Source organism: Streptococcus sp. 9.1(2021) (assembly GCF_030466425.1).
Taxonomy (GTDB): Bacteria; Bacillota; Bacilli; order Lactobacillales; family Streptococcaceae; genus Streptococcus; species Streptococcus wuxiensis.
In genome coordinates, this window is record NZ_JAGQFU010000004.1 from 1 (window position 1) to 57,671 (window position 57,671).

General features: G+C 40.5%; 45 protein-coding genes, 2 tRNA genes, 1 pseudogene and 1 riboswitch (1 of these 49 running past the window's edge). Of the genes and pseudogenes, 45 read left to right on the forward strand and 3 right to left on the reverse strand.

Going from position 1 to position 57,671, the window contains the following annotated elements; all coding sequences use genetic code 11:
- The first annotated feature begins 49 nt into the window (after positions 1 to 49).
- The 20 genes from KBU52_RS08480 to KBU52_RS08575 all read left to right on the forward strand — a co-directional run bounded on the left by KBU52_RS08480 (position 50) and on the right by KBU52_RS08575 (position 16,560).
- Positions 50 to 123, forward strand: a tRNA-Arg gene (locus KBU52_RS08480).
- A gap of 14 nt (positions 124 to 137) precedes the next feature.
- Positions 138 to 211: transfer RNA gene (locus KBU52_RS08485), tRNA-Pro, on the forward strand.
- A gap of 189 nt (positions 212 to 400) precedes the next feature.
- Positions 401 to 1,675 carry a glycosyltransferase gene (locus tag KBU52_RS08490; RefSeq protein WP_254724878.1) on the forward strand — a complete coding sequence of 425 codons (1,275 nt, stop codon included), beginning with the start codon at positions 401 to 403 and terminating at the stop codon, positions 1,673 to 1,675.
- Positions 1,672 to 2,652 (forward strand): NAD(P)-dependent oxidoreductase, encoded by a 981-nt coding sequence (locus tag KBU52_RS08495; protein WP_254724877.1) that lies wholly within the window; start codon positions 1,672 to 1,674, stop codon positions 2,650 to 2,652. The genes KBU52_RS08490 and KBU52_RS08495 overlap by 4 nt, the downstream gene beginning before the upstream one ends.
- A complete protein-coding gene (locus KBU52_RS08500; RefSeq protein WP_254724876.1) occupies positions 2,627 to 3,442 on the forward strand; it encodes an MBL fold metallo-hydrolase in 816 nt (271 codons plus the stop codon). Before KBU52_RS08495 ends, KBU52_RS08500 begins: the two co-directional genes overlap by 26 nt.
- Positions 3,420 to 4,682, forward strand: a complete 1,263-nt coding sequence (locus KBU52_RS08505) for a F390 synthetase-related protein (protein ID WP_254724875.1) — start codon at positions 3,420 to 3,422, stop codon at positions 4,680 to 4,682. Before KBU52_RS08500 ends, KBU52_RS08505 begins: the two co-directional genes overlap by 23 nt.
- Positions 4,683 to 4,696: 14 nt before the next feature.
- Entirely contained in the window at positions 4,697 to 5,641 is a 945-nt protein-coding gene (locus tag KBU52_RS08510) for a 3-oxoacyl-[acyl-carrier-protein] synthase III C-terminal domain-containing protein (RefSeq protein WP_254724874.1), read from the forward strand.
- A 170-nt stretch (positions 5,642 to 5,811) separates the two neighbouring features.
- The gene (gene cls / locus KBU52_RS08515; protein ID WP_254724873.1) at positions 5,812 to 7,344 is read left to right on the forward strand and encodes a cardiolipin synthase; all 1,533 of its coding nucleotides are present in this window, start codon (positions 5,812 to 5,814) and stop codon (positions 7,342 to 7,344) included.
- Between the two features lie 264 nt (positions 7,345 to 7,608).
- Positions 7,609 to 7,711: riboswitch (TPP riboswitch) on the forward strand.
- Between the two features lie 75 nt (positions 7,712 to 7,786).
- Entirely contained in the window at positions 7,787 to 8,077 is a 291-nt protein-coding gene (locus KBU52_RS08520) for a thiamine-binding protein (RefSeq protein WP_006152446.1), read from the forward strand.
- Complete coding sequence (locus tag KBU52_RS08525) at positions 8,040 to 8,798, forward strand: ABC transporter permease (protein ID WP_254724872.1); 759 nt, start codon at positions 8,040 to 8,042, stop codon at positions 8,796 to 8,798. The genes KBU52_RS08520 and KBU52_RS08525 overlap by 38 nt, the downstream gene beginning before the upstream one ends.
- Before the next feature lie 37 nt (positions 8,799 to 8,835).
- A complete protein-coding gene (locus tag KBU52_RS08530; RefSeq protein WP_006147746.1) occupies positions 8,836 to 9,843 on the forward strand; it encodes an ABC transporter substrate-binding protein in 1,008 nt (335 codons plus the stop codon).
- The gene (locus tag KBU52_RS08535; protein ID WP_036757989.1) at positions 9,843 to 10,571 is read left to right on the forward strand and encodes an ABC transporter ATP-binding protein; all 729 of its coding nucleotides are present in this window, start codon (positions 9,843 to 9,845) and stop codon (positions 10,569 to 10,571) included. The genes KBU52_RS08530 and KBU52_RS08535 overlap by 1 nt, the downstream gene beginning before the upstream one ends.
- Positions 10,572 to 10,676: 105 nt before the next feature.
- The gene (locus KBU52_RS08540; RefSeq protein ID WP_036757987.1) at positions 10,677 to 11,021 is read left to right on the forward strand and encodes a hypothetical protein; all 345 of its coding nucleotides are present in this window, start codon (positions 10,677 to 10,679) and stop codon (positions 11,019 to 11,021) included.
- A gap of 50 nt (positions 11,022 to 11,071) precedes the next feature.
- A complete protein-coding gene (locus KBU52_RS08545) occupies positions 11,072 to 11,347 on the forward strand; it encodes a hypothetical protein (protein WP_036757986.1) in 276 nt (91 codons plus the stop codon).
- Between the two features lie 48 nt (positions 11,348 to 11,395).
- On the forward strand, positions 11,396 to 11,761 hold the full coding sequence (locus tag KBU52_RS08550) for a hypothetical protein (RefSeq protein ID WP_254724871.1): 366 nt from the start codon (positions 11,396 to 11,398) through the stop codon (positions 11,759 to 11,761).
- Between the two features lie 157 nt (positions 11,762 to 11,918).
- A complete protein-coding gene (locus KBU52_RS08555) occupies positions 11,919 to 12,158 on the forward strand; it encodes a hypothetical protein (RefSeq protein ID WP_036757984.1) in 240 nt (79 codons plus the stop codon).
- Positions 12,159 to 12,188: 30 nt separating this feature from the next.
- The gene (locus KBU52_RS08560; protein ID WP_036757982.1) at positions 12,189 to 12,479 is read left to right on the forward strand and encodes a hypothetical protein; all 291 of its coding nucleotides are present in this window, start codon (positions 12,189 to 12,191) and stop codon (positions 12,477 to 12,479) included.
- Between the two features lie 336 nt (positions 12,480 to 12,815).
- Positions 12,816 to 13,274 (forward strand): CtsR family transcriptional regulator, encoded by a 459-nt coding sequence (locus KBU52_RS08565; RefSeq protein ID WP_036757980.1) that lies wholly within the window; start codon positions 12,816 to 12,818, stop codon positions 13,272 to 13,274.
- Between the two features lie 6 nt (positions 13,275 to 13,280).
- Complete coding sequence (locus KBU52_RS08570; RefSeq protein ID WP_036757979.1) at positions 13,281 to 15,713, forward strand: ATP-dependent Clp protease ATP-binding subunit; 2,433 nt, start codon at positions 13,281 to 13,283, stop codon at positions 15,711 to 15,713.
- A 73-nt stretch (positions 15,714 to 15,786) separates the two neighbouring features.
- The gene (locus KBU52_RS08575) at positions 15,787 to 16,560 is read left to right on the forward strand and encodes an NUDIX hydrolase (RefSeq protein ID WP_036757978.1); all 774 of its coding nucleotides are present in this window, start codon (positions 15,787 to 15,789) and stop codon (positions 16,558 to 16,560) included.
- A 197-nt stretch (positions 16,561 to 16,757) separates the two neighbouring features.
- Here KBU52_RS08575 and KBU52_RS08580 read toward each other — a convergent pair whose 3' ends face one another.
- Positions 16,758 to 16,988 (reverse strand): hypothetical protein, encoded by a 231-nt coding sequence (locus KBU52_RS08580; RefSeq protein ID WP_036757976.1) that lies wholly within the window; start codon positions 16,986 to 16,988, stop codon positions 16,758 to 16,760.
- A gap of 285 nt (positions 16,989 to 17,273) precedes the next feature.
- Between KBU52_RS08580 and KBU52_RS08585 the strand changes: the two genes are divergently transcribed.
- Positions 17,274 to 17,969 (forward strand): hypothetical protein, encoded by a 696-nt coding sequence (locus KBU52_RS08585; protein ID WP_036757974.1) that lies wholly within the window; start codon positions 17,274 to 17,276, stop codon positions 17,967 to 17,969.
- 120 nt (positions 17,970 to 18,089) lie between these two features.
- Entirely contained in the window at positions 18,090 to 18,776 is a 687-nt protein-coding gene (locus KBU52_RS08590) for a YoaK family protein (RefSeq protein WP_036757999.1), read from the forward strand.
- A gap of 47 nt (positions 18,777 to 18,823) precedes the next feature.
- Here the strand turns inward: KBU52_RS08590 and dusB are convergent, their stop codons facing one another.
- Together dusB and hslO are read right to left on the reverse strand one after the other, a co-directional pair.
- Complete coding sequence (gene dusB, locus KBU52_RS08595; RefSeq protein WP_036757972.1) at positions 18,824 to 19,804, reverse strand: tRNA dihydrouridine synthase DusB; 981 nt, start codon at positions 19,802 to 19,804, stop codon at positions 18,824 to 18,826.
- Complete coding sequence (gene hslO, locus KBU52_RS08600) at positions 19,791 to 20,663, reverse strand: Hsp33 family molecular chaperone HslO (RefSeq protein ID WP_036757970.1); 873 nt, start codon at positions 20,661 to 20,663, stop codon at positions 19,791 to 19,793. The genes dusB and hslO overlap by 14 nt, the downstream gene beginning before the upstream one ends.
- Before the next feature lie 164 nt (positions 20,664 to 20,827).
- Here hslO and KBU52_RS08605 point away from each other — a divergent pair, with 164 nt between their 5' ends.
- The 23 genes and pseudogenes from KBU52_RS08605 to KBU52_RS08715 form a co-directional block, all read left to right on the forward strand.
- Positions 20,828 to 22,255, forward strand: a complete 1,428-nt coding sequence (locus KBU52_RS08605; RefSeq protein WP_036757967.1) for a helix-turn-helix domain-containing protein — start codon at positions 20,828 to 20,830, stop codon at positions 22,253 to 22,255.
- Positions 22,256 to 22,420: 165 nt separating this feature from the next.
- On the forward strand, positions 22,421 to 23,929 hold the full coding sequence (glpK, locus tag KBU52_RS08610) for a glycerol kinase GlpK (RefSeq protein ID WP_009730830.1): 1,509 nt from the start codon (positions 22,421 to 22,423) through the stop codon (positions 23,927 to 23,929).
- 33 nt (positions 23,930 to 23,962) lie between these two features.
- Positions 23,963 to 25,789: a type 1 glycerol-3-phosphate oxidase gene (glpO, locus tag KBU52_RS08615; RefSeq protein WP_036757964.1), complete on the forward strand. Its 1,827-nt coding sequence runs from the start codon at positions 23,963 to 23,965 to the stop codon at positions 25,787 to 25,789.
- Between the two features lie 69 nt (positions 25,790 to 25,858).
- Complete coding sequence (locus KBU52_RS08620) at positions 25,859 to 26,563, forward strand: MIP/aquaporin family protein (protein ID WP_036757962.1); 705 nt, start codon at positions 25,859 to 25,861, stop codon at positions 26,561 to 26,563.
- Between the two features lie 401 nt (positions 26,564 to 26,964).
- On the forward strand, positions 26,965 to 28,119 hold the full coding sequence (gene dltB, locus KBU52_RS08625) for a D-alanyl-lipoteichoic acid biosynthesis protein DltB (RefSeq protein ID WP_036757960.1): 1,155 nt from the start codon (positions 26,965 to 26,967) through the stop codon (positions 28,117 to 28,119).
- A 37-nt stretch (positions 28,120 to 28,156) separates the two neighbouring features.
- Positions 28,157 to 29,329 (forward strand): D-alanyl-lipoteichoic acid biosynthesis protein DltD, encoded by a 1,173-nt coding sequence (dltD, locus tag KBU52_RS08630; RefSeq protein WP_036757958.1) that lies wholly within the window; start codon positions 28,157 to 28,159, stop codon positions 29,327 to 29,329.
- Between the two features lie 450 nt (positions 29,330 to 29,779).
- Entirely contained in the window at positions 29,780 to 29,911 is a 132-nt protein-coding gene (locus KBU52_RS08635; RefSeq protein ID WP_254724870.1) for a teichoic acid D-Ala incorporation-associated protein DltX, read from the forward strand.
- Positions 29,912 to 29,931: 20 nt separating this feature from the next.
- Positions 29,932 to 31,482: a D-alanine--poly(phosphoribitol) ligase subunit DltA gene (gene dltA / locus KBU52_RS08640; RefSeq protein ID WP_036757956.1), complete on the forward strand. Its 1,551-nt coding sequence runs from the start codon at positions 29,932 to 29,934 to the stop codon at positions 31,480 to 31,482.
- On the forward strand, positions 31,479 to 32,723 hold the full coding sequence (gene dltB, locus KBU52_RS08645; RefSeq protein WP_036757954.1) for a D-alanyl-lipoteichoic acid biosynthesis protein DltB: 1,245 nt from the start codon (positions 31,479 to 31,481) through the stop codon (positions 32,721 to 32,723). Before dltA ends, dltB (KBU52_RS08645) begins: the two co-directional genes overlap by 4 nt.
- A 31-nt stretch (positions 32,724 to 32,754) precedes the next feature.
- Positions 32,755 to 32,994, forward strand: coding sequence for a D-alanine--poly(phosphoribitol) ligase subunit DltC (dltC, locus tag KBU52_RS08650; RefSeq protein ID WP_036757952.1), 240 nt, complete (start codon positions 32,755 to 32,757; stop codon positions 32,992 to 32,994).
- The gene (gene dltD / locus KBU52_RS08655; RefSeq protein WP_036757949.1) at positions 32,987 to 34,255 is read left to right on the forward strand and encodes a D-alanyl-lipoteichoic acid biosynthesis protein DltD; all 1,269 of its coding nucleotides are present in this window, start codon (positions 32,987 to 32,989) and stop codon (positions 34,253 to 34,255) included. Before dltC ends, dltD (KBU52_RS08655) begins: the two co-directional genes overlap by 8 nt.
- A 142-nt stretch (positions 34,256 to 34,397) precedes the next feature.
- Entirely contained in the window at positions 34,398 to 36,470 is a 2,073-nt protein-coding gene (gene nt5e, locus KBU52_RS08660; protein ID WP_254724869.1) for a cell surface ecto-5'-nucleotidase Nt5e, read from the forward strand.
- 138 nt (positions 36,471 to 36,608) lie between these two features.
- Positions 36,609 to 37,049: a zinc-dependent transcriptional regulator AdcR gene (gene adcR, locus KBU52_RS08665; RefSeq protein ID WP_254724868.1), complete on the forward strand. Its 441-nt coding sequence runs from the start codon at positions 36,609 to 36,611 to the stop codon at positions 37,047 to 37,049.
- A complete protein-coding gene (locus KBU52_RS08670) occupies positions 37,049 to 37,753 on the forward strand; it encodes a metal ABC transporter ATP-binding protein (RefSeq protein WP_006147770.1) in 705 nt (234 codons plus the stop codon). The genes adcR and KBU52_RS08670 overlap by 1 nt, the downstream gene beginning before the upstream one ends.
- Entirely contained in the window at positions 37,746 to 38,552 is an 807-nt protein-coding gene (locus tag KBU52_RS08675) for a metal ABC transporter permease (protein ID WP_006152441.1), read from the forward strand. The genes KBU52_RS08670 and KBU52_RS08675 overlap by 8 nt, the downstream gene beginning before the upstream one ends.
- A gap of 9 nt (positions 38,553 to 38,561) precedes the next feature.
- Positions 38,562 to 40,064 (forward strand): zinc ABC transporter substrate-binding protein AdcA, encoded by a 1,503-nt coding sequence (locus KBU52_RS08680; protein ID WP_254724867.1) that lies wholly within the window; start codon positions 38,562 to 38,564, stop codon positions 40,062 to 40,064.
- A gap of 83 nt (positions 40,065 to 40,147) precedes the next feature.
- A pseudogene (locus tag KBU52_RS08685) lies at positions 40,148 to 40,456 on the forward strand (VOC family protein); the annotation flags it as partial.
- Between the two features lie 175 nt (positions 40,457 to 40,631).
- Complete coding sequence (locus KBU52_RS08690) at positions 40,632 to 42,644, forward strand: DUF2079 domain-containing protein (protein WP_254724866.1); 2,013 nt, start codon at positions 40,632 to 40,634, stop codon at positions 42,642 to 42,644.
- Between the two features lie 362 nt (positions 42,645 to 43,006).
- A complete protein-coding gene (locus KBU52_RS08695) occupies positions 43,007 to 46,609 on the forward strand; it encodes a DNA-directed RNA polymerase subunit beta (RefSeq protein WP_254724865.1) in 3,603 nt (1,200 codons plus the stop codon).
- Between the two features lie 32 nt (positions 46,610 to 46,641).
- A complete protein-coding gene (gene rpoC, locus KBU52_RS08700; RefSeq protein WP_004254004.1) occupies positions 46,642 to 50,289 on the forward strand; it encodes a DNA-directed RNA polymerase subunit beta' in 3,648 nt (1,215 codons plus the stop codon).
- Between the two features lie 257 nt (positions 50,290 to 50,546).
- Positions 50,547 to 56,495: a CshA/CshB family fibrillar adhesin-related protein gene (locus KBU52_RS08705; protein WP_254724864.1), complete on the forward strand. Its 5,949-nt coding sequence runs from the start codon at positions 50,547 to 50,549 to the stop codon at positions 56,493 to 56,495.
- Between the two features lie 145 nt (positions 56,496 to 56,640).
- On the forward strand, positions 56,641 to 57,204 hold the full coding sequence (locus KBU52_RS08710; protein WP_036756156.1) for a sugar O-acetyltransferase: 564 nt from the start codon (positions 56,641 to 56,643) through the stop codon (positions 57,202 to 57,204).
- 153 nt (positions 57,205 to 57,357) lie between these two features.
- On the forward strand, positions 57,358 to 57,671 hold the 5' portion of the coding sequence (locus tag KBU52_RS08715) for a carbohydrate-binding domain-containing protein (RefSeq protein WP_036756159.1). It continues 907 nt past the right edge of the window; 314 of the gene's 1,221 nt are visible here — the first part of the coding sequence; the start codon lies at positions 57,358 to 57,360; its stop codon lies beyond the right edge, outside the window.

Sequence of the window (57,671 nt, forward strand, 5' to 3'; positions counted from 1 at the left end):
TGGTAACGATCGTACCGGTTCGATTCCGGTCCTCGGCATATATTGAAGAGCACCCTTAGCTCAACTGGATAGAGTACCTGACTACGAATCAGGCGGTTAGAGGTTCGACTCCTCTAGGGTGCATTAAACATTTACTTCGGGAAGTAGCTCAGCTTGGTAGAGTACTTGGTTTGGGACCAAGGTGTCGCAGGTTCGAATCCTGTCTTCCCGATTGGTCAATACTTAATTTGAGGCAGTTGCCTTTTTTTATTTCTTAAATTTAAATTTATTAAACTTTTTCCTGTAAATTACATTACATATTCTTAAATGTTTTGTGTGATTTTCTTTTTAAATTCATTTAATTGTTCAAAGAATTATCTAATTGATAGTTCTTTTTTTTAATTTTTGGTATTCTAGACATATGAAAAGAATCAAAATTGATGTTGTAGTTGTTCCTTTAAGTGGACATTTGTACCCAACAATGAATTTATTAATACCCTTACTTGATAACCCTCGCTATGATATTCGCTTATTCACTGGTCCTCAAAAAAAAGCCGTTGCTGAGTCTGCAGGTTTTCATGTAGTTCCAATACTAGAAAATCACATTGAGGATTTTGAACGTGCAGCTAATAATGATCAGCAACTAGGGATATTATCAGCTTATCAACAACTTTCTTCTAGTATTGATTTAATTAATTTAGTTTCTGATCAATTATTGGAAGAGTGGCGAGAGAATCGCCCTGATATCGTTATTGCTGATTTTATAACTCTATCTGGTGGCCTTGTAGCTAATCAGCTTGGAATTCCGTGGATATCAACTATGGCTACCCAGTTTGCGATTGAAACGACAGATGGTCCTCCTTGTTTCTTTGGTGGACTGGGAAGTCCCAAGAATGGCTGGCAAGTTTCAGTACAATTTTTAGGCAGAAAAGCAACTCGTTTAGTGAAACGAATTGTATCTTTTCTGCTTCGTGATCGCTTAAAAAGATATCATTTTAAATTGTATAATCAATTCGGTCATGAGACCATATATTCTCCATATTCAATTCTTGGTATTGGTATGAAAGAAGTAGAATTAAAAAAGGGATTTCCAAAACACTACAAGTGGGTTGGCCCTTCTGGTGCGTCAGTTGAGGCAGGAGAGGATTATCCTTTAGATTTGTCTCCTTTTATGGAGCGAAAGAAAGTTTTGATGACTTGTGGGACACAACTAGCTTGGGCAAAAGAAAATCTTATTTATCAAGCTACGCAACTTGCAAAAGCTCATCCTGATTGTCACTTTTTTGTAACTCGTGGTGTAGGTGGAGAGGCCTTCCAATGTGAAAATCTCATGGAGAACCTTTCCGTAGTTTCTTATCTACCTTATAAGGAGTACATTCCCCAGATGGATTACGTCATTCATCATGGAGGAGCTGGTATTTTTTATCAATGTATCATTTACGGAAAACCAGCCTTAATCCTTCCTCATGACTATGATCAATTTGACTATGCAGTTCGGGGCGTAGAAGCAGGAGTTGCACTGTCTGCTAACAAAGAGGATACGAGAGCGATTGGACAGGCCTTTGATAGGCTATTGGCTAAAGAAAATTGGACAGAATTGGAGAATCTCCGCCAAGTAGCACAGTCTTATCATCCGACGGAAATGTTAGAGAGAGAAATCCATCGTCTGCTAGAAGATAAGGAGAAGGAAAAATGAAAACAGTTTTAGTAACTGGAGCGACAGGTTTCTTGGGTAAATATGTTGTTGATGAATTAGTCGAGCATGGCTATCAGGTTCGAGCTTTTGGTAGAAACAGTAAGGTTGGTCGCTCTTTAGAGAATTCTTCGGTTAGTTTTTTTCAGGGTGATTTGACCAAAGCTGATGATGTGCTAGAGGCTTGCAAGGGGATGGATCTGGTCGTTCATGCGGGAGCCCTGTCAACAGTTTGGGGCCCTTGGGAAGATTTTTATCAGGCTAATGTTTTAGGAACTAGATATGTTCTCGAGGCATGTCGCCAAACAGGTATTCAACGTTTAGTCTATGTATCCTCACCAAGCATTTATGCTGCTCCTAAGGATCAGTTGGCTATCAAAGAAAGTGATGCTCCAGAGGAAAATAATCTCAATAACTATATCCGTAGCAAATTGGCTTCAGAGAAACTTTTTAATGATTATCCAGATGTTCCGAGTATCATCTTGAGACCTCGGGGGCTGTTTGGGATTGGGGACACTAGCATCTTGCCACGGGTGATCAATCTGAGTCAAAAACTTGGAATTCCTTTGATTGGGGATGGGCGTCAGCTCATGGACATGACTTGCGTGGAAAATGTTGCTCTGGCAATCCGTTTGGCCATAGAAGCTTCAGAAGCTAAAGGTGAGGTTTATAACATTACTAATGGTGAACCGAGGGCTTTTAGAGATTTGCTAGAGGAAAGTTTGACAGGTCTGGGTTATCCAATCAAATATAGAAAAATTCCAGCATCTCTCTTATCAGGAATTGCAAATAGTTTAGAATTTATATACAAGACCTTGAACCTTAAAGGGGAGCCACCTCTAACTCGATATACCTATTATCTGCTTCGCTATAGTCAAACGCTGGATATTAGCAAGGTCGAGAGGGAATTGGGGTATCATCCGAAAATAAGTATTTCAGAAGGGATTGAACAATATGTCCAAGATTATCGAAAGCATTGAGTATTTCCCAGCAGGATATTGTACTAGTTATGCCGGTTTGCTCTTTAAGGGTGTCAAGAATAGAAAGATGACTTTCCCAGCAGGTGTCTTTTTAATTAAGCATAGAGAAAAGGGTTATCTGCTTTATGACACTGGTTATCACTATGATATTAAGAGGAAACTTCGCTATGCTTTTTACCGTTTGGGGACGCCAGTTCAAATGACGGAGAAAGATCAGATTGTGCACTTGCTGAAAGCTAAAGGGATCAAGCCAGAAGAAATTAACTATGTCTTGTTGTCTCATCTACATCCAGATCATTTGGGAGGGGCTAGCTTCTTTCTGAATGCAAACTTTATCCTGACCCAGGAAGTCTATGATGTTTATAAAAAACCAAAACTAAAAGATTTAATTTTTAAAGAATTTTTGCCGACTACTTTTGAGGAAAGGTTGACTGTTATTAAGGCAGATCAGCAAAATGCTAACTTTAAGTATCGCCCTACCATCGATCTTTTTGGAGACGGAAGTATCCTTGTAGCTTCGATAGATGGGCATGCCAAGGGGCAAGCTTGTATCTTTATTCCAGATTATCATCTCTTTATTGCAGCCGATCTTTGTTGGGGAATTGACCTTTTACCCTATACGAAACAGATGCATCTGATTCCTTCCTTGGTGCAAGATAGTAAGGCTGACTATATCAGAGGAACAGAGCTCTTGGAAGAGGTTTTAAAGGATGGAATAGAAGTGCTAGTTAGCCATGACCCTGTAGAAAGGATTGAGCGGATCTTGTATGAAAAAAATAACCTTTCTTAAAACTTTTATCCAAACTCGCTGGCTTCATAATTTTAAGTCTCGAGAAGCTTTAGAAAACTATCAGAAAAAGCAACTGGCTGCCTATATGGACTTTCTCAAACGTGATTCCCCTTATTTTAAAAATGGTGTACCTAGTGACTTTGACCATATGGATAAGGCTTTTATGATGAGTCATTTCAATGAGCTCAACACCCAAGGAGTGGATCGAGACGAGGCCTTGGCTTTGGCTATCGAAAGTGAAAAGACCAGGAATTTTACAGAGCTCAAGGGAGAAATAGCTGTTGGGTTGTCTTCTGGAACATCTGGACACCGGGGACTTTTTATCACAACCGAAAAAGAGAGAAGTATGTGGGCAGCAGCTATCTTGGCAAAGATGTTGCCCAAGGGCCAACTTTTTGGGCACCGCATAGCCTTTTTCCTCAGAGCGGATAATGAACTCTATCAGACCATCAATACGGCACTTATTCGTTTAGAGTACTTTGATATTTTCAAGAATACAGATGAACATATCGAGCGTCTCAACAATTATCAACCGACCATTGTAGTGGCACCTGCTTCTATGTTGATTGAATTGAGCAAGCGTCTAAAAGATGGGGAGTTAGTCATACACCCACAAAAAATCGTTTCGGTGGCTGAAATCTTGGAAAATAGTGATAAAGAGCGAATTTTGAGCGCTTTTGAGTTGCCGATTATTGACCAAGTATATCAAGCAACGGAAGGTTTCTTAGCTTGTACTTGCTCTGTTGGGAATCTTCATCTCAATGAAGACATCATTTTTGTGGAAAAACACTACTTGGATGACCGACGTTTTTATCCAGTCATTACTGATTTTAAGCGGAGCAGTCAGCCTGTTTATCGCTACCAGCTCAACGATATCTTGGTTGAGAATCCTGAACCTTGTCCATGTGGTTCTCATTACACAAGGATTGACAAGGTCGAAGGGCGTTCTGATGATATCTTCTATTTTGATAGACAAGATGGAGGTCAGGTAAGGATTTATCCTGACTTTATCAGACGTTGCATTCTCTTTGTGGAGAATGTTGGAGATTATCAAGTCAAGCAACATTCTGAGAAGTTAGTGGAAGTTTGTTTGAGTCGAAGAGATGAGCAAGTAGAAACAGCGATTACAGAGCAGTTTCGACTTTTGGCGCAACAAAAAGAGTTTAAAGAACCTGAAATACAATTTTCAGATTATCACTGGGATACAAGTCGTAAGCTCAAACGTATCCAACGTTTATGAAAGGACAAAAAATTATGACAGAAGTAAAAAGACATGTAGAAATTGCAGGTTATGGAGTCTGCCTTCCAAAAAATACGGTGCAATTTAAAGACCAGACCCGTCATCGTGTGGTTGAAAATGAAGAAACGCAACTAGATTTGGCAGAAGTAGCTATCCAAGCTGCACTTGAAAATGCAAATTTGAGTATGAAAGATATTGATTGCCTGGTATCAGCTAGTGCGGTTGGTGTTCAGCCGATTCCTTGTACGGCAGCTTTGATTCATGAACGTGTGGCAAAAGGGCTCTCTATCCCAGCTATGGATATCAATACGACTTGTACAAGTTTTATCTCTGCTTTATCAACTATGTCACATTTGATTGAAGCTGGGGAATACCGTCGTGTTTTGATTGTATCCAGTGAAGTTGGTAGCTTGGGTCTCAATCCAAAGCAAAAAGAAAGTTATGAACTCTTTAGTGATGGAGCAGCTGCCTTTATTTTCCAATCAAGTGATAAGGATAAGGGAGTGATAGCAAGCCTTCAACGTACTTGGTCAGAGGGAGCTCACGATACAGAGATTCGTGGAGGCTTAACTTCTTATCAGCCAAAAGAGTACTCTGAAGAGACCAAGACAAATTTTATGTTTGATATGAAAGGCAAGAAAATTCTCTTGCTTTCTGCTCGTGTCATCCCAGAAATGTTCCAAGAATTCCAAGAGAAATCTGGCATTTCTAAAGATGCTGTAGACTATATTATTCCCCACCAAGCCAGTCGCGCTCTTCCTTTGGTTATGGGAAAACTGGGTGTAGATGAAGACAAGTACCTTAATCTCGTTACGGATTATGGAAATATGGTCTCCGTTGCTGTACCTTTTGGTTTGGCCTATGCACTCGATCACGGATATGTGAAGGAAGGAGATACCATCTTCTTGATGGGAACTGCAGCTGGTATGACGGTCAATATGTTGGCTTTGAAATTATAAAATAATAGCAGGCACAGATAATTGCCTGCTTTTTAAATTAATTTTAAACATAGAACTATCGGACTATACAGAAAAAGCTTGATAACTTTTACGAAACTAAGTATACTAGAAGGTAACAAGCGTTTTCAGACAGTATATTAGGGAGTATACTTAGAAATTGAGAGGGAGATATGGGAATAAGAAAATTTCGCTTATTAATGTCCAAGTATGGCTTTAGTATTGCGATTATCCTTATAGAATTAGTTCTTATTTTCGGAATTATTCTTTACATGAGCCAGATTGATCCGATTATTTGGGTGATTCTTGTATTTTTGATTAGCGTAGCAACCGTTAGAGCGATTGTCAATCGTTCGATGTCACCTGAAAGCAAAGTGACTTGGTTGATTGTGACTTTTGTACCGGTGTTTGGTCCACTGCTTTATCTCATGTTCGGTGAGAGAAGACTATCAAAAAAAGAACTGAAACAACTCCAGGAATTGAATTCTATTGCATTTCATGAGAATAATGGGCGCCAACTCCATTTGCAACTACAGGAGACAGATAAATCAGCTTACGGAATTATCAATGCCTTGCTACATATGGATAATAATGCAGAAGTCTATGACCAGACAGATTCACAATTTTTCGCAAGTGGTGAGGAAATGTGGCAACAGATGCTGGAGGATCTTAAAAGAGCTGAAAAGTTTATTTTTCTTGAATACTACATTGTCGACGAAGGTTTGATGTGGGATAGCATACTCGAAATTCTGGAAGAAAAGGCAGCTCAGGGAGTCGAAGTCAAGATGCTCTATGACGATATCGGTTGTATGGTGACTTTGCCTGGAGATTATACCGTTCATTTGCGTTCTAAAGGAATTGATGCTCATAAATTTAATAAGGTGATTCCTCGTATGACAGTGGCCTATAATAACCGTGACCACCGGAAAATATTAGTGATTGATGGACAAATTTCCTATACTGGAGGAATCAACCTTGCAGATGAATACATCAATCGTATTGAACGTTTTGGACACTGGAAAGATAGTGGGATTCGGATCGATGGTCCGGCGACTCAAGCATTTACCAGACTATTTCTCATGAACTGGTACATCAACCGTGGGGAAATAAGTGACTTTGATCAGTATCATTTGGAAAATCAGACACGATTTGGTAGCGGTCTTTGTATCCCTTACGGCAGTGGACCTAAGCCAATCTATAAAACTAAGGTAGGGAAGATCGTTTATCAAAATTTGATTAACCAAGCAGAAGATTTTGTCTATATCACAACGCCTTATCTTATTATCGATTATGATTTGACAGAGGATATAAAAAATGCGGCTATGCGAGGCGTAGACGTTAGAATAGTCACGCCCCATATACCGGATAAAAAACTCATTCAACTTGTAACACGGGGAGCTTATCCAGATCTTTTATCTGCGGGTGTTCGCATTTTTGAATACACACCTGGTTTTATCCATAGTAAGCAAATGATTGTTGATGATCGATTTGCGGCTGTCGGCACTATTAACTTGGATTATCGTAGCTTGGTTCATCAATATGAAAATGCAGTACTACTCTACAAAACAGAGTCAATAGCAGATATTCGCAAAGATTTTGAAGGAATTTTTGAACAATCTCAAGAAATCTTCTCGGATACCATAAATCCTACATGGTATCAAATGATGATTAAAGAAGTAACACAGTTATTTGCACCTATGCTTTAAGTGGATGAATTAACTGAGAATAGATGATTAGAGGAGAGGTTGGGACAAAAGTCCTAGCCTCTCAATTTTCTTTGGATTGTCGAGCAAGACGCAGTGGTTGAGTGGGCTTTACTACGCTGATTTCATCAGCTTTTACAGCCCTACTCAACTGTGCGGAGGTGGGACAACGAAATCGAATTCTAACGAATTACCGATTTCTGTCCCACTCTCTTTTTCTGTAAGCAGTTTCCTTGACATCTTATTTATTTTTCGTTATCATATGTCCATATAATATATGGGAGTCTGTGTACAGTCTGAGAGGAAGTGTTAAACTTCGACCGCACCTGATCTGGGTAATTCCAGCGTAGGGAACGATACTTGGCCTAATTTTGCACCTCTTTCATATATGGAAGAGATTTTTCTTTTTTTACAAAGAAAAACTGTAACTTAGAAGGAGGTTTGAATGAAAGCAAGCATTGCTTTACAAGTCCTGCCCCTGTCACAAGGGATTGACCGCATAGCTGTAATTGATAAGGTCATTGCTTATCTGCAAACTCAAGGAGTGACCATGGTGGTGACACCATTTGAAACGGTCTTGGAGGGGGAGTTTGATGGGCTTATGCGCATTCTCAAAGAAGCGTTAGAAGTGGCAGGTCAGGGAGCAGACAATGTTTTTGCCAATGTGAAAATAAATATAGGAGAGATTTTAAGCATCGATGAGAAACTTGAAAAGTATAATGAGACGGCATATTAGTCTGCTAGGATTTTTGGGTGTCTTATCCGTTTGGCAGGTGGCGGGATTCTTAAAATTCTTACCAAAGTTTATCCTGCCGACACCACTTGAGATTCTCCAGTCTTTTGTTCGTGACAGAGAATTTCTCTGGTACCATAGTTGGGCAACCTTGAGAGTAGCCTTATTAGGTTTGGTCTTGGGTGTCTTGATAGCTTGTATTATGGCCGTCCTTATGGATAGCCTGAGTTGGCTCAATGACTTGATTTACCCCATGATGGTGGTTGTCCAGACCATACCGACCATTGCCATAGCCCCTATCCTAGTTTTATGGTTGGGTTATGGAATCTTGCCCAAGATTGTTTTGATTATCTTGACGACTACCTTCCCTATCATCGTCAGTATTCTAGATGGTTTTAGGCATTGTGACAAGGATATGCTGACCTTGTTTAGTCTGATGCGAGCCAATCCTTGGCAAATCCTGTGGCATTTTAAAATCCCTGTCAGCCTGCCTTACTTTTATGCAGGTCTGAGGGTCAGTGTCTCCTATGCTTTCATCACAACAGTGGTATCTGAGTGGTTGGGAGGCTTTGAAGGACTTGGTGTCTACATGATTCAGTCCAAAAAACTGTTTCAGTATGATACCATGTTTGCGATTATTATTCTGGTATCGCTGATCAGTCTTCTGGGGATGAAGCTAGTCGATATCAGTGAAAAATATGTGATTAAATGGAAACGTACTTAAAATAGAGCGTTTTGGAAAAAGAAAAGAGGAAATAAAAATGAAGAAAACATGGAAAGTGTTTTTAACGATTGTAACAGCTCTTCTAGCTGTCGTGCTTGTGGCTTGTGGCCAAGGAACAGCTTCTAAGGATAACAAAGAAGCAGAACTCAAAAAAATTGACTTTATCCTAGACTGGACACCCAATACCAACCATACAGGGCTTTATGTAGCCAAAGAAAAAGGTTATTTCAAAGAAGCTGGAGTGGATGTTGATTTGAAATTGCCACCAGAAGAAAGTTCATCTGACTTGGTGATCAATGGTAAGGCGCCATTTGCTATCTATTTCCAAGATTACATGGCTAAGAAATTGGAAAAAGGAGCAGGTATTACTGCCGTTGCAGCGATTGTAGAACACAATACATCAGGGATTATCTCTCGTAAGTCTGACAATATCAATAGTCCAAAAGACCTGGTTGGGAAGAAATACGGAACTTGGAATGACCCAACTGAGCTTGCGATGTTGAAAACCTTGGTAGAATCTCAAGGTGGAGACTTTGAGAAGGTTGAAAAAGTACCAAACAACGACTCAAACTCGATCACTCCGATTGCTAATGGCGTTTTTGATGCTGCTTGGATTTACTATGGTTGGGATGGAATCCTTGCTAAATCTCAAGGTGTAGATGCTAACTTCATGTATTTGAAAGACTACGTTAAAGAATTTGACTACTACTCACCAGTTATCATCGCAAACAACGACTATCTAAAAGACAACAAAGAAGAAGCTCGTAAAGTCATCCAAGCTATCAAAAAAGGCTACCAATACGCGATGGATCACCCAGAAGAAGCGGCTGATATCCTCATCAAAAATGCCCCAGAGTTAAAGGATAAACGTGACTTTGTCATTGAATCTCAAAAATACTTGTCAAAAGAATACGCAAGCGACAAGGAAAAATGGGGACAGTTTGATGCGGATCGCTGGAATGCCTTCTACAAATGGGATAAAGAAAATGGAATCCTCAAGGAAGACTTGACTGATAAAGGATTTACTAACGAATTTGTAAAATAATGACAGAAATTAGACTAGAACACGTAAGCTATGCCTACGATGATGAAAAGATTTTAGAGGATATTAACCTGCAAGTGACTTCAGGTGAAGTGGTCTCTATCTTAGGGCCCAGTGGTGTAGGAAAGACTACTCTCTTTAACCTGATTGCAGGGATTTTAGAAGTCCAGTCAGGACGAATCATTCTTGATGGGGAGGAAAATCCCAAGGGGCGCGTGAGTTATATGCTTCAAAAGGATCTGCTATTGGAACACAAGACTGTCCTTGGCAATATCATTTTGCCCCTCTTAATTCAAAAGGTGGATAAGGCAGAAGCCATTGCCAAAGCAGATGAAATTCTTGGGACCTTTCAGTTGATAGCTGTAAGGGATAAGTATCCTCATGAACTCAGTGGTGGGATGCGCCAGCGTGTTGCTTTACTCCGTACCTACCTTTTCGGGCACAAGCTCTTTCTTCTAGACGAGGCCTTTAGCGCTTTGGATGAGATGACTAAGATGGAACTTCATGCCTGGTATCTTGATATTCATAAACAGCTAGGCCTGACGACACTCATCATTACGCATAGTATAGAGGAGGCCCTCAATCTCAGTGATCGCATCTATATCTTGAAAAATCGTCCTGGGCAGATTGTTTCTGAAGTCAAACTCGACTGGTCTGAAACCGAAGACAAGGAAGTTCAAAAAATTGCCTATAAACGCCAGATATTAGAAGAATTGGGCTTAAATAATTAGAAATGAAGAGAGTTGGTGAAGTTGACACTTTGCCAGCTCTTTTTTTCTTTTAAAAAAGGGAAACTAACTTGTGAGAAGGAACTAAAAGCGCTATAATGAAGAAAAATGAAACATGGTTTAAAAATGGGATTTGATAAAGATTTTATAGAAAAGGTTTTTTCTGACGGAAAAGATAGAGTAAATAGGTCTATTTTTGTAAAACCGGAAGAACTTATTGAAATATCCGATGAAGAGCTAAGTTATTTTGGCGAGGGTATTTTTTATTGTTTACCTCGTAATCAGTATGTAATGGATAATAAAGATAAAATTAGACAAAAATATAAATTATCTAAAGAAATGCCTAAAATAAATGGCATTCCTTTACCAACTTTTTTAAAAATGAGATCATGGGATAGAATTAGAAAGACCAAGCCAACCTTAAAAGAAATCATCAGGATGATTGAAAAATGATGATTCAGTGTAGGTGAAGTGTTGTCTTATAATTAGAAAGAGGAGTTGTTATGAGATACAGTCAACAAGTATTAGACATGCTAAAAAGAGGTGTAAGTGGTGATGTTGATGATTACTATGACTTTTTTCTTGAACTCACTGCCAAATTAGGCGAAGATGAGGCCTTTGCTGACGGTTTGATAGCAGAGAATGAAGCTCTTTTTGATGTTATTAATGATGAACCAATGTATTATTTCTATGTCGAAGAAGATACAGAGAACAGAGAATTGTGCCAAAATTTTTTAAAGACTTACTATGAAAAAGCAAAACAACTAGTAAATAACTAAATTTGGGCTTATCTTGTTCTTTGAGTTTTATAAGTGGAATGGTATTGTATGAAAAAAGAAGAAATTAAAAAGTATTTAGATACAGATATTGAATTCAATGTTAATGGCCGAGGTGCTTACTTTAAATCAAGTATTTGTGTAGTAGGTAATTATATGAGAAATAGAATCATTGATGTTTTCAGAATTGCAAATCGTTTGGTCTCTATTACAGTTGAAGATCCAGATTTTTCTGAATTAAGAGTTAATCAATTTGTAAAAATTGGAGACAAAGAGTATAGGATACATAGTGTCCCTATGATAAATTCAACTCCACCAAAATCTTTTTTTGAAATGAATACATTTGCAATTGACTACACAGAGGATGAATTGATGAATAAAGTGGCAGTATTTACGCTATCGGATAGCCAATCATAGTGTGTTGCACAGAAACTATAGCAATCAATCCGTTCAATGTGTCAAAATGTATTATAAATCTAAAAAATGAAGACGGCAGCTTGAAAGAATCAGGGCAAGTTGTGTGGTACTAAATGACTTGAACTTCTTTGGAAAATATAGTATATAGGAAAAAGCAATGTTGAAACTAATTAAAATTTTCAATTCTAGTATTTTAGGATATTGGTATATTCCAGAAAATCGTGACCCAGGTTTGATTGAGATTGATGAGCAAACTGGTGAAGTTACAGTTGCTATCGAGTCAAATTATGATAAAGAACTTGGGGCACCCTATTATGCAAACAAAGCTCGTGGAGCAGTGAAGCAGATGTGGGATAGAGGAGAATTACCAAGCGAGAAATCATTTACCTGGTGGTAATTTTAAGAGATAACAAAAAGTGATTAAATAATGTTAAATAATGAACTAAATGACTATAACAAAACAGACTCATCCGATGAAATAGATGAACCCATTTTTTCGGAGTCTAATCTTGAAGGGTACAGTGATTTTTACAAAGATAGTGAAGAGTCAAAAGTTTGGTGGATTGATAAGATAGATGTTAGAGGAGAAATATTATTCAGCTTTGATAAGAAAAAAATTTATAACCTTTTTCGTGATTATCCTCACAATATGACGGAAGAAGAAGTTAGAATTTTTGATAGAGAAAATCCTTACTGGAGAGATTTTTTCTCTCGATGATAGATATGAACTATAGTTAGTGAACGAAAAACAATCTAAACTACAAAAAACTTCGGTATACCATTAATGATACCGAAGTTTTATTTTCTAGACTTTACGAAATATTTCTTAGATTTGATCATAAATAACATACTTTCAAAGGATTTGAAAGCTAGGTGTAACTTTGTTATTATAACATAATTGTAGGATAGAAAATGAAATGGGAATTGCTTGTTACCTATAGCTATTTTTAAAACTCAGTATTTCCAAGGACTTAGCCTTAAAAATTTGACTTATAGAGTCTTAAATGATAGTATAGTCAAAGATAGTCAAAGTTTAAGAAGGAGGTAGCAAGCTATGAAATTTAAAAATACATCGGACCATATTGAAGCTTATATCAAGGCGATTTTAGAACAATCTGGTATCGTAGAATTGCAACGAAGTCAGCTAGCAGATACCTTTCAAGTCGTACCTAGCCAGATCAACTATGTGATTAAGACTCGTTTTACAGAGAGTAGAGGCTATCTAGTTGAGAGTAAACGTGGTGGTGGAGGCTATATTCGCATTGGTCGAATTGAATTCTCTAACCATCATGATATGCTCCGTGATTTGTTGTATTCAGTGGGTGATGAGGTGAACCAAGTCATCTTTGAAGATGTCTTAAGACTCTTAGTCGAACAAGAACTCATGACCCGCCAAGAGATGAATCTATTATTAGCTATGGGGACAGACCGAATTCTAGGTGAGGAAGCTGATTATATTCGTGCTAATATGCTTCGTCAGTTGTTGCACGAAGTAGATAGAAAAGGAAAATAAAACGACATGAAATATTCAAAAGCATTGAGAGAATGCATCGATAGCGCCTTTCTGGTAGCGAGTCGCTTTGATGCAGATTACCTAGAGTCTTGGCATTTGCTGATTGCCATGGCCAATCATAGCTACAGTGTTGCTGGAGCAACTTTAAATGAATTCCCGTATGAGATTGATCGTTTGGAGGAAGTGGCTGTAGAATTAACAGAAGCCAACTATAACCACAAGGAAGATTACAAGGAACTCCCATTTTCCTATCGTTTGAACGTCTTGATGTTGGAGGCGGAACATGTTGCTTCGGTGGTACATGCCAAAGCATTGGGAACAGAGCATCTTCTCTACGCTATCTTGCATGATGGTAATGCCCTAGCTACTCGCATTTTGGAAAAAGCAGGATTTTCTTATGAAGATCAGAAAGATCAAGTCAAGATTGCTGGGCTTCGTCGTAGTCTTGAAGCGCGTGCTGGTTGGACAAAGGAAGATTTGAAGGCTCTGCGTCAGCGCCACAGATCAGTAGCAGATAAGCAAAATTCTATGGCCAATATGATGGGTATGCCTCAAACTCCAAGTGGTGGTTTGGAAGATTACACTCATGACCTCACAGAGCAAGCTCGTTCTGGCAAATTGGAACCAGTTATTGGACGTGACCAAGAAATCTCTCGTATGATCCAAATCTTGAGTCGAAAAACAAAAAACAATCCAGTTTTAGTTGGAGATGCAGGTGTTGGTAAAACAGCTTTGGCACTTGGCCTTGCACAGCGAATTGCCAACGGAAATGTACCTGATGAGATGGCTAAGATGCGAGTCTTAGAACTCGATTTGATGAATGTGGTTGCGGGAACTCGTTTCCGTGGAGACTTTGAAGAACGTATGAACAATATCATCAAAGATATCGAGGAAGACGGTAAGGTTATCCTCTTTATCGATGAGCTTCATACCATTATGGGATCAGGAAGTGGTATTGACTCAACCTTAGATGCGGCCAATATCCTGAAACCCGCCCTAGCGCGTGGAACTCTGAGAACTGTTGGGGCAACCACTCAGGAAGAATACCAAAAACACATCGAAAAAGACGCAGCCCTTTCTCGTCGTTTTGCAAAAGTGATGATTGAGGAACCAAGTGTAGCTGATAGTATGGCTATCTTACAGGGTTTAAAAGCAACCTATGAGAAACACCACCATGTCCAAATTACTGACGATGCTGTTGAAACAGCTGTCAAAATGGCGCATCGCTATTTGACAAGTCGTCACTTGCCGGACTCAGCCATTGATCTTTTGGATGAAGCAGCAGCAACTGTTCAAAATAAATCGAAACACGCTAAAAAAGATGAGTCAGGTTTAACACCTGCAGACAAGGCCTTGATGGATGGCAAATGGAAGCAAGCAACGCAACTCATTTCAAAAGAGCAGGAAGCGCCTGTTTATAAAGATGTAGTAAAAGAATCTGATATTTTGACAACCTTGAGTCGCTTGTCAGGTATTCCAGTTCAAAAATTGACGCAAACAGATGCCAAGAAGTATCTCAATCTTGAAGCTGAACTCCACAAGCGTGTGATTGGGCAAGAACAAGCAGTATCTAGTATCAGTCGTGCCATTCGCCGAAATCAATCGGGTATTCGTAATAACAAACGTCCAATTGGTTCCTTTATGTTCCTAGGACCAACAGGTGTTGGTAAAACAGAATTGGCCAAAGCCTTGGCAGAAGTCCTCTTTGATGATGAATCTGCCCTTATCCGCTTTGACATGAGTGAATATATGGAGAAATTTGCAGCTAGCCGTCTTAACGGAGCTCCTCCAGGTTATGTAGGCTACGAAGAGGGCGGAGAGTTGACCGAGAAGGTTCGCAACAAACCATATTCAGTCTTGCTTTTTGATGAGGTAGAAAAGGCTCACCCAGACATCTTTAATGTGCTCTTGCAGGTCTTGGATGATGGTGTCTTAACGGACAGTAAGGGTCGCAAGGTTGATTTCTCAAATACCATCATTATCATGACATCAAACCTTGGTGCGACAGCTCTTCGTGATGACAAGACAGTCGGTTTTGGAGCTAAGGATATTCGTTTTGATCAAGAGAGTATGGAAAAACGTATGTTTGAAGAGCTGAAAAAAGCTTATCGACCAGAGTTTATCAACCGTATTGACGAGAAGGTAGTCTTCCACAGCTTGTCAAGTCAAGATATGCAGGAAGTGGTTAAGATTATGGTCAAACCATTGATTGCAAGCCTAGCAGAAAAAGGAATTGACTTGAAACTCCAAGCATCTGCCCTTAAACTTCTAGCTCAGAAAGGGTATGATCCAGAGATGGGTGCGCGACCTCTTCGTAGAACTCTGCAAACAGAAGTAGAAGACAAACTTGCAGAGCTCCTTCTTACAGGTGAACTGAAAGAAGGCAAGACACTTAAAATTGGTGTCAAAGCAGGTCAATTGAAATTCGACATTGTATAAAACAAGAACTATGAATCTATAATTTGTAGATCCGCCCTCTTTATTGCCATCAAAAGCAGAAAGGAAGTAGAAGATGATGAATCAGATAATTCCAACCGGGATGACAGAAAAAGAGTACTTTGAAGTTCACGCTAGTCAAGCTGAATTTTTAGACTGGTACCACAAGCAAGCACTCCCTCAGTATGAAAAACCAAGCGTGACGGTGGATATGGTAGCTTATTGCTTTGTGGAAGGGAAAATCAAACTCTTACTAATCCGCCGTAAGGCCCATCCTTATCAGAACTGTTTGGCCTTGGTCGGTGGTTTTATGGATAAAGGGGAAGATGCTATCCATGCTTGTCAGCGTGAAGTGAGAGAGGAGGTTAATCTTGACCTTCCTTTGGAAAAAATCGAACAGTTGATGACAGTATCTACTCCAGGTCGTGATCCGCGGGGCTGGACGGTTACTATCGCCCACTTGGTGTATCTACCTAGCCGCGTACTTGATCTCGTTCAAGCTGGTGATGATGCCAAGGATGTGGTTTTTGTCGATGTTGATTTTCAGACGGGTAAGTGCTTCCTAGAGGGACTAGAGCTGGGGGAGCAAGCCTTCGCCTTTGACCATTATGCCATTATCCAAGAGTCTATTAAACGAATCCAAGGGCGTCTAGACTGGAATCCGACCTTTCTCTATCTGCTAGAGGAGGAATTCACTGTCTATGAAGGAACCGAATTAGTCAATCTCATCAACCCAGGACGACCAATCGTCAGCAATAACTTTCTCGTAAAATACGGTGAGTATGTAGAAGAAGTTGGGCTCAAACGAGTGCCTAAAAAGAAACCAAGAAAAACCTATCGATTGAAATAAAAAGCTTGGGAGCAGAAATCGATAGCCCAAGTTTTGGTTTCCTAGTTTCAGTCCTGAGAAGTTTCAACAAGTCCGATGACTGGTTGAGCTTGAGAATAGAGAAAATAAAGTTTGTATCAAAAGTCAATTCAGCCATCGTGTCAAAGACTTATTAGTCATAAAAAAGTGAGGTCGGGATTTTATCGACCTCTTTTTGTTTAAGGATGTTTATCTTTATTAGAATTGCTCATGATTCGAATGAATAAATCTTTGTATTTATATTTTAAATAATGTTCGTGTAAATACAATAAAGCCACGTAGACAATCATGAAAATGGCAGTTAGGTAGAACAAATCAAATGTTGTTTGAGCGTAATGACTAGCAACCCCATAAGAAGAGAAAGCACCAATAATCAACCAGGGAAGATATTTGTAATATTTCTTTGACATAAACCTACACCTCCAATATCCTATTTCAATTTTATTATAGCCCTTCAAGAAAAAAATGCAAGCGATTACACTTGTAAAATATAGTATTTTTAGTAGGAAAAATTTTCCTGTTTTTTTTTAAATTCTTTACGAATAAAAGATATAGGAGGAGTAAGAAAATAAATGTACTAAAAAATAATTCTAAAAAATTTTAGATAAATAGTTGACAGATTTAAAAACAAATATTACAATAATGTTACAGAAGTATTTCACAACATTTCAAAAAGATTACACAGGAGGCGCATCATGAAAACAAAACATTCAATTCGTTTACTAGCAGTAGCCGTATTGGCTTCAACTTTGCTTTTAGGAGCATGTGGTAATAAAAAAGAAGAAGCTAAAAACGACAATGCAAATAAAACAACACAAACCACGTCAAGTTCAAAGGCAAGTTCTTCAAACAAAGAAAGTAAAACTAAAGCTTCAACAAGTACTACGACTTCAGAAAAAGCTAAATCTTCCTCTGAACAAGCTTCAAGTCCTACAACTCAGAATCAAGAATCCAACCAAGCTGCACCAACTCCCCAAGCTCCTCAGCAACAGGAAACTCCATCTCAACCATCTTCTAATCAGCAAGCTTCACAAAGTCAATCTAATCAAGCAAGCCAGTCAACTTATGACCCAACGACTGACCGCAAATTACAAGACAAGCAGGCAGAACACAATAAACGTTACAAAGGCGTTTTAACCATGGTCGATGGTGATTTTTCAGCAGCAGCAGGAAGCTGGAAGGGTGCCAATGGCGAGACTATCACTGTCTCATCAGGTGGTCAATTTACAGTAGAATCTGTTGATGGCAAGAAAGAAAACTACTCTATCCGAGGCTATGCCTATACTCTTGATGATGGTAAATATAATGCCAAAATTGGTGGTGGAAAAATCATCCAAATTACAACAGGAGCAGATGGAACAGTTTCTAGTGTTGTCTTGATTCAACCATAGAAAGACCCTCAAGTCTTGTCTAGACTTAGTTCTACAAAGAGTAGTCTGACTGTTTTTCACTTAATTTCTCAAAGAGAAGTGGTATAATAAATGCATCAAAGAGGAATGAGTGGTAAATCAATGGCAGATAAATTAATTTTACCTCAAAACACACGACTCATGGGAGTGCTCCTTGGCTTTATAGGTGGTTCTTTGGATGTATTTTGTCATATCCAGTACCATAGTTTGGTAGCTACACAGACAGGGAATATTCTCCTACTGATATCAGATTGGCACGATTCACATGTTATCAATACCATGTTGCGATTCTGCTCCATTATTTTCTTTTCCCTAGGATTTGTTTTTTCCTTACACGTGAAGGAATATCGTAAAACAGCCTATTGGCGGGTTAAGATGCTGCTTCCCTTATTTATTGGAACTCTTCTTCTGCCCTTCTTTTCGAGATTTCCCTTACTAGAAGTTCCTTTTATTGCTTTTGGAACAGGTATGATGATGCTAACATTTACGGGTAGTTTGATTGAAGATCATCCTTATGTCATTTTTATGACTTCTGGAAATTACCGAAAGATGTTGACCGCTTTGTATCGCATAACTAGGGGAGAAGGAAACATCCAAGAATATCGTCGTCAAGCCTTAAACTATGGGATTGTTGTAGGGAGTTTTGTAGTGGGGGCAATTAGTTTGGCTGTATCGATGCATTTTTTCCATGAATGGTCTATTTGGATTGTCAGCTTCAATTTATTTTTGATTATGTCCTACTATATAGCTAGAGTGAAGCAACTAGATTTGCAAGATGAAAATATATAAAAAGGCAAGGCTCTTTTTGAGCTTTGCCTTTTTTGTGAGATAGAAGATTAAGCTTTCTCTAACTGCAAGAGGGCTTCAATCTCAGCCAGAGTGCTGGCTTGTGAAATGGCTCCACGGAGTTTAGCAGCACCAGATGTGCCTCGAAGGTAGTGAGGAGCCAGCCCACGGAATTCACGGACAGCGATATTCTCACCTTTAAGGTCAATCAAGCGTTTCAGATGCTCATAAGCAATCTTCATCTTGTCTTCGAAGGTCAGATCAGGCAGGATTTCTCCAGTTTCAAAGTAATGATTGATTTGATTAAAGAGGTAAGGATTTCCCATAGCTGCGCGTCCAATCATAACGGCGTCGGCACCGACTTCCTCGATGCGTTGTTTGGCTTCTTGGACCGTACGGATGTCTCCGTTGGCGATGAAGGGAATCTTGGTTAGAGCTTGTGCAACCTTATGAAGGGTCTCTAGGTCAGCGTGACCAGTGTACATTTGTTCACGTGTACGACCGTGCATAGCGAGGGCAGAGACACCTGCGGCTTCGGCAGCTAGGGCATTCTCAACTGCTAGGGATGGGTCAGACCAGCCCGTACGCATTTTGACAGTGAGGGGGATATCAAGGACAGATTGAACCTTGTTGATGATAGAGTAAATCTTGTCTGGGTCCTTGAGCCACATAGCCCCAGCTTCGTTTTTCACGATTTTATTCACTGGGCAGCCCATGTTGATATCCACGATATCAGTCTTGGTGTTTTCTTGGATGAATTCTGCTGCGCGAGCTAGGCTATCTTCATCGCTACCAAAAAGTTGGATGGAAACAGGGTTTTCGCTCTCGTCGATATGAAGCATGTGTAAGGTTTTTTCGTTGTTGTATTGGATACCTTTGTCAGAGACCATTTCCATAACAACGAGGCCTGCCCCAAGTTCTTTTGCGATAGTACGAAAGGCTGAGTTGGTCACACCTGCCATGGGTGCGAGGACCGTCCGGTTTGGGATCTCGACGTTCCCAATCATAAAAGGTGTATTAAGATTTGTCACGAATGAGTTCCTCCAGGTCGTTTTCATCAAAGTTATAAGTTGTTTGGCAGAATTGACAAGTGATTTCTGCCCCGTGGTCTTCATCCTTCATTTCCTGTAAATCTGAGCTTGGGAGGCTAGCGAGAGCATCCATAAAGCGTTCTTTGCTGCAGTCGCATTGGAAACGAATTTCTTCTTCGGACAGACGTTTGTATGATTCGTCGCCGTAGATAGCCTTGAGAAGGGCTTCAATATGGTCTTCACTCTCGAGAAGGGTTGAGATAGCTGGCATTTCTTGGATTCGTTTTTCAAAGCGAGCAATCTCTTCTTCCTTGGCTCCTGGCAAAACTTGAACAAGGAAACCGCCTGCTACTTTGACCTTGTCTTCTTCGTCCAAAAGGACATTGAGTCCAACTGCTGACGGAGTTTGCTGGCTTTCTGTCAAGTAGAAGGCAAGATCTTCTCCGATTTCTCCGGAGATAAGCGGAGTCATAGAGTTATAAGGATTTCCAGTACCGTAGTCTGTGATAACGAGGAATTGACCGTTTCCGACAAAAGGTCCAACGAGGACTTCTCCTGTTGCAGTCTTTTTAATATCAACTCCAGGGTTTTGAACGTAGCCTTTGACGTTACCCTTGGTATCTGCAACTGTGATAATGGCACCGAGGGAGCTAGTTCCAAGAACCTTGACGGTTAGCTTGGTATTTCCTTTTTCGTTGGCAGCGAGAATTTGGCTGGCGATAAGGGTACGGCCAAGTGCAACAGTTGAACTGGCTTGAGTTTGATGTTTTTCTTGAGCAGTGCGGACGGTTTCCGTGCTGTCAAGAACGAAAGCACGAAAAGCTCCGCTTTCTGATATAGTTTTAATAATTTTATCCATAGCTACTATTTTAGCATAAAAATGCCCAAAGAGGGAGTGGTGTGTTTGCTGTTTCTGAGGAATAATGACGAGGAAATCAGCTTTAAAATAAAATGAGAAACAGATTATTTCAGCATTTGAAAGATTTATGCTATGCTTGTAGGAGAAAATGAAAGGGGTAACAAATGTATTTAGGTGATTTGATGGAAAAAGCCGAATCTGGTCAATTTTTAGTCCTTTCCTTTTTATTACAAGATTCGCAGACAACAGTCAAGGAAGCCATGGAAGAAACAGGTTTTTCAAAGGCGACCTTAACCAAGTATATCTCTCTAATTAACGAAAATGCTTTAGAAAGAGGGTTAGAGCTGACCATCCACTTGGATGATGAAAGCCTGCGTCTGTCTGTCGGTACTGCCACAAAGGGGAGAGAGATTCGGAGCTTATTTCTAGACAATGCCATTAAGTACCAAATTTTGGTTTACCTTCTCTATCACCAACAGTTCCTAGCCCATCAATTGGCTCAAGAATTAATGATTAGCGAGGCCACGCTTGGTCGCCATTTGTCTAGCTTGAATCATATTTTGTCAGAGTTTGACTTATCCATCCAAAATGGTCGTTGGCGAGGTCCAGAGCATCAGATTCGTTACTTTTATTTCTGCCTTTTCCGCAAGGTCTGGTCCAGTCAGGAGTGGGAAGGTCACATGCAGAAAGCTGAGAGAAAGCAGGATATTGCTACTCTAGAAGAAATCTGCGGTGCCAGCTTGTCTTCGGGTCAGAAATTAGACTTGGTTCTCTGGACTCATATCAGTCAACAGCGCCTTCGGGTTAACGCCTGTCAATTTCATGTTATAGAAGAAAAAATGCGAGGGTATTTTGACAATATTTTCTACCTTCGTTTACTTGGCAAGGCTTCTTCTTTTTTTGGTGGGCAGCACATTCCTCTAGGAACTGAAGATGGGGAGATGATGATATTCTTTTCATTTCTCCTTTCTCATCGTATTCTTCCTCTTCATACTATGGAGTATATTCTTGGTTTTGGAGGGCAATTAGCCGATTTGCTGACACAAATGATCCAGGAAATGAAGAAGGAGGAGTTGCTGGGGGACTACACAGAGGACCATGTCACCTATGAACTCAGCCAGCTCTGTGGTCAAGTTTATCTCTACAAGGGCTATATCTTGCAAGATCGATACAAATATCAGATAGAGCATCGCCACCCTTATTTGCTGATGGAGCATGACTTTCGAGATATTGCTCAGAAAATTTTTGCCTCCTTGCCAGCCTTTCATCAGGGGACGGATCTGGATAAAAAAATCCTTTGGGAATGGCTTCAGTTGTTGGAGTATATGGCAGAAAATATAGGCAAACATCTGAGAATAGGGCTAGATCTAACAGCAGGCTTCCTTGTCTTTTCGAGAATGTCGGCCCTTTTAAAACGATATTTGGAGTACAATCGTTTCATTAGCATTGAAGCCTATGACCGTACTCGTCATTATGATTTGCTGGTTACCAATAACCCCATTCATAAGAAAGAACAAACACCCGTCTACTATTTGAAAAATGATTTGGACATCGAAGATTTAGCTACGATTCGTCAGATGCTATTTGCCTAAAAGACCTGAATTTTCAGGTCTTTTTTGTGAAATTCGCACAATCTCCTCACTTTTTTTTAAAATTTTAAAAAAATTGATGGACATGAAAGCGGTTTATTTTGTATACTAGACAATGTAAGGAGTACGTCTCCTAAAGAATATTTCTTTTTCCCAGGAGGACAGTTCATGTCACAAGAAAAATACATTATGGCCATTGACCAAGGAACAACAAGTTCAAGAGCCATCATTTTTAATAAAAAAGGAGAAAAAGTTAGCTCTAGCCAAAAAGAGTTTACTCAAATTTTCCCTCAAGCTGGTTGGGTTGAACACAATCCAAATGAAATCTGGAACTCTGTTCAGTCTGTTATCGCTGGTGCCTTTATCGAAAGTGGCATCAAACCAGGACAAATCGAAGCTATCGGAATTACCAATCAACGGGAAACAACTGTTGTTTGGGATAAGAATACTGGCCTTCCAATCTACAATGCCATTGTTTGGCAGTCTCGCCAAACAGCTTCTTTAGCTGAACAACTTAAGAGCCAAGGCTATGTCGAAAAATTCCACCAAAAAACAGGTTTGGTCATTGATGCCTACTTCTCAGCAACTAAGATTCGCTGGATCTTGGATCATGTAGAAGGAGCACAAGAACGGGCTGAAAAAGGAGAATTGCTCTTTGGAACCATCGATACTTGGTTGGTTTGGAAGTTGACAGACGGAGCTTCTCACGTAACAGACTATTCAAATGCTGCTCGTACCATGCTCTACAATATCAAAGACCTAAAATGGGATGATGAGATTTTGGAAATCCTCAATATTCCTAAGGCTATGCTTCCAGAAGTTCGTTCTAACTCTGAAATCTATGGAAAAACAGCTCCTTTCCATTTCTACGGTGGAGAAGTGCCTATCTCTGGTATGGCGGGTGACCAACAAGCGGCTCTTTTTGGACAGTTGGCCTTTGAACCTGGTATGGTTAAAAATACTTACGGTACTGGATCTTTCATCATCATGAATACTGGTGAAGAGATGCAGTTATCTGAAAATAACTTGTTGACTACCATTGGATATGGAATCAATGGTAAAGTTTACTACGCTTTGGAAGGTTCCATCTTTATCGCAGGTAGTGCCATTCAATGGCTTCGTGATGGTCTACGCATGGTGGAAAGCTCACCTGAATCTGAACAATATGCACGTGATTCTCACAACAACGATGAAGTTTATGTGGTACCGGCCTTCACAGGTCTAGGAGCACCATACTGGAATCAAAATGCTCGTGGTTCTGTCTTTGGCTTGACTCGTGGAACAACCAAAGAAGACTTTATTAAGGCGACTCTTCAATCCATTGCTTACCAAGTACGGGATATCATCGATACTATGCAGGTTGATGCTAAGACGGCTATTCAAGTCCTTAAAGTGGACGGTGGAGCAGCTATGAATAACTTCTTGATGCAGTTCCAAGCGGATATTCTTGGTATTGATATCGCTCGTGCTAAAAACTTGGAAACAACAGCTTTGGGGGCAGCCTTCCTTGCTGGCCTGTCAGTCGGCTACTGGAAAGACCTAGATGAATTGAAAGAACTCAATGCAACTGGTGAACTCTTCGAGCCTTCTATGAACGAATCTCGTAAAGAACAACTCTACAAGGGATGGAAGAAAGCTGTTAAAGCTACCCAACTCTTTGCAGAAATTGAAGACTAGTCAAGACTTCAGTAGGATAGAAAGTGAAGAATTATGGAATTTTCAAAGAAAACTCGTGAATTATCGATTAAGAAAATGCAAGAACGCACCCTGGATCTTTTGATTATCGGGGGAGGGATCACAGGTGCTGGGGTAGCCTTGCAGGCAGCAGCAAGTGGTCTTGAAACAGGTTTGATTGAAATGCAGGACTTCGCAGAAGGAACATCTAGCCGTTCAACAAAATTGGTCCACGGAGGTCTACGTTATCTCAAACAATTCGACGTGGAAGTGGTATCAGATACAGTTTCTGAGCGTGCGGTGGTTCAACAAGTCGCTCCACATATTCCAAAACCAGATCCAATGCTCTTGCCAGTTTACGACGAGGATGGAGCAACATTTAGCCTTTTCCGTCTCAAAGTAGCCATGGACTTGTACGACCTATTGGCAGGGGTTAACAATACGCCTGCTGCAAACAAGGTTTTGAGCAAAGAAGAAGTCTTGGAACGCCAGCCAAACTTGAAGAAAGAAGGTTTGGTAGGAGGTGGAGTTTATCTTGACTTCCGTAACAACGATGCGCGTCTCGTGATCGAAAACATCAAACGTGCCAACCAAGATGGTGCCCTCATTGCCAACCACGTGAAGGCAGAAGGCTTCCTCTTTGACGAAAGTGGTAAGATTACAGGTGTCGTGGCTCGTGATTTGTTGACAGACCAAGTCTTTGATATCAAGGCTCGTCTGGTTATCAACACGACAGGTCCTTGGAGCGACAAGGTACGCAATCTGTCTAATAAGGGAACGCAATTCTCACAAATGCGTCCAACTAAGGGAGTTCACTTGGTGGTGGACTCAAGCAAGATCAAGGTTTCACAGCCAGTTTACTTTGACACAGGTTTGGGAGATGGTCGTATGGTCTTTGTTCTCCCACGTGAAAACAAGACTTACTTTGGTACAACCGATACAGACTACACAGGTGATTTGGAACATCCAAAAGTGACGCAGGAAGATGTAGATTATCTACTTGGCATTGTCAACAACCGCTTCCCAGAAGCAAACATTACCGTTGCTGATATTGAAAGCAGCTGGGCTGGTCTTCGTCCATTGATCGCAGGCAATAGCGCTTCTGACTACAATGGTGGAAATAACGGAACCATTAGCGATGAAAGCTTCAATAACTTGATTGCGACTGTCGAGGCTTATCTATCGAAAGAAAAATCGCGTGAAGATGTTGAGTCTGCTGTCAGCAAGCTTGAAAGTAGCACATCTGAGAAACATTTGGACCCATCTGCAGTTTCACGTGGTTCGAGCTTGGACCGTGATGACAATGGCCTGTTGACCCTTGCTGGTGGTAAAATCACAGACTACCGTAAGATGGCTGAAGGGGCTATGGAGCGCGTGGTTGACATTCTCAAAGCAGAATTTGACCGCAGCTTTAAACTCATCAACTCGAAGACTTATCCTGTTTCAGGTGGAGAATTGAACCCAGCAAATGTGGACTCAGAAATTGAAGCCTTTGCTCAACTTGGAGTGTCACGTGGCTTGGATAGCAAGGAAGCTCATTACCTAGCAAATCTCTACGGTTCAAATGCACCGAAAGTCTTTGCCCTTGCTCACAGCTTGGAACAAGCGCCAGGACTCAGCTTGGCAGATACCTTGTCCCTTCACTATGCAATGCGCAATGAGTTGGCTCTGAGCCCAGTTGACTTCCTCCTTCGCCGTACCAACCACATGCTCTTTATGCGTGATAGTTTGGATAGCATTGTGGAGCCAGTTCTGGATGAAATGGGACGATTCTATGATTGGTCAGAAGAAGAAAAGGCAGCCTACCGTGCGGATGTTGAAGCAGCCCTTGCTAACAACGATCTAGCGGCATTGAAAAATTAAGAAAAACTAGAAGTGAGGGAACAAGCCTTCCTTGCCTTCCCTCTCCTTCTTTAAAATGGAGACAACGATATGATGAAAGAATTATTTGGAGAATTTTTGGGGACTTTAATCCTTATCCTCCTAGGAAATGGTGTTGTAGCAGGTGTGGTTCTTCCCAAAACCAAGAGTAACAATTCAGGGTGGATCGTCATCACGATGGGATGGGGAATTGCTGTAGCCGTTGCGGCCTTTGTATCTGGCACGCTCAGCCCAGCCCACTTAAATCCAGCTGTGACATTTGCGATGGCCTTAAAAGGAACGCTCTCTTGGGGTTCTGTTTTCCCTTATATTCTAGCCCAATTCGCAGGAGCGATGGTGGCTCAGATTTTGGTTTGGTTGCAATTCAAACCACACTATGAGGCGGAAGAAAATGCAGGAAATATTCTAGCAACTTTCAGCACTGGACCAGCTATCAAAGATACTGTGTCAAACTTGATTAGTGAAATCCTTGGGACTTTTGTCTTGGTATTGACAATCTTTGCTTTGGGGCTTTATGATTTTCAGGCAGGTATCGGCACCTTTGCAGTGGGGACTTTGATTGTCGGTATTTGTCTATCACTAGGTGGGACAACAGGTTGTGCCTTGAACCCTGCGCGTGACCTTGGACCTCGTATCATGCACAGTATCTTGCCAATTCCAAACAAAGGCGATGGAGACTGGTCTTATGCTTGGATTCCAGTTGTGGGACCTGTTATCGGTGCAGCCCTAGCAGTTCTCGTATTTTCACTTTTCTAAGATAATAAAACCCAAATATTTATATCTCAATAAACATAACTTACCAAAAATGACCAAAATAAGGAGCGCTGCCTCACTTCATTTTGGTCGTTTTGATTTTTTTAAGTTTATATACTGGTGTTAATTATTATTTCAGCTAAAAAACAGAGTACTTCACTAGTTCATTCATCAATCTTTTAGGTCTTGAATTATATTTGTTGTTTAAATAATTTTGTCTCGTTATTGGGGTTTAGTGGTAAGAGTCATTTGTTTTTTTATTTTAGGAAATTGGATAATAGAGATATATAGTTTTTAAATTATGATATAATTAATAAAGTTAATTATCCTTGATAATATGATAGGGACTAATCCTAAAATGACAAATCAGGAGATGAGAAAAAGAGAAAAGGAGTCCATCTGGTATGAATTATTTTGAGGGGAATGAGTTTTTCCTTCTATTATTTGTGGTTTTACTGATTGGCTTTGTTTTAAACTATTTTGGCAAGCGTAAGGATTATTATATTTTAAGTCTGTCAATTTTATTTGCAGGAGCCATCTATGGTAAGAGTAAATCCATGGTTGTTTATCTATTGGCTTTCATCATCTACCAATATGTCCTAGTTTTCATAGCACAAAGAATGGATTTAAAACGGTTAAAACCTCTAGTTATGTTATCCATTTTACCTTTAGTGGTCAATAAAGTCTTTGCGATAACCCAGCTACATTTGTTGGCTTTTATTGGGATTTCCTACATGTCCTTTAAGACTATTCAGATCATGCTAGAAATATCGGATGGTTTAATCAAAGAAAAAATCAGTGTAAAAGATTATCTGCAGTTTCTACTCTTTTTCCCTACAGTTAGTTCTGGGCCAATCGATCGTAGCAGAAGATTTCTAAAAGAGATCAATGAAGTCATGCCTAGAAAAGACTACCTAGAGTTAGCAGGTGATGGTATTTATCGCATCGTTTTAGGCCTTCTCTACAAGGTTGTTTTATCAACCTATGTTTACCAGATACTACTTGCTCTAAGCAATACTGGTACAGTTGTCTACTCAATCAAATATATGTACCTGTATACTCTCTATCTGTTCTTTGACTTTGCGGGGTATAGTTTGATGGCTGTTGGAAGCAGTAATGTTTTGGGTATTCAGACACCGATGAATTTCAATAAACCTTTCTTGAGTATTGATATCAAGGATTTCTGGACTAGATGGCACATCACCTTGTCAACATGGTTGAGAGATTTCGTATTTTCAAGAGTTTTGATGCAGGTTATCAGAAAGAAATGGTTTAAGAATAGATTACACAATGCAGCCTATGCCTATATGGTCAATATGTTGGTTATGGGATTTTGGCATGGAATTAGTGTCAGCTACATCGCTTATGGTTTTTACCATGGAATCTTGATGTCTGGATTTGAAATTTATCAAAAGAAAAGCACTTTTTATAAGAAATATAAAAATAAAACTTGGTACAAGCTAATAAGTTGGTTTATGACCATGAATTTAGTTATGATTGGCTTCTTTATCTTTTCAGGTGAACCTTATAAGATAATTATGGCAATTCTAAGTAGATAAAGAGATCTGCTAAAACAAGGAGATTGGACAAAACAAGATGATAAAGTTAAAAGCATTTTTACTATCGCTTGTGCTAGTAATTGCGACTCTTGCTCTTTTAAATGTGACATATGTCAAGAAGATTGACGACTATTATAAAGTCAAGGACAATAGTATTCGCTACAGCACTTCTTATGAAAAGTATAAAAGTAGAGATATTCTAACAAATAATATCACTCCCAATACACTAGTTCTAATGGGTTCCTCAGAGTTAGTTGCGACGATAAATGAAGATTACCATCCCAATAAAATCTTTAACTACAATGATTTTAATATCATGCAGATAGGAACCAGTTATTCTCAAAATATCATTCAAGCTACAACCTTGAGCTCGATTGAGGGGGCTATGAGCAAGCGAAAAGTAGCCATAGTCGAGTCTGTTCAATGGTTCGAAAAGGATGGGACTCATCAAGACGCCTTCTTAAACAAGGCCTCTCAGGAACATATTTTTCACATGCTAGATAACGAGAAAATCAGTAAGGAAACGAAAGAAAAACTGATTAATCGCATTATTGAGATTACCAAAGGGAACAAACAACAAAATGATATCTATAAAAAGTATAAAAGCTATTTTATAGAAGGAAAAGGAACAATCATTGATAAAAAACTGTTGGAACTTGACAATGCCGTTTATTCCTTTAAGCTTAAACGAAAATTCTATGAAAATCATGCCAAATCAGACTATCCTGCACTAGGAGATGAAACTCCGGATTATAATTGGGAGCAGATGACAGATCAGTTTGTAGAAGAAGTTAAAAAGAAAACAGATAACAATGATTATGCTGTGGATAATAACTACTACAATACCTACTTGAGAGACCGCTATGCTTCGTTGAAAGATTCTAACAAAGACTTGAGCTACATAGAGTCACCAGAGTATTCAGATATGGAGCTCTTCTTGACAGTTGCTAAGGAATTGGGAATTGAAGTTGAAGTCATTATCTTTCCTGTAAATGGTAAATGGAATGATTACACAGGTGTTTCACGAGAAATGCGTGAAGAAACTTACAAAAAAATAGAAAATATTGCCAAAAACCACGGTGCTACGGTGTTAAACTATGGAAATAAAGAGTATGAAGATTACTTTTTATTTGACGTGATGCACGTTGGGGTGAAAGGATGGATGGAAGTTGAAAAAGAACTTTACAAATTTGCAAATGAAACTAACTGACACACATCGTTTACTATTGTGGACCTTGTTTTTCTATACAGTTATTTTAAGCATCGTAATCTACTGTTTTGTGACTGATTTTTCTAACATTCAAGATTTCATCTATAGTGAATTTTAAGATTACATATTATAAAAATCTCTAGACAAAGGGAATTCTACCGATAAAGTGAGACATAAGATAAGGCTCTATAATATTTATAGTGGGGAAGTCCTCTATAGGTGTATAGAGCCTACTTTGTTGTAGCTCCCAATATAATCTATACTGGAAAGCATTAAAGCTATCATTAGAAGGTATCATATGGAACAATTTAATGATGTTGAAATGTAGTGGAAATGGACGGAAAACAATTGAAAAAATAGTTTATAAAGTGGTATAATAGCAGAAAACTAAGTTAGTAAGAAATTGATTTTATTTTAGTTGAAAATTACAGGAATGAAAGGTTTTTCTTGATGAAACAGAGAAATGAACTCTATCTCTTTCTTGGTTGGACAGCCTTGTATTTTATCATTTTCTTGGGCCTACTTTACTTTTTTAGTTATCTCGGTCAGGTTCAAGGTAGCTTTATCTATAATGAATTTTAACTTAAAGGAGAACCCCTATTGTGTCAAATAAACCAATAGTAGATATGATTGAAACCATTGAGCATTATGCTCAAAAGCAGCCTAATTTTCCGGTATACAATATCCTTGGAGAAGAGCATACCTATGGCCAATTGAAGGCTGATTCAGATAGCTTAGCAGCCCATATTGACCAGATGGAACTTCCTGAAAAGTCACCTGTTGTGGTCTTTGGTGGCCAAGAATATGAAATGTTAGCAACCTTTGTGGCCTTGACCAAATCTGGCCATGCCTATATCCCAATTGACAGCCATTCTGCCTTGGAGCGCGTGTCTGCCATTGTTGAAGTAGCAGAGCCAAGCTTAATCATCGCCATCAAAGAGTTTCCAATTGAGAACCCAGCTGCTCCAATCATGTCCTTGGAGCAAGTGCGTGAAGCTTATGCGGCTCAGCATGCCTATGATTTGCAACATCCGGTCAAAGGGGATGATAACTACTACATCATCTTTACTTCAGGGACGACCGGGAAGCCAAAAGGGGTGCAGATTTCACATGATAATTTGCTCAGCTTCACCAACTGGATGATCACAGATAAGGAGTTTGCAACGCCAGAACGTCCGCAAATGTTGGCGCAACCGCCCTATTCCTTTGACTTGTCTGTCATGTATTGGGCACCAACTTTGGCTCTTGGAGGCACGCTTTTTGCCCTCCCATCAGCCATTACTCAAGACTTCAAACAACTCTTTGCAACTATCTTTTCTCTTCCGATTGCTATCTGGACTTCGACACCATCTTTTGCAGATATGGCCATGCTGTCTGAAGATTTCAATGCTGAAAAGATGCCAGGAATCACCCATTTCTACTTTGATGGGGAAGAGTTGACCGTGAAAACAGCTCAGAAATTGCGCGAACGTTTCCCAAATGCGCGCATCATCAATGCTTACGGGCCAACAGAAGCAACAGTTGCTTTGTCGGCAGTTGCTATCACAGATGAGATGCTAGCGACACTTAAACGCTTGCCAATTGGTTATACCAAAGAAGATTCTCCAACCTTCATCATTGATGAGGAAGGAAACAAATTGCCGAATGGTGAGCAAGGTGAGATCATCGTGTCTGGACCGGCTGTTTCAAAAGGTTATATGAATAATCCTGAGAAAACAGCAGAAGCTTTCTTCGAATTTGAAGGTCTGCCAGCCTACCATACGGGAGATGTCGGAACCATGACGGATGAAGGCCTTCTTCTCTATGGTGGTCGGATGGACTTCCAAATCAAGTTTAACGGCTACCGTATTGAGCTAGAAGATGTTTCTCAAAACTTGAACAAGTCTCAGTACATCGACTCGGCTGTTGCAGTGCCACGCTACAACAAAGATCACAAGGTTCAAAATCTCTTGGCCTATGTCATCTTAAAAGATGGGGTCAAGGAACAATTTGAGCGCGAGATTGATATTACCAAAGCGATTAAGGAAGATTTGGAGCACATCATGATGTCTTATATGATGCCTTCGAAATTCCTCTACCGTGACAGCTTGCCGCTAACTCCAAATGGGAAAATCGACATCAAAGGGTTGATTAGTGAGGTTAATAATAGATGATGGAGCTTATTAAACAGCTTCCTCATATTGAGCCTTATGGAAATCCGCAGTACTTTTTGTATGTGATTACTGCTATTTTGCCAATCTTTATCGGTCTTTTTTTCAAAAAACGTTTTGGCTGGTATGAAATATTGGTTAGTCTGTTCTTTATAGTCACTATGTTGACGGGAGGCAAGACCAATCAATTAGCTGCCTTAGGAATCTATCTAATTTGGCAAATGGTACTGGTTCTTTTTTACAAGCAATATCGAAAAGTCCGAGATGGTAAATGGATTTTCTACCTAGTAAGTTTATTATCATTGCTTCCCATCATCTTTGTCAAGGTGCAACCAGCTATTAACGGTACACAGTCTCTCCTGGGATTCGTAGGAATCTCTTATTTGACCTTTCGTTCAGTGGGAATCATCATCGAACTTAGAGATGGAGTCATTAAGGATTTGAAAATGTGGGAGTATTTGCGTTTTCTTCTCTTTATGCCGACATTTTCAAGTGGTCCTATTGATCGTTTCAAACGTTTTAATGAAAATTATAAGACGATACCAGAGCGCGATGAGTTGCTAGATATGCTAGCCGAGTCCGTTCGGTATATCATGTGGGGATTTCTGTATAAATTTATCCTAGCCCATATTTTAGGCGAAATCTTATTACCTCCTTTAAAGAATTTAGCTTTACAAACAGGTGGCGTCTTTAACTATTATGTAGTGGCCATCATGTACACATTTGGTTTTGAACTCTTCTTTGATTTTGCAGGTTACTCTATGTTTGCTATAGCTATTTCAAATCTGATGGGAATTCGTAGTCCGATTAACTTCAACAAACCTTTCTTGTCAAGGGATTTGAAGGATTTTTGGAATCGTTGGCACATGAGTTTATCCTTCTGGTTCCGTGATTTTGTCTTTATGCGCATGGTCATGGTGATGACGAGAAAGAAGCTTTTTAAGAATCGAAATGTGACTTCAAGTGTTGCCTATGTACTGAATATGCTCCTTATGGGCTTCTGGCATGGGATAACATGGTTTTATATCGCTTACGGACTCTTTCATGGGATAGGCTTAGTGATGAATGATGCCTGGGTCAGAAAGAAAAAAACGCTCAATAAAGAACGGAAAAAAGCAGGGCGACCACCTTTTCCTGAAAACCGTTGGATTCAGTTGCTTGGCATGGTGATAACCTTCCATGTCGTAATGGTTTCATTCTTAATCTTTTCAGGATTTTTGAATGATTTATGGTTTAAAAAATAAATGGAATTAAAAAATAGAAGGAAATTTAAAAATGGATATCAAATCAGAAGTTATTGAAATTATCGATGAATTATTTATGGAAGATGTTTCTGACATGATGGATGAAGATCTTTTCGATGCAGGTGTCTTGGACAGTATGGGAACAGTTGAATTGATCGTAGAAATCGAAAATCGCTTTGATATTCGTGTCCCGGTTACAGAATTTGGTCGTGATGACTGGAATACAGCCAATAAAATCGTGGCAGGGATTGCGGAGTTAAAGAATGCTTAAACGCCTGTGGTTAATCTTCGGGCCGATTCTTATTGCAGGTTTATTGGTTCTTCTACTCATTTTTTTCTATCCTAGTAGTAAGAGTCATAATCTAATGGAGGAAAAATACTCTGCAGCCTCAGTAAGTGCAGAAAGTTTCAAGGAGAGAAGCCAAAAAGTGAGAGCTCTCACAGACCCAGATATGCGTTTTATCCCTTTCTTTGGGTCAAGTGAATGGATTCGTTTTGACAGCATGCATCCAGGAGTGTTAGCTGAAAAGTATAATCGCTCCTATCGTCCTTATTTTATGGGGCAGGCAGGAGCAGCTTCTCTTAGTCAGTACTTTGGGATGCAACAAATCACATCTGAACTTGAAAATAAACAAGCGGTGTTTGTGATCTCTCCACAGTGGTTTACAAAGGAAGATCAAGATCCAGTTACTTTTCAAACCTATTTTAACAACGACCAGTTGACTGCCTTTTTAGAGAATCAATCTGGAGACGTAGCTTCTCAATATGCGGCTAATAGACTCTTGAAGCAGAATCCAAGCGTACCGATGAAGGGGATTGTTGAGAAACTGGCTAAGAATGAACAGTTGTCAGACTTTGATCATTCAATAATTACAGCTTCTGCAGAATTCAATGAAAGACAAGCTGCCCTTTTTGGTCAATTCTCCATCCGAGGCCGATTAAAGTATAAAGATCATATTGAAAAATATTTGAGCAGTCTCCCAGATCAATTTTCTTATGAAGAATTGGAAAATATTGCACGTAAGGATGCAGAGGAAAATACGACCAATAATGATTTGGGGATGGATAACCACTTTTACAATACTCAACTAAAGAAAGATTTAAAAAAGTGGGAAGGGTATCAAAAAAATTACAACTTCCTCCAGTCAAGGGAATACAATGATTTGCAGTTAGTGCTCAATCAATTTGCCAAATCTAAGGTCAATGTACTCTTTGTCTTTCAACCTGTCAATAAAAAATGGATGAATTATACCGGATTAAGTGAGGAAATGTATCAACACTCTGTCGAAAAAATTCGTTACCAGTTGGAGAGTCAAGGTTTCACCAATATTGCTGATTTTTCAAAAAACGGTGATGAACCTTATTTTGTCAAGGATACGATTCATATCGGTTGGTTAGGCTGGTTGGCGTTTGATAAGGTTGTAAATCCTTTTTTGAGCAATCCAACAACAGCACCTAGTTACCAAATGAATGACCGCTTCTTTAGCCAAGATTGGGCGGATTACGATGGTAACATCAAAGATTTTCAATAAAATGAGCTAAAAGTTTGGGATTTTAATCCAAGCTTTTTTGTTTAAATGGCGAATATTTAAGATGCAAATAGGTCAAAAGTTTCATAATTTTTAGAAATAGCGTATAATATAAAAGAGAAAAAGAAAAGAAAGGGATTTCAAAATGAAGAAACAGTTCTTATTGCCCATCCTATCTACAGCTTTATTAGCTCCAGCCTTCTTAGCTGGACAAGTATACGCTGAAGAAGCAACAACTCCTGCAGAAAGTTCAGCTGTCGCAGCAACTCCAGCTCCGTCGGCGACTCCAACTCCTGTTGAGAGCCCTGAGGTACCGGAAACTTCGGCTACTTCAGAAGCGATTGCACCTGCAGAAGCTCCGTCAGCTCCTGCTGAATCTCCTAAAAGCGAAGAAAAGGACACTGTTATCTTACACACCAATGATGTCCATGGTCGTATTGTAGAGGAAAAAGGAGTCATTGGAGACGCTAAGTTGGCTACAGTCATTGAACAAGAGCGTGCAAAAACCAACCAGACCACCTTGGTAGTGGATGCTGGTGATGCTTTCCAGGGTCTTCCTATCTCAAACTCATCAAAAGGTGAGGCACGTGCTAAGATTCTTAACGAGATGGATTATGATGCCATGGCTGTAGGAAATCACGAGTTTGATTTCGGACTTGATGAAGCTAAAAAATACAAAGAAATTTTGAAATTCCCCTTGTTAAGCTCAAATACTTATGTAGATGGAGCTCGTCTCTTCCAAGCTTCTACTATTGTTGACAAGAATAAGGATGTTGAAGGCGATGAGTTTGTAGTGATAGGTGTGACAACGCCGGAAACAGCAACGAAAACTCACCCTAAAAATGTTAAAGGAGTAACCTTTACTGAACCAATCGAAGAGGTTAATAAGGTCGTTGAAGAAGTTCAAGCCAAGGCTAAGGCGGAAGGTAAGGATTATAAGCATTATGTAGTCTTAGCCCACTTGGGTGTTGATACAACAACGCCAGTAGCTTGGCGTGGCTCAACACTAGCAGAAGCTCTGTCTAAGAACCCTCTTTTGAAGGGGAAACGTGTAACAGTCATTGATGGTCACTCTCATACAGTAGAATCAACTACTTACGGAGATAATGTGACTTACAACCAAACTGGAAGTTATCTCCATAACGTTGGTAAAATTACTTATAAATCTCGTCAGCTTTTGGGTAATCCAACTCAGATTGCGGCTGCAGATGCTAAAAAATTACCAGCCAATCCAACAGTTGAAAAACTAGTCAAAGACATTAAACAAAAATACGATGCAGAAAATGCAGTTGAGGTTGTGTCTAACAGTCCTGTTGAACTAAACGGAGACCGTGAAAATGTTCGTGTTCGTGAAACGAATCTCGGAAATGTCGTCGCAGATTCTCTCTACCAGTATGGTCAAACAGGATTTAGTCATCCAACAGATATCGCTGTGACAAATGGTGGTGGCTTACGTGAGACAATTGCTAAAGACAAACCAATTACAAAAGGAAATGTCATTGCAGTCTTGCCATTTGGAAACACAATCTCACAAATCCAAGTAACTGGTCAGCAAGTTCTGGATATGTTTGAAAAATCACTCGGATCTATTTTGCAGGTGGATAAAGCAGGAAAAACTGTCTTGGATGAAAATGGTCAACCATTGCTAGAACCAAGTGGTGGATTTTTACAAGTCTCTGGTGTCAAAGTATACTATGACACAAATCTACCTTCTGGGAAACGTATTTTAGCTGTTCAGGTTAAGAATCGTACGACTGGTCTTTACGATAGATTAGACTTAGCCAAAATCTACTATCTAACAACAAACGACTTCCTTGCAGCAGGTGGTGACGGTTATACCATGCTTGGTGGTGCGAGAGAAGAAGGACCTTCAATGGATGCTGCCTTTGAAGACTATCTCAAAACAGCTGATTTGACTCAGTATGAAAAGGTAAATCCAAATTCACGCACGATTTCTGTGGACTCAAAAACATTTAAACTTCCTGAAGAAGGTAAAGAGCAAGATCCAGCTAAACCAGTAGAAGACCAAGCAACAAAACCGACTCAACCTTCTACTGTAAAAGTTGATTATAAGGTTGCAGATAAGTTTGCTAAGAAAACAGTAGTCTCAGAGAAACTACTTCCAAATACAGGTAGTGAGCAATCTATTTTCATGATGCTACTTGGTGTGATTCTTGGAGCGACAGCCCTCTGGACTAGCCGTAAACAAGAAAAATAATTCTAAAGGATGAAAACATCTCAGGTGTTTTCATCTTTTTTCTTGATTCTTTTTTGGTTTATGATATAATTAACCAGTAAAGAATCTGTGGTGTTCTATATTGTTTTAGGAAAAAGATAACTAGGAAAGGGGCAAATCATGAGACAATTAGCAACAGAAATTGATCATTTCTTAAATGAAGTAATCCTGAAAGCTGAAAATCAGCATGAAATCCTTATTGGCCATTGTACCAGTAATGTGGCTTTGACCAATACTCAGGAGCATATTCTTATGCTCTTATCAGAGGAGTCCTTAACTAACTCTGAGTTGGCTCGCCGTCTCAATGTCAGTCAAGCAGCTGTCACCAAGGCTATTAAGTCTTTGATTAAAGAGGGGATGTTGGAAACTTCTAAGGATCCAAAGGATGCTCGAGTGATTTTCTATCAATTGACAGATCTAGCTCGACCGATTGCTGAGGAGCATCACCATCATCATGAGCACACCCTCTCGACTTATGAACAAGTTGCCAGTCAATTCTCGGCTGAGGAGCAACAAATTATCCAGCGGTTTTTAACTGCTTTAGTAGGAGAAATCAAGTAATGAGATACATCACAGTAGAGGATTTGTCCTTCTATTATGACAAGGAACCTGTTCTTGAGCATATCAATTACAGTGTTGATAGTGGGGAATTTGTCACCCTCACTGGAGAAAATGGAGCTGCCAAGACGACTCTTATCAAGGCCAGTCTTGGTATTTTGCAACCAAGATTTGGCAAAGTTACCATTTCAAAGACCAACACTCGTGGGACGAAATTAAGAATTGCCTACCTTCCTCAACAGATTGCAAGCTTTAATGCAGGCTTTCCGAGCACTGTTTATGAATTTGTCAAATCAGGTCGTTATCCAAGAAAAGGTTGGTTCCGTCGTTTGAATGCCCATGATGAGGAACATATCAAGGCTAGTTTAAACTCTGTTGGTATGTGGGAACATCGGGACAAAAGGATTGGCTCCCTCTCTGGTGGGCAAAAACAGAGGGCTGTTATCGCACGTATGTTTGCTTCAGATCCTGATATCTTTATCTTGGATGAGCCGACGACAGGGATGGATGCGGGAACCAAGGATGAGTTTTATGAACTCATGCACCACAGTGCCCACCATCATGGCAAGGCTGTTTTGATGATTACTCACGATCCTGAAGAAGTTAAGGATTACGCAGATCGCAATATCCACCTTGTTCGTGACCAAGATTCCCCATGGCGTTGCTTCAATGTCCATGAAAGTGACCAGGAGGTGGAGCATGCTTAATCTATTGTCTTATGATTTTATGCAGCGAGCCTTTTTGGCTGTTATTGCCATGAGTCTCTTTTCACCAGTTCTGGGGACTTTTCTAATCTTGCGTCGTCAGAGTCTTATGAGTGATACTCTGAGTCACGTCTCGCTTTCGGGGGTTGCCTTTGGCTTGGTTTTAGGAATTTCTCCGACCATTTCAACCATTGTGATTGTCTTGATTGCGGCGGTCTTCCTTGAATACCTACGTACGGTTTATAAAAGCTTTATGGAGATTGGGACAGCCATTCTCATGTCTACAGGACTTGCAGTTTCACTTATTGTCATGAGTAAGGGGAAGAGCTCTAGTTCTATGAGTCTGGACCAATACCTTTTTGGTTCTATTGTGACCATTAGTCAAGAGCAGGTCATTGGCCTCTTTGTCATTGCAGCGGTTGTTTTAATCCTGACCTTCCTCTTTTTAAGACCCATGTATATTCTAACTTTTGACGAGGATACAGCTTTTGTCGATGGTCTTCCAGTGCGTACCATGTCTATTCTCTTTAACATGGTAACGGGTGTGGCTATTGCCCTCATGATCCCAGCAGCGGGAGCGCTTTTGGTATCGACTATCATGGTCTTACCAGCTAGTATCGCTTTGCGTCTAGGGAAAAACTTTAGTTCTGTGATGATTCTTGCCAGTGTTATTGGTTTTCTAGGTATGGTTGCGGGACTCTATATTTCCTATTATGCAGAGACACCACCAAGTGCAAGTATCACTCTTATCTTTGTAGTTGTCTTCTTAGGAGTCAGCTTACTCAAACGTTTTATCAAATAGGAGAAGTAAATGAAAAAACTAAGCCTACTTTTGGCAAGTCTTGTGACCTTATTCTTAGTTGCTTGTTCCAATCAAAAACAAGCAGACGGGAAATTAAATATCGTTACAACTTTCTACCCTGTCTATGAATTTACCAAGCAAGTAGCAGGTGATACAGCCAATGTCGAACTCTTAATCGGGGCTGGAACAGAGCCACATGATTATGAACCATCAGCTAAGGCAGTCGCTAAAATCCAAGACGCAGATGCCTTTGTTTATGAAAATGAAAATATGGAAACTTGGGTTCCTAAGTTATTAGAATCCCTAGATGCGAAAAAAGTAAAAACGATTAAAGCTACTGGAGATATGCTACTCCTTCCAGGAAGTGAAGAAGAGGAAGACCATGACCATGGTGAAGAAGGTCATCATCACGAGTATGACCCTCATGTATGGTTGTCTCCTGCGCGTGCAATCAAACTTGTAGAACATATCCGTGATAGTCTTTCAGCTGACTATCCGGATAAGAAGGCGACTTTTGAACAAAATGCAGCAGCCTATATCGAAAAACTGCAAGCCTTGGACAAGGCCTATACTGAAGGACTTTCTAGTGCAAAACAAAAGAGTTTTGTGACTCAACACGCAGCCTTCCGTTATCTAGCCTTGGACTACGGACTCAATCAAGTCTCTATCTCAGGTCTTTCACCAGATGCGGAGCCTTCAGCAAGCCGTTTGGCAGAATTGACCGAGTACATCAAGAAAAATAAGATTTCTTATATCTACTTTGAAGAAAATGCCTCGCAAGCCCTGGCTAATACTCTCTCAAAAGAAACAGGAGTGAAGTTAGATGTTCTGAATCCTCTTGAAAGCTTGACCGAAGAGGACATGAAGGCTGGAGAAAACTATATCTCTATCATGGAGAAAAATCTCAAGTCTCTCAAGCAGACAACTGATCAGGCAGGAGCAGAGATTGAACCAGAAAAGGCAGAGGAAACTAAAACCGTTCAAAATGGCTACTTTGAGGATGCAGATGTTAAGGACCGTACCCTAAGTGATTATGCTGGCAACTGGCAGTCTGTCTATCCTTTCCTTGAGGATGGGACTCTTGACCAAGTATTTGACTACAAGGCTAAATTGACTGGTAAGATGACCAAGGATGAGTATAAGGCTTACTATCAAAAAGGTTACCAAACAGATGTGACCAAGATTAACATCACGGATAACACTATGGAATTCATCCAAGGTGGCCAAAGCAAGAAATATACTTACAAGTATGTCGGCAAGAAAATCTTGACTTATAAGAAAGGGAATCGTGGAGTACGCTTCCTCTTTGAAGCGACTGATGCAGACGCTGGACAATTTAAGTATGTTCAGTTTAGCGACCACAATATCGCTCCGGTCAAGGCAGAGCATTTCCATATCTTCTTTGGAGGCACTAGCCAAGAAGCCCTCTTTGAAGTGATGGACAACTGGCCAACCTACTATCCAGATGGCTTATCAGGTCAAGAGATTGCTCAAGAAATGTTGGCTCATTAAATCCAAACAATCCTTCCTATATGGGGAGGATTTTTCTTGTTTTATCAGCGTTGAGCATCTGGATTGACATTGGCTGATAAGGGAGTACATTCTATCAAGAGTCTCTAGGTCTGGAGGATAAATTCACGATTCCACACGCCAGTTGGATCGCATCAGGGGCTTATCACCATCATCTAGCTATCAATGAATGGGGTGGCAAAAATTTAGCTCAACGTAAGCATGGAATGGTGGGGTTAGCCTACTATGTGGCTGAAGTTGAGAACAAAGAGGAATTATTAAAAGTATTTGCTCAATCTCAAAGTAGCGAAGCGGAAACTCAGTGGATTTCTTCGGCAGAGTTCAGCATGACTGATAAAGACGGTGTCGTTACGCGAGTTAGAGTAGGAAATTAGAATAGAGTGGTTCGGCCTAGATTATTACTAGTTTGAACCACTCTTTTTCTATTCAGTTTTTTCGAGAATGAAAAATTGAAGCTCTTACATTGATAGTGTTGCAAAAGATTCAAAAAAGATAGAAGGAATAGAAGGATTATGATACAATTATCTTATTATTAGGAGGATTATAACTGTGGAAAAAGTATTAGGAAATATTTTTGAAAAACGAAAGCAATTTTTATCGTATGGTCTCGGTGCATATTTAATAGTTATTTTATTGAATTTATTGCACTATGCTCCGCAAGATCTTTTTCTAAGTCTAAATTCGGGACCTGTTTTTGACAAAATCTTGGTCTTTCTTATAGCAGCTGTATTCATTGGGGTAGTGGAAATAAAGTCATCCCTCAATATTCGTAGGATTAATATTCTTATTTCATGCCTAGCTTTATTTTTTGCTGTCTATAAAAGTATTTCATTTTTCCTGGCGATAGGTTTACTACTTTTGGCTGTGGTTCTCTTTGTGTTTTTTAAGTTCAAAGGTGAAACCTTATCTTTTTTATATTTGTTTACGGTAGTAGGGACACTCCCCCGGTTGTTAACCTTAGTTGATTCTAATTTTAATGATACGGCGCTTGGTTTTCATGCCGTTGATTTAACGACTACAAGATTTTATACATTAATTTGGCCAGTCGTTTTAGCAGTGATTGTTTCTGCTGTACTGATTTTGCTTTTTGTACAGTTACCAGTAAAGGAGTTTTTAGAAAAACATAAAAAAATAGTATGGTGGGCAGTCTTGTCTCTTAGCATTATTTATGTTTTGTATCTCTGTGCCGTTGTCTACTATAAAGTCAAGACAATTGAAGTAACTACCTTTGACATTGGTATTTTTTCTCAAATGTTTGAGCGTATGAATACAGATTGGACTCCGATTACAACATTGGAGAGAGACAGAGTGCTTTCCCATTTTGCGGTACACGTGTCACCAATCTTTTATGTAATGCTTCCCTTTTATAAATTATTCCCATATGTAGAGACGTTAGACATTTTACAGGTTTTAGTTGCTTTTTCTGCAATTATTCCTCTGAAACTACTGCTTCCTAAATTCAAACTTTCTAAACTAACAAATATATTGACGGTAGCATGGTTTGTTTTATTCCCAGTTATTACAACTGCAGGTGGAACCCATCTTCATGAGAATTGTTTCCTAACTGCGTTGATTTTCTGGTTATTCTATTTCATTGTTTCCGAGCAAAAACTGGGTATTATAGGTTCGACTTTGCTGCTTTTGTTAGTAAAGGAAGATGCCTTTATCTATGTTATTAGTATTGGCACCTACTTCCTTTTACAAAAACGTTTCACCTTATCAAAAACAACAAAAGTACGGATACTGTTAGCAGATATCGTTTTACCGATTGTTTATTTCATGTTTGCGATGTATCTCTTGAGTGCTTATGGTGAAGGAGGTATGGTCTCTCGTTTCGATACCTACCTACAGAATGGTGAGAGTGGATTGCTCATGGTCTTGAAAAATCTCTTGACCCATCCAGAATATGTGATCAGTACAATTTTCACCGCGAAAAGATTGGGCTATTTGTTCTTAATGCTTGCTCCACTTTGTTTCCTACCTCTTGTACAACGTAGTTGGGAAAATTATTTATTGGCTCTACCACTTGTTGTCATTAATTTGTTGCCAAACTGGCCTTATCAGTATGATATTGGTTTTCAATATAGTTATGGTAGTGCAGCACTGCTTTTTCTAATGGCTCTACTCTCTTTAGAAGACCTTCAAATTCATAAGATTTTGCAAGAAAAATTAATTGTTCTTACAGTTACGATAGGTATCGTTGTATCTGGGATACTCTTACACCAGTTGACGCATAAATGGAATTTTAATATTGGTTATTATCATCAGAATAAACAAAATTTTGATAATATCAAGTATACTTTAGAAAGTCTGCCGTCTGAATCTTCAGTTGTCGCCGAACATCCATACACACCAATTCTTAGAAAACATCAAAAATTATATGACATTTTCTATCACAACGGTCAGAAAGTGGACTCATCTATTGATTTTGTAGTGATTCCAAGAAAGAGTAAGGATACGAGTGAACTCTATGTCGAGCTGGTCAAACAATATGAACAGCTTGGCTACAAGGAAAGCAGTTATTCTTCGGATGAAATTTTTATCCTAGAAAAACCACAGTAAGGTTGATGTATGAAAATCACCTTTTCTGAAAACAAGCCACAACTATACTAAAGCAAGAAAAATCCTTCAAAGGACTTGAAAAATTAGAGAAAATCGGGTATAATATGAGTAATCATTTGTCGTAGGTTTTGTCTGAAATATTGTCCGGACAAGGCTCACAGCAGTTAAATCTCCTGAAAAAAGTCAGATTTAACTGCTCTTTTTGTGCTTTTTTTCGGTATTTTTTGCATCTGTAACAGAGATTTAAAGATTCTGAAAAATTAGTCAAGGGGGATAAGTTGATAGGGGTTTTAGAACCATTAAACGATAATTATTAGCTTAGGCGACTAAGCTTGGAATTTTATTTACAAAGGAGAATCATCTTGGCAGGACATGACGTTCAATACGGGAAACATCGTACCCGTCGTAGTTTTTCAAGAATCAAAGAAGTTCTTGACTTACCAAATTTGATTGAAATTCAAACTGATTCATTTAAAGATTTCCTAGACCATGGTCTGAAGGAAGTGTTTGAAGATGTATTGCCAATTTCAAACTTCACAGAAACAATGGAGTTGGAATTTGTTGGCTACGAAATCAAAGAACCTAAATACACGCTTGAAGAAGCTCGCATTCATGATGCTAGTTATTCAGCACCAATCTTTGTAACTTTCCGCTTGATTAACAAAGAAACTGGCGAAATCAAAACTCAAGAAGTCTTCTTTGGTGATTTCCCAATCATGACTGAGATGGGTACTTTTATCATCAACGGTGGTGAACGTATTATCGTATCACAGTTGGTGCGTTCTCCAGGTGTTTACTTTAATGATAAAGTAGACAAAAACGGTAAAGTGGGCTACGGTTCAACTGTTATCCCTAACCGTGGAGCTTGGTTGGAACTGGAAAGTGACTCAAAAGACATCGCCTACACTCGTATCGACCGTACTCGTAAAATTCCATTTACGACCTTGGTTCGTGCGCTTGGTTTCTCAGGTGATGACGAAATCTTTGATATCTTTGGTGACAGCGAGTTGGTTCGCAACACTGTTGAAAAAGATATCCATAAAAACCCAATGGACTCTCGTACAGACGAAGCTTTGAAAGAAATTTATGAGCGTCTTCGCCCAGGTGAACCAAAAACTGCTGAGAGTTCACGTACCTTACTTGTGGCTCGTTTCTTCGACCCACGTCGTTATGACTTGGCAGCCGTTGGACGTTACAAGATTAACAAGAAATTAAATATTAAAACTCGTTTGCTCAACCAAACAATTGCTGAACCATTGGTAGACCCAGAAACTGGTGAAATCTTAGTTGAAAAGGGTACTGTTATGACTCGCGATGTCATCGAAAGTATCGAAAATCACTTGGATGGCGATTTGAACAAGATTGTCTACACTCCAAATGACTCAGCTGTTTTGACAGAACCAGTTGTTCTTCAAAAATTCAAGGTTGTGGCACCAACTGATCCAGACCGTGTTGTAACAATCATCGGAAATGCAAATCCAGATGATAAAGTTCGCACTATCACTCCGGCAGATATCCTTGCTGAAATGAGCTACTTCCTTAACTTGGCTGAAGGTATCGGTCGTATCGATGATATCGACCACCTCGGAAACCGTCGTATTCGTGCTGTTGGTGAATTGCTTGCCAACCAAGTACGTCTTGGACTTTCACGTATGGAACGTAATGTTCGTGAACGTATGTCTGTTCAAGATAACGAAGTATTGACACCTCAACAAATCATTAACATCCGTCCAGTGACTGCAGCGATCAAAGAATTCTTTGGTTCTTCACAATTGTCACAGTTCATGGACCAACACAACCCACTTTCTGAGTTGTCTCACAAACGTCGTTTGTCTGCCTTAGGGCCTGGTGGTTTGACACGTGACCGCGCTGGATATGAAGTGCGTGACGTGCACTACACTCACTATGGTCGTATGTGTCCAATCGAAACACCTGAAGGACCAAACATCGGTTTGATCAACAACTTGTCTTCATACGGGCACCTCAACAAGTATGGTTTCATTCAAACACCATACCGTAAAGTTGACCGTGCAACTGGTAAAGTTACCAACGAAATTGTTTGGTTGACTGCCGATGAAGAAGATGAATACACAGTAGCTCAGGCTAACTCTAAATTGAACGCAGATGGAACTTTTGCTGAAAAAGTTGTCATGGGACGTCACCAAGGGGTTAACCAAGAATATCCAGCATCAAGCGTTGATTATATGGACGTTTCTCCTAAACAGGTAGTTGCCGTTGCGACAGCATGTATTCCTTTCTTGGAAAACGATGACTCCAACCGTGCCCTCATGGGAGCCAACATGCAACGTCAGGCTGTTCCGTTGATCGATCCTAAAGCGCCTTTCGTTGGTACTGGTATGGAATACCAAGCAGCCCATGATTCAGGAGCTGCAGTTATTGCACAACATGGTGGTAAGGTTACCTATGCGGATGCGGACAAAGTAGAAGTTCGTCGTGAAGATGGTTCCCTTGATGTTTACCACATCCAAAAATTCCGTCGTTCAAACTCAGGTACTGCTTATAACCAACGTACCCTTGTTCGAGTTGGCGATGTCATCGAAAAAGGTGACTTTATCGCTGATGGACCTTCTATGGAAAAAGGTGAAATGGCGCTTGGACAAAACCCAATCGTTGCCTACATGACATGGGAAGGTTACAACTTCGAGGATGCCGTTATCATGAGCGAACGCTTGGTGAAAGACGATGTTTACACATCTGTTCACCTCGAAGAATACGAATCAGAAACTCGCGATACAAAGCTTGGGCCTGAAGAAATCACTCGTGAAATTCCAAACGTTGGTGAAGATGCCCTTAAAGACCTCGACGAAATGGGTATCATCCGTATCGGTGCTGAGGTTAAAGAAGGGGATATCCTTGTAGGTAAAGTCACACCTAAGGGTGAAAAAGACCTTTCTGCTGAAGAGCGTCTCTTGCACGCTATCTTCGGTGACAAATCTCGTGAAGTGCGTGATACTTCCCTTCGTGTACCACACGGTGCCGATGGTGTCGTTCGTGATGTTAAAATCTTTACACGTGCAAACGGTGATGAATTGCAATCTGGTGTTAACATGCTAGTTCGCGTATACATCGCACAAAAACGTAAGATTAAGGTCGGAGATAAGATGGCCGGACGTCACGGAAACAAAGGGGTTGTCTCTCGTATCGTTCCTGTAGAAGACATGCCTTACCTTCCAGACGGAACTCCAGTCGATATCATGTTGAACCCTCTTGGGGTGCCATCACGTATGAATATCGGTCAGGTTATGGAGCTTCACCTTGGTATGGCGGCTCGTACTCTTGGCATCCACATCGCAACGCCAGTCTTTGACGGAGCAAGTTCTGAAGATCTTTGGGATACTGTCAAAGAAGCAGGTATGGATAGCGATGCTAAGACTATCCTATACGACGGACGTACTGGTGAACCATTTGATAACCGTGTGTCAGTTGGTGTCATGTACATGATCAAACTCCACCACATGGTTGATGATAAATTGCACGCTCGTTCAGTCGGACCTTACTCAACCGTTACACAACAACCACTCGGAGGTAAAGCTCAGTTTGGTGGACAACGTTTCGGTGAGATGGAGGTTTGGGCGCTTGAAGCCTATGGTGCGTCAAATGTCCTTCAAGAAATCTTGACTTACAAGTCTGACGATATCAACGGACGTTTGAAAGCTTATGAAGCTATTACAAAAGGAAAACCAATTCCAAAACCAGGTGTTCCAGAATCATTCCGAGTTCTTGTGAAAGAATTGCAATCTCTTGGTCTTGACATGCGTGTTCTTGACGAAGACGATCAAGAAGTGGAACTTCGTGACCTTGATGAAGGAATGGACGAAGATGTCATCCACGTAGATGACCTTGAAAAAGCCCGCGAAAGAGCAGCTCAGGAGGCTAAAGCAGCCTTTGAAGCAGAAGAAAATGCAAAAGCGGAAACAACAGAAGAAGCTGCTGAACAAGAATAAGCAGTTCACTTATAATAGAAAGGGAAGAAATAGTGGTTGATGTAAATCGTTTTAAAAGTATGCAAATCACACTAGCTTCTCCAAGCAAAGTCCGTTCATGGTCTTATGGAGAAGTCAAAAAACCTGAAACAATCAATTACCGTACGTTGAAACCAGAACGTGAAGGACTATTTGACGAAGTGATCTTTGGTCCTACAAAAGACTGGGAATGTGCTTGTGGTAAATACAAACGCATTCGTTACAGAGGGATTGTTTGTGACCGTTGTGGTGTTGAAGTAACGCGTACAAAAGTTCGTCGTGAACGTATGGGACACATCGAGTTAAAAGCTCCTGTATCTCATATCTGGTATTTCAAGGGGATTCCAAGCCGTATGGGCTTGACCCTTGACATGAGTCCTCGTGCCCTCGAGGAAGTTATCTACTTCGCAGCTTATGTGGTAATTGATCCTAAGGATACTCCACTTGAGCACAAGTCTATCATGACAGAGCGTGAATACCGTGAACGCTTGCGTGAGTTTGGTCATGGTTCATTCGTTGCCAAAATGGGTGCCGAAGCGATCCAAGACCTCTTGAAACAAGTAGATCTTGAAAAAGAAATTGCTGAACTCAAAGAAGAGTTAAAAACAGCTACTGGACAAAAACGTGTCAAAGCTATCCGCCGTTTGGATGTTTTGGATGCTTTTCACAAGTCTGGGAACAAGCCTGAATGGATGGTTCTTAACATCCTTCCAGTTATTCCACCAGATCTTCGTCCAATGTTGCAGTTGGATGGTGGCCGTTTTGCCTCATCTGACTTGAACGACCTTTACCGTCGTGTTATCAACCGTAACAATCGTTTGGCTCGTTTGCTTGAGTTGAACGCGCCAGGTATCATCGTTCAAAATGAGAAGCGTATGCTTCAAGAAGCGGTTGACGCTTTGATTGACAATGGCCGTCGTGGTCGTCCGATCACAGGGCCAGGTAGCCGTCCGCTTAAATCATTGAGCCATATGCTCAAAGGGAAACAAGGACGCTTCCGTCAAAACTTGCTCGGTAAACGTGTTGACTTCTCAGGACGTTCCGTTATCGCCGTTGGTCCAACTCTTAAGATGTACCAATGTGGTGTGCCACGTGAAATGGCAATCGAGCTCTTTAAACCATTCGTTATGCGTGAAATCGTTGCGCGCGATATCGTTCAAAACGTTAAAGCGGCTAAACGCTTGGTAGAACGTGGAGATGAACGTATCTGGGATATCCTCGAAGAAGTTATCAAAGAACACCCAGTACTTTTGAACCGCGCACCTACCCTTCACCGTTTAGGTATCCAAGCCTTTGAACCTGTCTTAATTGACGGTAAAGCCCTTCGCTTGCACCCGCTTGTCTGCGAAGCCTACAATGCCGACTTTGACGGTGACCAAATGGCCATCCACGTACCTCTTTCAGAAGAAGCCCAAGCAGAAGCTCGTATCTTGATGCTTGCTGCTGAGCATATCTTGAATCCTAAAGATGGTAAACCAGTTGTTACTCCATCTCAGGACATGGTTTTGGGTAACTACTACTTGACTATGGAAGAAGCTGGTCGTGAAGGCGAAGGTATGGTCTTCAAGGACCGTGACGAAGCTGTCATGGCTTACCGTAATGGTTATGTTCACCTCCACTCACGTGTTGGTATCGCAACAGATAGCCTTAACAAACCATGGACAGAAGAGCAAAAACACAAAATCTTGCTTACAACTGTAGGTAAAATCCTCTTCAACGATATCATGCCAGAAGGACTACCTTACTTGCAAGAGCCAACAAATGCTAACTTGACAGAAGGTGTTCCGGCTAAGTACTTCTTGCCATTAGGTGGAAATATCAAGGAAGCTATTGAAGGACTTGAACTCAACCCACCATTCAAGAAGAAAAACCTTGGAAATATCATCGCTGAAATCTTCAAACGTTTCCGTACGACAGAAACATCTGCCCTACTTGACCGTATGAAGAACCTCGGTTACCACCATTCAACTCTTGCAGGTTTGACAGTGGGTATTGCTGATATTCCAGTCGTTGAAGACAAGGCTGAAATCATCGAAGAATCACACAAACGTGTAGAACAAATCACAAAACAATTCCGTCGTGGTATGATCACAGATGACGAACGCTACAATGCTGTTACAGCTGAATGGCGTGCTGCCCGTGAAAAATTGGAGAAACGTTTGGTTGCTAACCAAGATCCTAAGAACCCTATCGTTATGATGATGGACTCTGGAGCCCGTGGTAACATCTCAAACTTCTCACAGCTTGCCGGTATGCGTGGTCTGATGGCTGCTCCGAACGGACGTATCATGGAATTGCCTATCCTTTCAAACTTCCGCGAAGGTTTGTCAGTACTCGAAATGTTCTTCTCAACTCACGGTGCCCGTAAAGGTATGACCGATACGGCCCTTAAGACAGCCGACTCAGGTTACCTGACTCGTCGTTTGGTTGACGTTGCCCAAGACGTTATCATTCGTGAGGATGACTGTGGAACTGACCGTGGTCTCTTGATCCGTTCTATTACTGAAGGTAAAGAGATGATTGAGTCTCTCGAAGAACGTCTCAATGGTCGTTACACTAAGAAAACTGTTAAACACCCAGAAACTGGTGCAGTTATCATCGGTCCAAATGAATTGATTACAGAAGACAAGGCACGTGAAATTGTCAATGCTGGTGTTGAAGAAGTAACCATCCGCTCTGTATTTACATGTAACACTCGTCATGGTGTCTGCCGTCACTGTTACGGTATCAACTTGGCGACTGGTGATGCGGTTGAGGTTGGTGAAGCAGTTGGTACAATCGCTGCCCAATCTATCGGGGAACCTGGTACACAGCTTACAATGCGTACCTTCCACACGGGTGGAGTTGCCTCAAATACCGATATCACTCAGGGTCTTCCTCGTGTCCAAGAAATCTTTGAAGCCCGCAATCCTAAAGGGGAAGCGGTCATCACAGAAGTCAAAGGGGAAGTTACAGCAATCGAAGAAGATGCTTCAACTCGTACTAAGAAAGTCTTCGTTAAAGGTGAAACTGGCGAAGGCGAATACGTGGTACCATTCACAGCCCGTATGCGTGTAGAGGTTGGAGATCAAATCTCTCGTGGTGCAGCATTGACAGAGGGTTCTATCCAACCCAAACGTCTCCTTGCTGTACGTGATGTCTTGTCAGTTGAAACTTACCTCCTCGGTGAAGTACAAAAAGTTTACCGTAGCCAAGGGGTAGAAATCGGTGACAAACACATCGAGGTAATGGTTCGTCAAATGATCCGCAAAGTTCGTGTCATGGATCCAGGGGATACAGACCTTCTCATGGGTACTCTCATGGATATCAACGACTTTACAGATGCCAACAAAGATGTTCTTATCGCAGGTGGTGTTCCAGCAACTGGTCGCCCAGTCCTTATGGGAATCACCAAAGCCTCACTTGAAACAAATAGTTTCTTGTCAGCAGCTTCCTTCCAGGAAACAACTCGTGTCCTTACAGACGCAGCTATCCGTGGTAAGAAAGACCATCTCCTTGGACTTAAAGAAAATGTTATCATCGGTAAGATCATCCCAGCTGGTACTGGTATGGCTCGCTACCGTAACCTTGAACCACAAGCAGTCAACGAAGAATCCCTCCTTGCAGATTCACAAGAAGAGCAAGTAGATGCCCAAGTCGAGACTGTTGAAACAAGTGAATAAACCTATTTATCCAAAAGAGGGTCTTCCCTCTTTTGGTGTGTATAGGTAATGAAAATGTAATGCATATTTTCTTGAAATAATAGTAAAAAAATGGAATAAATGTATATTAGTTTCAACTTTCAAAACAATGAGCATAATGCTTGGTTTTTAGGTACAATAGTGCTAAAATAGGAGCGTTGCATGTTTAGGATTTTGGAAAAAACAATGCATAAAATATAACAATATATACACTCCCGAAAGGGTAATGGAGGTAAATCATGAAAAATGATCTGTTTAACGACCGAATTAGTCGATTCTCGATCCGTAAGCTTCATGTAGGAGTTTGCTCGGTCTTACTCGGAACGTTGGTAATGCTCGGAACTGCTACAGGTGTCGGAGCTGATGAAGTAACTGAAGAAAAACAAGCTGACGGAGTTGCGGCTACAACAGAAGTAGATAAAGCTGAAGCTCCTGTAACTACAGAAGCAGCACCTGCTAAAGAAGTAACTTATAAAGCAGAAGCAGCACCTGCAGTTTCTACTGAAGTAAAACCGGAGCTAAATAGCGACAAATTGGCAGCTTACGTTGCTGAAATTGAAGCAAACGTGGCAAATGGTAAATATAGCAACAAGACAGACGAGAGTGTTGAAGTTCTTAAGGTAGGTCTTGCTAATGCTAAAAATGCACTTACTTCTGCTACAAGCCAAGCTGAACTTGACGCAGCTTACCAATCACTTGTAACTATTGTCAATTCTAAACTTAAAAACAAAGAAAAAGCTGTAGCCGAAGAAAAAGTAGCAGCTACTGAAAAGACAGAAGCCACTACAGGTAAGCCTGCAGAAAACACTAAGCCAGCTGAAGGTACTAACGCAATCGCAAATACAGGGAAAAACGACCCTCGTAATGGTAAAGAGATTGACAAGAATACTGCCTTCCGTGCAGATACTGCAACAGCTACTGGAATTGGTGCAGACGTTGTAGACGCAACATCAACTCCAAAGGTTGAAAAACCAGGATATACAACAGATCTTGACGCAAAATCTTTGACTAGCCAGATCACATGGTTGGACTTTGGAGATGTAGCCAACTGGACAGGAACCACTACGACATTAGTACCTGCCGCCGAAACTAAACCAACTGAAAACTTACAAGAGAAAATGGCTCTTCAAGTTGGGGCTACCTATACTAAGGAAATCATGCCTGGATATGTGGTAACCATCAAAGTTAAGTCTTTGAAACCCTTCCAAGCAACAGAAATCTATAAGAAGCGACTAGAAAACCAAGGAGCTACTGACGCAGAAAAAGCAACCTATGATCCAAATGCTCGAAACGGTTTTGTCAATAATTCAAGTTCACCTACTTCTAAGTTACATTTCAATAACGGTGATGAGGCCATGATTACCGCAGAGCCTCAAAATGGTTATACCGAAATTAGACATGAAGGAATTGATACCAAAGCCAAGAAGACAACCATTGCTTCAGCGATAAATGGTGGAAATATCGGAGTTCAGTTTGAAATCTCTGCAACCTTCCGTGGTAAGACAGTTAAGCCAGCTATTGTTATGGCTGATGGAGAGTCTGCCAACCCTGGTGAATTTGTTATGTTCACTACCAACGGAGAAGGTTGGCAACATCTTGGAGAATGGAAAAAAGATTATAAAAGTGATAGTGTACCGTACATGATACAAGATACGGATAATCTTTTTGGCCCTAACCCTACTACTACTATTAATGGTAAATCATTCTACGGAATTAACCTTAACCAACTTCGCGGGTCTACTTTAGTTGGCCCAGATAAGAAACCAGTCGCTTGGAAGTATTTTGGAAACCCTGACCAAGTAACTGGTGGTCTTGGGACTGGTGTCTTTGGGCCAAATATTTCTGCAGGCGTTTCCTCTGTTCCCCTTGTTATGACGCGTGGAGCATCTGAAGTGGGACTTTACATCGCTTCGGGTGGTAAACAGTCTGCTATGCTAGGATTCTTCCCACTTGATGAAGGGGATGCTCCTGAGTCATACGGTAAGGCAGTTCATACCATTGCAACTGTAGACGGTGTTACTGGAGCTAAAGTAAATCAACCGTATCTTGGTAACGTGAGTCCTGATATGGATGAAAACACGACTCTTGACTGGTTCGGTGATGACAAGGCAACTACGGCCGATGAAGGAATTGACCAATTACTTCCAGATGAACTCAAAGGGACAACCAATGAGATGATCAAGATGGACCGTACACGTCCAGGTAACTACAAGATGTCAGTTCAAGCCCATTTGGATGGAGCTTCAGAAGCACATATCTATGGTTGGGTAGACTTTAACCAAAATGGTAAATTCGATGAGGATGAACGCTCAAATCTTGCAAAAGTGACCCAAGATGGTACAGTCGAGTTGACCTTTGCAAACAGCAAGACTTATATCGACCCTAGCGTTAATGAACTAGGTGCTCGTGTCCGTATTGCCAAGAAAGCAAACGAGATCGAAAGCCCAACTGGTATGGCTTTCTCAGGAGAAGTAGAAGACTTCAGAACTCAAATTACTCACCCACCAAAAGGGGAATTTAAAGAAACTTCTGGCCTTCAAGGTGCTAAACAAACAGCGACTGTAACCTTTACAGCACGTGGAGAGCACAAGTATCAACGTAACTCTCAGGCAGTCATCGACGAAACTGTAGAACCATACATCGTTGATAAAGATGGTAACCGTGCAACTCTTGATGCAGAAGGTTACTACGTAGTTCCAGGTCAAGGGAAATACAAGATCACTGCCAACGGTAAAGACGTAGACGTTGAGTTTATCCCAGAAGATAACTTCCTAGGAACTGCAGATGGTATCTCTATCCGTCGTGTAGATAACAATGGTTACGATACGGGTTGGTCAACAAAATTCCCTGATCAAGAAGCAAACGTTGATGGTCAGTTGAATACCATGGATGGTCTTTATATCCCAACAGTTACTCCGATTGAAATCGAAGGGGTTGACAAGACATCGACTGATGTGCAAGGAGCGACTCAAACAGGAACACCAACCTTTAATACAACTGCAACTAACGCAAATGGGGACAAGATTGCGATCTCTCCAAGTGCAGAATATCCTGCTAAATTAGTAGATCCAGCTACAGGACTTACTACTGATGCGACTTCTGTAACAGTAGCAGGAGAAGGAACATACACGATTAATCCTACAACAGGTGAAGTAACCTTCACTCCAGAACCAAGCTTTGTAGGAACAGCTAAAGGCATTGATGTTACATTGTCAGCACCAGTTGGTCGAAACAAAGATGGTAAGGTTCAAGAGGAGTACATTAAGACTGCTACGGCTAAGTACACTCCAACTGTAACTCCAATTACAATCACACCAACAGACAAAGTTTCTGAGGACATCCAAAACGTTCCACAAACTCAAACTCCTACATTTGAGTTGAGCAACGATAAGACTGCGAAAATCACAAGTAAGAAATTGGTAGACCCAGCAACTGGTCAACCTACTGATGAAACTACTGTGACTGTTTCAGGAGAAGGAACATACACAATCGATCCTACTACAGGAGCAGTAACCTTCACTCCAGAACCAGACTTTGTCGGAAAAGCTAAAGGCGTTAAGGTTCAAGCAACTGCAACTATTACAAACGCCAAAGGTGAAACTTCAACAATCACTGCTGAAGCAAGCTACACACCAACTGTAAAATCAGCTGCTCCAACAGCTAAACCAGCTACATCTAAAGATATCCAAGGTGCGACTCAAACAGGAACACCAACATTTGCAGGTACAACTGTTACTGTAAACGGTGAAGAAAAAGCTATCACTATTAAAGATAACAGCTACACACTTTTGGATAAAGATGGTAACGAAGTTACAACTACAACAGCTTACGCTGAAGATGGAACAACACCAATCGGTACATTCACAATCGACCCAGCAACTGGTACTGTAACATTCACACCAACTGATAAGTCTTACACAGGTAAAGTAACACCTGTTAAGGTTCAAGCTGAAAGCTCAAACGGAATCAAGGTTGATACAACTTACACACCTGAGATTGTTCCAGTAACACCAACTGCAACACCAGCTGAAACAACAGACATCCAAGGCGCAACTCAAAAAGGTAAGCCTGAATTCAAGGGTGGAACTGTTACAGTTGATGGAGTAGAAAAAACAGTTCCAATCAACGAAGATGTTCCAGCAACATTTGAAGATGGTTCAACAACTAAGACAGTTGAAGGTGTTGGTACTTACACAGTAGCACCAGACGGAACAGTAACATTTGTTCCTGAAAAATCATTTGTTGGTACAGCTCCATCAGTTACAGTTGTTCGTGAAGATATGAATGGAACAAAAGCTTCTTCAACTTACACACCAACAGTAACACCAGTAACACCAACAGCAGAAGATGCTACTTCAACTGATAAACAAGGTCAAACACAATCAGGTAAACCAACATTCACACCAGGTAACTCAAACGTACCAATGGATGATGATGTTCCAGCAACATTCGAAGATGGTTCAACAACTAAGACTATCCCAGGTGAAGGAACATACACAGTAGCACCAGACGGAACAGTAACATTCGTACCAGAAAAATCATTCACAGGAACAGGAACAGGCGTGACTGTTAAACGTGTAGATAAGAACGGTACACCAGTAACAGCTAAGTACACTCCAACAGTAACACCAGTAACACCAACTGCAACACCAGCTGAATCAGTAGCACCTCAAGGTGTGGTTCAAACTGGTACTGTTACATTCAAAGAAGGTGACCCAGTTGCACCAATCGACAAGGATACGATTACTCTTCTTGACGAAAATGGTAAACCAGCTCCATCTGTAGTTGCTAAGTCACCAGAAGGTAAAGAAATCGGTACTTTCACAGTTGATAAAGAAACAGGTGTTGTAACATTCACACCAACTGACAAGTCATACTCAGGTGATGTTGTTCCAGTTAAGGTTCAAGCTAAAGATGCTAACGGTACCGCTGTAGAAACAACTTACACACCTAAGATTACTCCAGTAGTTCCAACAGGTGAAGATGCTACTTCAACTGACAAACAAGGTCAAACACAATCAGGTAAGCCTAACTTTACAGAAGGTAACCCAAGTGTACCAATGGATGATGATACGCCAGCAACATTCGAAGATGGTTCAACAACTAAGGTAATTCCAGGTGAGGGAACTTACACAGTAGCCCCAGACGGAACAGTTACATTTGTACCAGAAAAATCATTCACAGGAACAGGAACAGGCGTGACTGTTAAACGTGTAGACAAGAATGGTACACCAGTTACAGCTAAGTACACCCCAACTGTAACTCCAGTAACACCAACAGCAGAACCTGTTACATCTATTGGACCAAAAGGTAAAGAACAATCTGGCAAACCAACATTCAAGGAAGGCGATAGCCGTGTGCCTATGAATGATGATGTTCCAGCTACATTTGAAGATGGTTCAACAACTAAGACTGTTGAAGGAGTCGGTACATACACAGTAGCTCCAGATGGAACAGTAACCTTTAAACCAGAACCAGAATTTACTGGAACTGCTCCATCAGTGACAGTTGTGCGTGAAGATATGAACGGAACAAAAGCTTCTGCAACATACACCCCAACTGTAACCCCAGTTACTACGTTTGTAGACAAAGATGGTAAACCAATTCCAGGTAACCCAACAGAAGACGGTGAACAACCTAAGAAAGATATCCCAGGTTACCGCTTCGTAGAGACTAAGAAACTTCCAAACGGTGACACAGAACATGTCTACGAAAAAGTGAAGACTAGTCACAAGGATAAAGACGGAAATGAAATTCCAGGATATCCAACCGAGGATGGAGAACAACCTAAGAAAGATATTCCAGGATACCGCTTCGTTGAAACTAAGAAGTTGCCAAACGGTGATACAGTACATGTCTATGAAAAGATCACAACAACTCATGTTGACGAAAATGGAAACCCAATTCCAGGATACCCAACTGAGGATGGAGAACAACCTAAGAAAGATATTCCAGGATATGAGTTTGTGAAGACTGTTGTAGATGCAAATGGTAACATCCAACACATCTACAAGAAAGTTGTAACTCCAGAAAAACCAGAAGCTCCAGTTAAACCAACTCCAGCTAAGGAAAATGCTCCTCAATTGCCAAATACTGGTACTGAAGATCATGCTAGCCTTGCTGCCCTTGGTTTAGTAGGTGTCTTGAGTGGATTTGGACTTATCGCTCGTAAAAAGAAAGAAGACTAATCAACTCTGTAGAGTAGTGGAAAAGTCACCTTTCTAATTAAAAACTAGTACATCTTTGGATGTACTAGTTTTTTTATCTCTTTGCTGCTTGTTTTAAGGATAGAACTATGCTACAATCTTGTAAAATAAACAAGGATATCAAGATATGAAAAGTGAATACCAAAAAATGATTGCGGGAGAACCCTATCGCCCGTTCGATCCAGAACTTCGTGCTCTAGCACAAACAGCACGACAAAAGCAAGCCTCCTTTAATGAAGAGGTCGACCCAGTAAAAGGTATGGAAATCATCAAAGGCTGGTTTGGCTCAACTGGTGAAAACCTCTATGTCAATACTCGTTTGGTGGTGGATTATGGTGTCAATATTCATTTGGGAGAAAATTTCTATTCCAATTGGAATCTGACAATGTTAGATGTTTGTCCTATTACCATCGGTGATAATGCCATGATTGGCCCAAATTGTCAGTTTTTAACACCTCTTCACCCTCTAGATCCGGATGAACGAAATTCAGGTTTAGAATTTGGGAAACCCATTACGATTGGTAAGAACTTCTGGGCAGGTGGTGGGGTTATTGTCCTTCCAGGTGTTACACTAGGTGATAACGTTGTTGCAGGAGCAGGAGCGGTCATTACTAAATCTTTTGGTGATAATGTAGTTCTGGCAGGCAACCCAGCACGGGTTATCAAGGAAATTCCAGTTAAAGAAAACTAAAAGAACAGCAAAATGCTGTTCTTTTTTTACCATAAACAATGAGTATTAATGAAGTTCGGATGTGGTTAAGAAAACTTTCAGAAAAAGTTTAGGCTTATTTTAGGGAAGTTCCGTAGACTAAGAGCATGTAAAATGAAAGACGAGGAAATGAGTATGAAAGCAAAAAAATGGACATTCTTATTAACGAGTATAGCAACTCTAGCACTAGTAACAGCTTGTACCCAGTCAACTTCAAATACAACAGCTAGCAATACTGCAACAACGAAAACGACATCAACTACAGAAGCTAAGAAAACTAGCTATTTTACAGACAAGGACTACGATACTTCCTACGATGAAAAATCTGCATCAACTGTGACGCTGTCTGGATCTACTGCAACTGTTTCTGGTGAAGGAGTTGCTGTGTCAGACTCTACCGTTACCATCTCTAAGTCTGGAACTTATGTGATTTCTGGACAATCTGACGG

What these genes read in the sequence shown, in the direction of transcription:
- KBU52_RS08540 (WP_036757987.1), top strand. Translation starts at nt 10,677, where the DNA reads ATGAAACATGGTTTAAAAATGGGATTTGATAAAGATTTTATAGAAAAG.
- adcR (WP_254724868.1), top strand. Translation starts at nt 36,609, where the DNA reads ATGAGACAATTAGCAACAGAAATTGATCATTTCTTAAATGAAGTAATC.
- KBU52_RS08605 (WP_036757967.1), top strand. Translation starts at nt 20,828, where the DNA reads ATGTATTTAGGTGATTTGATGGAAAAAGCCGAATCTGGTCAATTTTTA.
- hslO (WP_036757970.1), bottom strand. Translation starts at nt 20,663, where the DNA reads ATGGATAAAATTATTAAAACTATATCAGAAAGCGGAGCTTTTCGTGCT.
- cls (WP_254724873.1), top strand. Translation starts at nt 5,812, where the DNA reads ATGGGAATAAGAAAATTTCGCTTATTAATGTCCAAGTATGGCTTTAGT.
- KBU52_RS08710 (WP_036756156.1), top strand. Translation starts at nt 56,641, where the DNA reads ATGAAAAGTGAATACCAAAAAATGATTGCGGGAGAACCCTATCGCCCG.
- KBU52_RS08635 (WP_254724870.1), top strand. Translation starts at nt 29,780, where the DNA reads ATGAAACAGAGAAATGAACTCTATCTCTTTCTTGGTTGGACAGCCTTG.
- KBU52_RS08580 (WP_036757976.1), bottom strand. Translation starts at nt 16,988, where the DNA reads ATGTCAAAGAAATATTACAAATATCTTCCCTGGTTGATTATTGGTGCT.
- KBU52_RS08535 (WP_036757989.1), top strand. Translation starts at nt 9,843, where the DNA reads ATGACAGAAATTAGACTAGAACACGTAAGCTATGCCTACGATGATGAA.
- dltB (WP_036757960.1), top strand. Translation starts at nt 26,965, where the DNA reads ATGAATTATTTTGAGGGGAATGAGTTTTTCCTTCTATTATTTGTGGTT.
- KBU52_RS08500 (WP_254724876.1), top strand. Translation starts at nt 2,627, where the DNA reads ATGTCCAAGATTATCGAAAGCATTGAGTATTTCCCAGCAGGATATTGT.
- KBU52_RS08675 (WP_006152441.1), top strand. Translation starts at nt 37,746, where the DNA reads ATGCTTAATCTATTGTCTTATGATTTTATGCAGCGAGCCTTTTTGGCT.
- KBU52_RS08530 (WP_006147746.1), top strand. Translation starts at nt 8,836, where the DNA reads ATGAAGAAAACATGGAAAGTGTTTTTAACGATTGTAACAGCTCTTCTA.
- dltC (WP_036757952.1), top strand. Translation starts at nt 32,755, where the DNA reads ATGGATATCAAATCAGAAGTTATTGAAATTATCGATGAATTATTTATG.
- KBU52_RS08585 (WP_036757974.1), top strand. Translation starts at nt 17,274, where the DNA reads ATGAAAACAAAACATTCAATTCGTTTACTAGCAGTAGCCGTATTGGCT.
- nt5e (WP_254724869.1), top strand. Translation starts at nt 34,398, where the DNA reads ATGAAGAAACAGTTCTTATTGCCCATCCTATCTACAGCTTTATTAGCT.
- KBU52_RS08565 (WP_036757980.1), top strand. Translation starts at nt 12,816, where the DNA reads ATGAAATTTAAAAATACATCGGACCATATTGAAGCTTATATCAAGGCG.
- glpK (WP_009730830.1), top strand. Translation starts at nt 22,421, where the DNA reads ATGTCACAAGAAAAATACATTATGGCCATTGACCAAGGAACAACAAGT.
- KBU52_RS08705 (WP_254724864.1), top strand. Translation starts at nt 50,547, where the DNA reads ATGAAAAATGATCTGTTTAACGACCGAATTAGTCGATTCTCGATCCGT.
- glpO (WP_036757964.1), top strand. Translation starts at nt 23,963, where the DNA reads ATGGAATTTTCAAAGAAAACTCGTGAATTATCGATTAAGAAAATGCAA.
- KBU52_RS08495 (WP_254724877.1), top strand. Translation starts at nt 1,672, where the DNA reads ATGAAAACAGTTTTAGTAACTGGAGCGACAGGTTTCTTGGGTAAATAT.
- KBU52_RS08505 (WP_254724875.1), top strand. Translation starts at nt 3,420, where the DNA reads ATGAAAAAAATAACCTTTCTTAAAACTTTTATCCAAACTCGCTGGCTT.
- KBU52_RS08560 (WP_036757982.1), top strand. Translation starts at nt 12,189, where the DNA reads ATGTTAAATAATGAACTAAATGACTATAACAAAACAGACTCATCCGAT.
- dltD (WP_036757958.1), top strand. Translation starts at nt 28,157, where the DNA reads ATGATAAAGTTAAAAGCATTTTTACTATCGCTTGTGCTAGTAATTGCG.
- KBU52_RS08670 (WP_006147770.1), top strand. Translation starts at nt 37,049, where the DNA reads ATGAGATACATCACAGTAGAGGATTTGTCCTTCTATTATGACAAGGAA.
- KBU52_RS08680 (WP_254724867.1), top strand. Translation starts at nt 38,562, where the DNA reads ATGAAAAAACTAAGCCTACTTTTGGCAAGTCTTGTGACCTTATTCTTA.
- dltB (WP_036757954.1), top strand. Translation starts at nt 31,479, where the DNA reads ATGATGGAGCTTATTAAACAGCTTCCTCATATTGAGCCTTATGGAAAT.
- KBU52_RS08590 (WP_036757999.1), top strand. Translation starts at nt 18,090, where the DNA reads ATGGCAGATAAATTAATTTTACCTCAAAACACACGACTCATGGGAGTG.
- KBU52_RS08520 (WP_006152446.1), top strand. Translation starts at nt 7,787, where the DNA reads ATGAAAGCAAGCATTGCTTTACAAGTCCTGCCCCTGTCACAAGGGATT.
- KBU52_RS08555 (WP_036757984.1), top strand. Translation starts at nt 11,919, where the DNA reads ATGTTGAAACTAATTAAAATTTTCAATTCTAGTATTTTAGGATATTGG.
- KBU52_RS08620 (WP_036757962.1), top strand. Translation starts at nt 25,859, where the DNA reads ATGATGAAAGAATTATTTGGAGAATTTTTGGGGACTTTAATCCTTATC.
- KBU52_RS08510 (WP_254724874.1), top strand. Translation starts at nt 4,697, where the DNA reads ATGACAGAAGTAAAAAGACATGTAGAAATTGCAGGTTATGGAGTCTGC.
- KBU52_RS08490 (WP_254724878.1), top strand. Translation starts at nt 401, where the DNA reads ATGAAAAGAATCAAAATTGATGTTGTAGTTGTTCCTTTAAGTGGACAT.
- dltD (WP_036757949.1), top strand. Translation starts at nt 32,987, where the DNA reads ATGCTTAAACGCCTGTGGTTAATCTTCGGGCCGATTCTTATTGCAGGT.
- KBU52_RS08545 (WP_036757986.1), top strand. Translation starts at nt 11,072, where the DNA reads ATGAGATACAGTCAACAAGTATTAGACATGCTAAAAAGAGGTGTAAGT.
- KBU52_RS08550 (WP_254724871.1), top strand. Translation starts at nt 11,396, where the DNA reads ATGAAAAAAGAAGAAATTAAAAAGTATTTAGATACAGATATTGAATTC.
- KBU52_RS08525 (WP_254724872.1), top strand. Translation starts at nt 8,040, where the DNA reads ATGAGAAACTTGAAAAGTATAATGAGACGGCATATTAGTCTGCTAGGA.
- KBU52_RS08570 (WP_036757979.1), top strand. Translation starts at nt 13,281, where the DNA reads ATGAAATATTCAAAAGCATTGAGAGAATGCATCGATAGCGCCTTTCTG.
- KBU52_RS08575 (WP_036757978.1), top strand. Translation starts at nt 15,787, where the DNA reads ATGATGAATCAGATAATTCCAACCGGGATGACAGAAAAAGAGTACTTT.